This window comes from Enterococcus sp. S53 (assembly GCF_016516865.1).
Taxonomy (GTDB): Bacteria; Bacillota; Bacilli; order Lactobacillales; family Enterococcaceae; genus Enterococcus_D; species Enterococcus_D innesii.
The window spans coordinates 1-43976 of the sequence record NZ_JACVUH010000020.1; the positions used below are offsets into that span (position 1 = coordinate 1).

Annotated in this window: 47 protein-coding genes and 3 pseudogenes; 10 read left to right on the forward strand and 40 right to left on the reverse strand. The window is 33.6% G+C overall.

Annotated features, from left to right (window positions below):
- Window positions 1–1247: 1247 nt before the first annotated feature.
- From IAE45_RS16640 to IAE45_RS16655, 4 genes and pseudogenes are all read right to left on the reverse strand, one after another.
- A complete protein-coding gene (locus tag IAE45_RS16640; protein ID WP_200127012.1) occupies window positions 1248–1880 on the reverse strand; it encodes a Type 1 glutamine amidotransferase-like domain-containing protein in 633 nt (210 codons plus the stop codon).
- A gap of 74 nt (window positions 1881–1954) precedes the next feature.
- Window positions 1955–2416: a GNAT family N-acetyltransferase gene (locus tag IAE45_RS16645; protein WP_081119180.1), complete on the reverse strand. Its 462-nt coding sequence runs from the start codon at window positions 2414–2416 to the stop codon at window positions 1955–1957.
- 118 nt (window positions 2417–2534) lie between these two features.
- A pseudogene (locus IAE45_RS16650) lies at window positions 2535–2725 on the reverse strand (hypothetical protein).
- A 376-nt stretch (window positions 2726–3101) separates the two neighbouring features.
- On the reverse strand, window positions 3102–4448 hold the full coding sequence (locus IAE45_RS16655; RefSeq protein ID WP_081119181.1) for an aspartate ammonia-lyase: 1347 nt from the start codon (window positions 4446–4448) through the stop codon (window positions 3102–3104).
- A 157-nt stretch (window positions 4449–4605) separates the two neighbouring features.
- Here IAE45_RS16655 and IAE45_RS16660 point away from each other — a divergent pair, with 157 nt between their 5' ends.
- From IAE45_RS16660 to IAE45_RS16670, 3 genes are all read left to right on the forward strand, one after another.
- Window positions 4606–5037 (forward strand): Lrp/AsnC family transcriptional regulator, encoded by a 432-nt coding sequence (locus IAE45_RS16660; RefSeq protein ID WP_081119182.1) that lies wholly within the window; start codon window positions 4606–4608, stop codon window positions 5035–5037.
- Between the two features lie 1747 nt (window positions 5038–6784).
- Window positions 6785–6943 (forward strand): helix-turn-helix domain-containing protein, encoded by a 159-nt coding sequence (locus tag IAE45_RS16665; protein WP_081119224.1) that lies wholly within the window; start codon window positions 6785–6787, stop codon window positions 6941–6943.
- A gap of 71 nt (window positions 6944–7014) precedes the next feature.
- Complete coding sequence (locus IAE45_RS16670) at window positions 7015–8241, forward strand: tyrosine-type recombinase/integrase (protein WP_081119184.1); 1227 nt, start codon at window positions 7015–7017, stop codon at window positions 8239–8241.
- A gap of 363 nt (window positions 8242–8604) precedes the next feature.
- Here IAE45_RS16670 and IAE45_RS16675 read toward each other — a convergent pair whose 3' ends face one another.
- The 9 genes and pseudogenes from IAE45_RS16675 to IAE45_RS16715 all read right to left on the reverse strand — a co-directional run bounded on the left by IAE45_RS16675 (window position 8605) and on the right by IAE45_RS16715 (window position 15015).
- Entirely contained in the window at window positions 8605–9060 is a 456-nt protein-coding gene (locus IAE45_RS16675) for a hypothetical protein (protein ID WP_200127010.1), read from the reverse strand.
- Window positions 9048–9365, reverse strand: a complete 318-nt coding sequence (locus IAE45_RS16680; RefSeq protein ID WP_200127008.1) for a hypothetical protein — start codon at window positions 9363–9365, stop codon at window positions 9048–9050. The genes IAE45_RS16675 and IAE45_RS16680 overlap by 13 nt, the downstream gene beginning before the upstream one ends.
- Window positions 9366–9405: 40 nt before the next feature.
- Window positions 9406–9933 carry a 3'-5' exonuclease gene (locus IAE45_RS16685; protein ID WP_200127006.1) on the reverse strand — a complete coding sequence of 176 codons (528 nt, stop codon included), beginning with the start codon at window positions 9931–9933 and terminating at the stop codon, window positions 9406–9408.
- A gap of 71 nt (window positions 9934–10004) precedes the next feature.
- Window positions 10005–10349, reverse strand: a complete 345-nt coding sequence (locus IAE45_RS16690; protein WP_200143143.1) for a hypothetical protein — start codon at window positions 10347–10349, stop codon at window positions 10005–10007.
- Window positions 10346–12247: an AAA family ATPase gene (locus IAE45_RS16695; protein ID WP_200127002.1), complete on the reverse strand. Its 1902-nt coding sequence runs from the start codon at window positions 12245–12247 to the stop codon at window positions 10346–10348. Before IAE45_RS16695 ends, IAE45_RS16690 begins: the two co-directional genes overlap by 4 nt.
- Window positions 12248–12502: 255 nt before the next feature.
- Window positions 12503–13306: pseudogene (locus tag IAE45_RS16700) on the reverse strand (site-specific integrase); the annotation flags it as partial.
- Window positions 13267–13857 carry a serine hydrolase gene (locus tag IAE45_RS16705; protein ID WP_325123433.1) on the reverse strand — a complete coding sequence of 197 codons (591 nt, stop codon included), beginning with the start codon at window positions 13855–13857 and terminating at the stop codon, window positions 13267–13269. The pseudogene IAE45_RS16700 and the gene IAE45_RS16705, both read right to left, overlap by 40 nt.
- Window positions 13854–14132, reverse strand: a complete 279-nt coding sequence (locus IAE45_RS16710) for a hypothetical protein (RefSeq protein ID WP_233619136.1) — start codon at window positions 14130–14132, stop codon at window positions 13854–13856. The genes IAE45_RS16705 and IAE45_RS16710 overlap by 4 nt, the downstream gene beginning before the upstream one ends.
- A gap of 520 nt (window positions 14133–14652) precedes the next feature.
- Window positions 14653–15015, reverse strand: a complete 363-nt coding sequence (locus IAE45_RS16715) for a helix-turn-helix domain-containing protein (RefSeq protein WP_200127000.1) — start codon at window positions 15013–15015, stop codon at window positions 14653–14655.
- A 505-nt stretch (window positions 15016–15520) separates the two neighbouring features.
- Here IAE45_RS16715 and IAE45_RS19050 point away from each other — a divergent pair.
- The 5 genes from IAE45_RS19050 to IAE45_RS19380 all read left to right on the forward strand — a co-directional run bounded on the left by IAE45_RS19050 (window position 15521) and on the right by IAE45_RS19380 (window position 17671).
- Window positions 15521–15820: a hypothetical protein gene (locus tag IAE45_RS19050; RefSeq protein ID WP_233619138.1), complete on the forward strand. Its 300-nt coding sequence runs from the start codon at window positions 15521–15523 to the stop codon at window positions 15818–15820.
- A 182-nt stretch (window positions 15821–16002) separates the two neighbouring features.
- Window positions 16003–16131: a MucBP domain-containing protein gene (locus IAE45_RS19310; protein ID WP_325123434.1), complete on the forward strand. Its 129-nt coding sequence runs from the start codon at window positions 16003–16005 to the stop codon at window positions 16129–16131.
- A gap of 189 nt (window positions 16132–16320) precedes the next feature.
- Window positions 16321–16407, forward strand: a complete 87-nt coding sequence (locus tag IAE45_RS19375) for a helix-turn-helix domain-containing protein (RefSeq protein ID WP_442784501.1) — start codon at window positions 16321–16323, stop codon at window positions 16405–16407.
- A 136-nt stretch (window positions 16408–16543) separates the two neighbouring features.
- Window positions 16544–17230 carry an IS3 family transposase gene (locus IAE45_RS16730; RefSeq protein ID WP_200126998.1) on the forward strand — a complete coding sequence of 229 codons (687 nt, stop codon included), beginning with the start codon at window positions 16544–16546 and terminating at the stop codon, window positions 17228–17230.
- 39 nt (window positions 17231–17269) lie between these two features.
- Window positions 17270–17671 (forward strand): IS3 family transposase, encoded by a 402-nt coding sequence (locus tag IAE45_RS19380; protein WP_442784502.1) that lies wholly within the window; start codon window positions 17270–17272, stop codon window positions 17669–17671.
- 256 nt (window positions 17672–17927) lie between these two features.
- Here the strand turns inward: IAE45_RS19380 and IAE45_RS16740 are convergent, their stop codons facing one another.
- From IAE45_RS16740 to IAE45_RS16805, 15 genes are all read right to left on the reverse strand, one after another.
- Window positions 17928–18581, reverse strand: coding sequence for an ABC transporter ATP-binding protein (locus IAE45_RS16740; RefSeq protein WP_200126993.1), 654 nt, complete (start codon window positions 18579–18581; stop codon window positions 17928–17930).
- Complete coding sequence (locus tag IAE45_RS16745) at window positions 18574–19281, reverse strand: ATP-binding cassette domain-containing protein (RefSeq protein WP_200126991.1); 708 nt, start codon at window positions 19279–19281, stop codon at window positions 18574–18576. Before IAE45_RS16745 ends, IAE45_RS16740 begins: the two co-directional genes overlap by 8 nt.
- Window positions 19274–20053 carry an ABC transporter permease gene (locus IAE45_RS16750; protein WP_140965725.1) on the reverse strand — a complete coding sequence of 260 codons (780 nt, stop codon included), beginning with the start codon at window positions 20051–20053 and terminating at the stop codon, window positions 19274–19276. The genes IAE45_RS16745 and IAE45_RS16750 overlap by 8 nt, the downstream gene beginning before the upstream one ends.
- Complete coding sequence (locus tag IAE45_RS16755) at window positions 20050–20988, reverse strand: ABC transporter permease (RefSeq protein ID WP_200126989.1); 939 nt, start codon at window positions 20986–20988, stop codon at window positions 20050–20052. The genes IAE45_RS16750 and IAE45_RS16755 overlap by 4 nt, the downstream gene beginning before the upstream one ends.
- Window positions 20989–20990: 2 nt before the next feature.
- Window positions 20991–22316 carry an ABC transporter substrate-binding protein gene (locus tag IAE45_RS16760; RefSeq protein WP_233619139.1) on the reverse strand — a complete coding sequence of 442 codons (1326 nt, stop codon included), beginning with the start codon at window positions 22314–22316 and terminating at the stop codon, window positions 20991–20993.
- Window positions 22291–22548 (reverse strand): hypothetical protein, encoded by a 258-nt coding sequence (locus tag IAE45_RS19060; RefSeq protein ID WP_233619140.1) that lies wholly within the window; start codon window positions 22546–22548, stop codon window positions 22291–22293. Before IAE45_RS19060 ends, IAE45_RS16760 begins: the two co-directional genes overlap by 26 nt.
- Window positions 22545–23240, reverse strand: a complete 696-nt coding sequence (locus IAE45_RS16765) for a class I SAM-dependent methyltransferase (protein ID WP_140965728.1) — start codon at window positions 23238–23240, stop codon at window positions 22545–22547. Before IAE45_RS16765 ends, IAE45_RS19060 begins: the two co-directional genes overlap by 4 nt.
- 885 nt (window positions 23241–24125) lie before the next feature.
- Entirely contained in the window at window positions 24126–25133 is a 1008-nt protein-coding gene (locus IAE45_RS16770; RefSeq protein WP_189372284.1) for a CobW family GTP-binding protein, read from the reverse strand.
- A 165-nt stretch (window positions 25134–25298) separates the two neighbouring features.
- On the reverse strand, window positions 25299–25556 hold the full coding sequence (locus IAE45_RS16775; protein WP_140965730.1) for a hypothetical protein: 258 nt from the start codon (window positions 25554–25556) through the stop codon (window positions 25299–25301).
- Between the two features lie 155 nt (window positions 25557–25711).
- Window positions 25712–26863, reverse strand: a complete 1152-nt coding sequence (locus IAE45_RS16780) for a CobW family GTP-binding protein (RefSeq protein WP_200126987.1) — start codon at window positions 26861–26863, stop codon at window positions 25712–25714.
- Window positions 26864–26868: 5 nt separating this feature from the next.
- A complete protein-coding gene (locus IAE45_RS16785) occupies window positions 26869–27258 on the reverse strand; it encodes a hypothetical protein (protein WP_140965733.1) in 390 nt (129 codons plus the stop codon).
- Between the two features lie 79 nt (window positions 27259–27337).
- Entirely contained in the window at window positions 27338–28474 is a 1137-nt protein-coding gene (locus tag IAE45_RS16790) for an NAD(P)/FAD-dependent oxidoreductase (RefSeq protein WP_200126985.1), read from the reverse strand.
- Between the two features lie 13 nt (window positions 28475–28487).
- Window positions 28488–29000 (reverse strand): dCTP deaminase, encoded by a 513-nt coding sequence (gene dcd / locus IAE45_RS16795; protein WP_140965735.1) that lies wholly within the window; start codon window positions 28998–29000, stop codon window positions 28488–28490.
- Window positions 28997–30076: an ammonium transporter gene (locus IAE45_RS16800; protein WP_233619145.1), complete on the reverse strand. Its 1080-nt coding sequence runs from the start codon at window positions 30074–30076 to the stop codon at window positions 28997–28999. The genes dcd and IAE45_RS16800 overlap by 4 nt, the downstream gene beginning before the upstream one ends.
- A gap of 28 nt (window positions 30077–30104) precedes the next feature.
- Window positions 30105–31196 (reverse strand): CobW family GTP-binding protein, encoded by a 1092-nt coding sequence (locus IAE45_RS16805; protein ID WP_200126981.1) that lies wholly within the window; start codon window positions 31194–31196, stop codon window positions 30105–30107.
- Between the two features lie 163 nt (window positions 31197–31359).
- On the opposite strand from IAE45_RS16805, the gene IAE45_RS16810 reads away from it, so the two are divergent.
- Together IAE45_RS16810 and IAE45_RS16815 are read left to right on the forward strand one after the other, a co-directional pair.
- A complete protein-coding gene (locus tag IAE45_RS16810) occupies window positions 31360–31731 on the forward strand; it encodes a Fur family transcriptional regulator (protein WP_200126979.1) in 372 nt (123 codons plus the stop codon).
- A gap of 11 nt (window positions 31732–31742) precedes the next feature.
- Window positions 31743–32000: a kinase to dihydroxyacetone kinase gene (locus IAE45_RS16815; protein ID WP_140965739.1), complete on the forward strand. Its 258-nt coding sequence runs from the start codon at window positions 31743–31745 to the stop codon at window positions 31998–32000.
- Between the two features lie 271 nt (window positions 32001–32271).
- Here IAE45_RS16815 and IAE45_RS16820 read toward each other — a convergent pair whose 3' ends face one another.
- The 12 genes and pseudogenes from IAE45_RS16820 to IAE45_RS16880 form a co-directional block, all read right to left on the reverse strand.
- Window positions 32272–33486, reverse strand: coding sequence for a GTP-binding protein (locus tag IAE45_RS16820; protein WP_200126977.1), 1215 nt, complete (start codon window positions 33484–33486; stop codon window positions 32272–32274).
- Window positions 33487–33954: 468 nt separating this feature from the next.
- Complete coding sequence (locus IAE45_RS16825) at window positions 33955–35205, reverse strand: metal ABC transporter solute-binding protein, Zn/Mn family (protein WP_200126975.1); 1251 nt, start codon at window positions 35203–35205, stop codon at window positions 33955–33957.
- A gap of 100 nt (window positions 35206–35305) precedes the next feature.
- Entirely contained in the window at window positions 35306–36286 is a 981-nt protein-coding gene (locus IAE45_RS16830; protein ID WP_200126968.1) for a ZinT family metal-binding protein, read from the reverse strand.
- Window positions 36287–37069: 783 nt separating this feature from the next.
- Window positions 37070–38568: pseudogene (locus IAE45_RS16835) on the reverse strand (transposase); the annotation flags it as partial.
- A gap of 304 nt (window positions 38569–38872) precedes the next feature.
- Complete coding sequence (locus IAE45_RS16840) at window positions 38873–39802, reverse strand: metal ABC transporter substrate-binding protein (protein WP_200126959.1); 930 nt, start codon at window positions 39800–39802, stop codon at window positions 38873–38875.
- A 105-nt stretch (window positions 39803–39907) separates the two neighbouring features.
- Entirely contained in the window at window positions 39908–40297 is a 390-nt protein-coding gene (locus tag IAE45_RS16845) for a hypothetical protein (protein ID WP_200126957.1), read from the reverse strand.
- A gap of 97 nt (window positions 40298–40394) precedes the next feature.
- Window positions 40395–40514: a 50S ribosomal protein L32 gene (locus IAE45_RS19385; protein ID WP_200126955.1), complete on the reverse strand. Its 120-nt coding sequence runs from the start codon at window positions 40512–40514 to the stop codon at window positions 40395–40397.
- Window positions 40515–40529: 15 nt separating this feature from the next.
- Window positions 40530–40646, reverse strand: a complete 117-nt coding sequence (locus IAE45_RS16855) for a putative metal homeostasis protein (protein ID WP_200126953.1) — start codon at window positions 40644–40646, stop codon at window positions 40530–40532.
- A gap of 43 nt (window positions 40647–40689) precedes the next feature.
- Window positions 40690–40959: a 30S ribosomal protein S14 gene (gene rpsN, locus IAE45_RS16860; protein WP_200126951.1), complete on the reverse strand. Its 270-nt coding sequence runs from the start codon at window positions 40957–40959 to the stop codon at window positions 40690–40692.
- Window positions 40960–40974: 15 nt separating this feature from the next.
- The gene (rpmG, locus tag IAE45_RS16865; RefSeq protein WP_200126943.1) at window positions 40975–41127 is read right to left on the reverse strand and encodes a 50S ribosomal protein L33; all 153 of its coding nucleotides are present in this window, start codon (window positions 41125–41127) and stop codon (window positions 40975–40977) included.
- A gap of 714 nt (window positions 41128–41841) precedes the next feature.
- The gene (locus IAE45_RS16875) at window positions 41842–42144 is read right to left on the reverse strand and encodes a hypothetical protein (RefSeq protein ID WP_233619141.1); all 303 of its coding nucleotides are present in this window, start codon (window positions 42142–42144) and stop codon (window positions 41842–41844) included.
- Window positions 42145–43342: 1198 nt separating this feature from the next.
- On the reverse strand, window positions 43343–43951 hold the full coding sequence (locus IAE45_RS16880; protein WP_233619142.1) for an FGGY-family carbohydrate kinase: 609 nt from the start codon (window positions 43949–43951) through the stop codon (window positions 43343–43345).
- Window positions 43952–43976: the final 25 nt, after the last annotated feature.

Consider the following 43976-nt stretch of genomic DNA (forward strand, 5'->3'; position numbering starts at 1 on the left):
TACTGTCGTCTATACAAAACATCATTCAACTTCATCAAATACCTCCTTTTATTAATAATTTTTTAAAGTAAAAATATAGTGAAACAATTTTTATGAAATCTATCTTACACCAATGTTAAAACAATGTCCAGTAAAAAATTAATTAATTATTTTTTTTCATTCGAACGCGTTATCCTACTTTAATTATATGCCTTAATAAATAGACCCACCGCTCGAATTCAGTTTGTTATCATATTAACAGTTTTAAAATTACGTTAAAAAACTTGTCATGAAATTTGTCTATGTTGAGAAATTTTCTTCACATCATCTTTTATTGCATTCTATTTCATCGACCGTAATTTTATGGATAAATACAGAAATGTTCAAGTAATCTTGACTCCTAAAAAGCAAAACGTGCGGTATTCTATTCTCCATCGTATTATACTTTTCTTTAATTAGGTATTGAGTAGCGAATCACATTTATAGAAAAAAGGTCAGAAACTTTTAAGTTTCTGACCTAATTAAAGATTGTTCAATTAATTGTAAAATAATTTTTCAAAATAAAAAATAAGTACTTTACAATTCTATGGACAAAAAAAAGTCATTGATCTCAATTATTGTATATAAAAAGATAGTTCAGAAATTAATCATTTTCTGAACTATCTCTTATGCCATCACCTTCATGACGATAGTTCGTTATCTGCCCATTAACCTTCCTAGAGAAGCTTCGGTTGTTCTCATCGTAATTGTATGTGATTAAATTGCCCATTCGTATCTGTTTCATACAGCACATCAATACTATCACCATCATAATGGTAGTTCGTTATCTGTCTATTAATCTTCTTAGACAATCGTCGGTTGTCCTCGTCGTAAGTGTATGTGACAAATGGTTGGTTTTCTCCCTTTTTCGTCACCCATACCAAGCGTAGTTATATTTTTCATCACTTAGACGATTCCCATTTGCATCATAGGTTAGTGCTTGACCATTGAAACTAACCAACTAATTTCCGGCATTAAATGATTGGTAGAACATTTTTGTGTTTGTGGCCATTGTCTGACTAATGTCAAAGACTCTTGAGATTTGCACACTGTACTCTCTTCAGGCGTTCCAACTTTCTTTTTTCTCTTACTAATCGACTATTGTCCGTTTCTTGTCGATCATTGGCCTGTTGTTCCATCAACTTTCCCTCCAAAAAAAGACCGGCTTTCGCCGATCTTCTTTTTTATTCTGCTATTTACTAATTGAAAGTAGCCGACTTAAATATTTGTTAGTCTACTTTTTCAATTAATTTTTTAACAATTCGCGTATGATTTCCTTCAACAATAAGCCCTTCAAGGTTATTAATAAAACAGAAATTCAACTGTTCTTTGTATTGTTTTTCTATATCCATCGTCACTTCGCTAAATGGAATATCTTTATAGTGTGGCAGTGGATAAAAATCAACCATATTTAGCCCTGAAAAAGAATTTAGACTTGGGGCTTCCTTAGGATCATCCATTGTTTTTACATATTCAACTCTTTTGGAAAGAACTATTGCTCCAGCAGACTCCCCAATATAAATCTTTCCTTTTTGTATTTCTCCAATAATTACTTGATCGGCTCCAGATTTCTTTAGTTCCTGTAGGAGAAAGAAAGTATTTCCCCCTGTGACATAGATACAATCGTTTTCTCTTAACTTCTTCTGGATTTCTTCTGGTTTTGCAGTAGAAACGTCGAGGCGATCCACTATTAACCCCATTTCTTCTAGAGCTTTTTGACCAGATTCAACATAAAAAGTAACCTCTTCAACATTGCTAGCTGTAGGAATAAATGTAACTTTCTTTCCAACTAAATCTCGATCAAGTGACTGTAACTCGGTAGAAACTTCTTCAAATGAGGATACTAAAAATAAATTTTTCATAATTACTTCCTTTCTTCTTTTATTCTTTTATTCTCCTCTAGCTTATCATTTAAAGGTGCCCATTCATGTCACCTTTAATACAAGTCCTTACTTAAGCAAATCGAATCTTCCATTTCAGTATAAGGAGGAAAGTTATCAATCTCTATATAGTTAAGTCCTTTATACATACTCACCGCTGTTTGATTGTTTTTACCAGTCTCTAAAACAAGTCGGCTAAATCCGTCATTTTCCACTTGCTTCTCAAGTTCAGACAACAGAATTTTTGATAAGCCTTTCCCTCGATAATTTTTACTGATAAAAACTCTCTTTACTTCAACAGTGTCCGTTGTATATTTTTTAAAGGCTGCGCATCCAATAGCAATTTCTTTATCATAAATTACAATGGCTTTAGTCATATCTGATAGTTCATTAAATGAAGTATACTTAGTTCTTTCTTCTTCGGGTCGGTCAGCGCTGATCTCATTTAAATTTTCATCTAGCTCTTTAGTTAATCTGATAAAATCCAAATTCGCTGCATCCGTAATTAATATTTTCATTGAGTACCTCCAGATTTATGAATAGGTCTGTAAAACCAATTGTGATAGTTACTATCCTTTTATCGGTTAAATAGAGATCGTAAGTCTGTGAAACATTTTTCTACGGCCGATTTTGGCCTTATTTTAGATATAGCCGAACGATCAACGGATCCCCTTCTTTTGTTGCTTCATCCAACATTAAAGAATAAACATCGCATCCTCTTTCGTGATACATACTTGTTGCGCACTCATTTCGCCTGCACCTACTTCTTGAATGCGCATCGTTTTGTTCTCTGTATCTACGCTATTGATAAAGAAATAGTTTTCCATATCTTTCCTCTTTCTTCTAATTGAATAGGTCTAACTCCTGGCTCACTGTTACTTGTTCGATTTCACGCTGAAGCTTTTCAAGCGCTACTTTATTTTTGAATTGATCAAATTCATTGCTCGTATCCCGTTCCAAACGCTTGACTTTATTTTGGGATCGACCAATGACACTTCGATGATTTATTAAATAGTTTTGCTTGGATTTATGGCGGTGATCAATCGATTTTCATTCTTCTCATTCCGTATAAGATAATGATTTTTACGTTTATCATGTGTTTGCTTATTTTTATTTGATTGCCATAATATTAAAGAAGAATGGAAAGGCTGACCTTTTTTTGGATATTTTTTTTCAATTCTTGAAAGATACTTTAGTTTCTATTTACTGGTCGGTCTCTGTCAATAAAACAGTTGCTTGCGTAAAAAGTTCTTCGACAGAACAATTTTTTGCTAAAGCTTCTTTGACAAGAACACTAGCTTTTTCGTAGCCGATTTGGGGTGTAATGGCTGTAATCATCCCTGTACTGCTAGCAACAGCTTCCGAACAAACTGTTTCATTGATAGTAATACCTACCACACACTTATCAGCATAAATTTGACACGCTCTCGTCAATAGTTGACATGATTCAAATAAATTATGGAACATAACAGGTTCAAAAGGATTAAGTTCCAATTCTCCAGAAGCTGTCGCAAAGGTGATTGCTCCGTCATTTCCAATCACTTGAAAAGCAATTTGACTAATGACTTCAGGAATTACTGGGTTGACTTTGCCTGGCATGATCGATGAGCCTGATTGTCTAGCTGGCAAATTAAGTTCATGAAAACCAGTTCGTGGACCGCTAGCTAAAAGCCGCAAATCATTGGCGCTTTTGTTTAATGTGATAGCAATCGTTTTTAATCCACCTGAAATCGAAGCTAGACTGTCTGTATGCTGTGTAATGTCAATGAGATCATTGGCTGGCCGCAAAGATCGTGGAAAACGTCGATTCAATTCTTCATAAAGATGTTCTTGATAGCGATATGACGCATTGAGTCCTGTGCCAATGGCAGTTCCGCCCATATTTAAGGTCAATAGTTCTGCCGATAAGTGGACGATTCGTTCACGGCATCGAGTCAAACTGTGAGCATACGCAGAGAAACTTTCACCCACTGTCATTGGCACCGCCTCTTGCAGTTGGGTTCGTCCCATTTTTTCTACATGCTGAAATTCTTTTGCTTTCTTATGCCAACTGTCAATCAAATGTATCAGTGCTTCGTTCAATTGTTCAATATAAACAAGTAAAGTCAGTTTGCCAGCACTAGGATAGACATCATTAGTGGATTGACTTCGATTGACATCGTCTAAAGGATGAAGATATTGATATTCCCCCTTTTTATGTCCCATAAGCTCTAACCCACGATTGGCGATTACTTCATTCACATTCATATTGGTTGATGTACCCGCACCACCTTGAAAGGTATCAACGATAAATTCTTTCTCCCATTTACCTGCGATGATTTCTTCTGAAGCTGTCACGATGATTTGCGCTTTTTCTTTGGACAGCGTACCAGCTTGTTGATTAGCTATCGCAGCTGCTGCTTTTATAAGCGCCAATTGTTTGATCATAGTCCTATCTACTTTTTGATCAGTGAAAGCAAAATTTACTTTTGCTCGATAGCTGTTAATGCCGTAATAAGCCTCCTCATATATAGGCAGACTCCCAATTGTATCTGATTCGACCCTCATCATAACTAAATACCCCTTTTCGTTTTATATGTGATAAAATATCACATATATCAAGAGTACACGAGTCTTTTCATTCATGTCTTTGTAAATACTCGAAATTAATCCCTTTCACTTTGAAAAACAAAGAGAATTAGTACAAAAACAGAAAAGAGGAAAGCGTTTGGATGAACTAGATAAGAAGTTGTTGAATCTTTTGCAACAGAACGGTCGTTTGTCGATCAAAAAGTTAAGTGAAGTTTTATTCATCACTGCACCAGCGGTTTCCCAGAGAATAAAACATTTAGAAGAAACTGGTCAGTTATTGTATTATCAAGCGGCGATTGATTATGAACAAGCTGGATTACCAATCAAAGCGTTTATCCACCTGTCGATTGAACCAAAGCAAAAATCAAGTTTTTACCCTTTCATACAGGCAATTCCCAATGTACTCGAATGTGACTGTGTCACAGGTCCTTATTCTATGCTAATTAAAGTAGTCTTTCCTTCTACCAAGTCATTAGATAGTTTTATCAATGATTTGCAAAGATTTGGACGAACCAACACCCAAATCGTTTTCTCGACTCCAGTTTCCTTAAGGGGTTATCAGTTTTGATATACTTATCAAGCACTCTTATTAAAATAGAAAAGAGTGCTTTTTTTATACGATAAATTAGTGATCATCCACTAATACATGTATTCTTTGTAGTTGACTGTGCAGATTACACAAATTTTGATTAGATTACTAAGCTTTTGGCAGTCACTCCTTGCCATAAAAAGATGGATATAGCAAGTGTTTAGATTTTTGCACCCGAAAAGAAATGGATATCGAAATATCAAAGCTCAACTCTATGTTTTTTGATAGTTATTCAGTCATTTTATTGTATGATGTTCAGTATCTTACGGTCTAAGTTATCCATAACTATTTTCTTTTATCACTATTTATTCTGTTAATCAATAATATAATGGAAGAGTAAGTCATCGATGGCATCTAATGTTATATTTTATAACATAATAAAATTCACATAAGTGACTATTCTATAATTATATTTATTAACATAAAAATTATCTTATTATGTGTATTTTCAAGAATATCTTTAATCTTTGGTACAGCTTCTTGACAATATATACAATCCTTTTCTCCTACATAAATGTAATAATTTTCCTTGTTCTCATCTAAATTCTTTAGTTCACTATCTCCAACTTCATCGTAATTGTTACTATAACTTACGCTACTTGTTTTCATAGTTTCTGTAATAGTATCATTAATTTTATTTTGTTGCACGATAAGAGTTATAAATAAAATAATGCAAACAGTTGCTAAGCCTAATACTATAAGTAAAGTAATTTTTTTTCATAATTTACCTCCAAAACAAATAAAGTAACAAATACTAAGGATTTGTTACTTCTTTTCATTATAATAGCTTTCCACAGCTAAAATATTTATATGCAGCATTAGCTTAAACAAGTTTAGTAGGGTTTTGTTGTGCTAATTGTATAACAGGAACCAACCCAAATCGTTTTCTCGACTCTTATTTCCTTACGGGGTTATCAGTTCTGGCATGCTTATCACACGCTTTTATTAACATAGAAGAGAGCGTTTTTTTCATGCTACAAAGCAGTGATCATTTATTGGTACAAGCAATCTTTGTGGATCAATTTTTTGAAAATACGATATAGTTTTTTTGGTATCTCATAAAATTGTAAATCCATGGTGAATGGGTCTCGAGCAACCATATCACTAGAATAGGCACTAGTATGACATAGTCTTATGTGACAAAGTCAAACTCAATCACAGCAGATTTTTCTGAAACAAGAGCATAGAATACTTCTTTATCTTTTATTTACTTACATAAAAATTATCAAAATGAACTAGATATAAATGACTTCGATTGGCTCATTCTTTATTTAGTTTTGACCCAAACATCTTTAAATACGTATTTCATAATTTATCTTAACAACCAGATAATTTTATTCAGCACCGTATTATCTGGATTGAATTCTATGAATCAAGATAAAGTTTTTTTCTATTTTTGTTTCTTTTTTAATATTCTTCTTGTTATTAATAGTGATTAGGATGATATTCCTATATTGATCTTTGATAATTAGATATAATTTTTGAATAACGTTCCCTGCTATTCGAGCTAGAAATACAAGTACGCCATGACCTAGTTAGCGACAAATACTTAGAGATTTCTTTTGTTTTGGGACAACAAAATGCCATGACAATAGCAGTAAATAATGATACTTCCGTAAGGCTCGCCGTAAACTGGGGAGAGGTGAAATTCCTATGTACTTGCCCAAAGTAATTCAAAAATTCATATACTATTTGGGAGATGATTTTTATTAAGTCGAGTGTTTACTTGAATAAAAAACAAACCTGTGAATTTCTTGGAATTGATAACAATACTTTAGATAAGTGGATTCGTGTATATAATTTTCCTGTAATAAGAATTGAAGGTGTAGTTCGCTTTGCTTTAGAGGATATCAAAGATTTCATGGATGCATTCAAAAAAATTTGAAATTTATTGATAGCAGCATATACTAATAATAGCGAAATATGCTGCCTTACTTTTTAAAGGAGTGAGGAAGTTTGCCTACAAAACTTTCAAATGGTAAGTACAAAACCAATCTGAGGTATCCAAAAAAATTCAGAGAAATCACTGGAATAGCATCAGAAAAGTATCAAAAAGTATTCCCAACTAGGCAATCGGCTATTAAAGCCGAAAATGAAATGAAAAAGAAGATTCAAAGAGTCTTAAGAGAGGAGAATGCAAATTCATTTGAATTAAAAGGACAAATGAAGTTTAAGAATTTCTATGAATTAAAATGGCTTCCTAGATATGAACTAGGTCAAACCACTAGATCATATAGGGCACCAAGTAATGTAACAATTAGTAATACTAAAGATATATTCCGTTTGCACATCCTTCCAATGTTTGGTGAATATCCAATGAATTATCTAAATGCAAATACTGAGATAATATCAGATGAATTGACGAAGAAATCAACAGAATACGCAAATATAAAAATAATCAAAGGTTATGTTCGTTCTGTGTTCGATATTGCAGAAATACTAAATTATATCGAGTTTAATCGAACTACTAAAATTATTCAATGTATTACCGCACCTAAAAAAATTGCTTTAGAAGAAAAAAGGATACGGGACGGTAATCAAGCGTTATCATCAAAAGAGCTGACTGATTGGATAAAAGCAGTAAACAGAGACTTGAGTAATAACTTACTTACTCTTCACGACTACACACTTTTCATGCTTACATTATATCTCGGTGATAGGAAAAGTGAAACCTATGCTCTGCAATGGAAGTATATTGATTTTAGCAAACATACGATTCGTCTCAAACATGCTTTAGATAAATACCAAAGAAAGACATATACAAAAGGTCGGAAAGATACCGTTATTCAGGTACCACAAGTTGTAATGACATTATTAAGTGAATGGAAATCGGCTCAGGCTAAACAATTGTTGGAACTAAAAATTATACAAACACCTGACCAGTATCTCTTTACTTATTCCAAACCTTCTGGAGAAGTAAATTGTCCTGTACACCCTGACTACCTAAACTATCGAATCAATGCAATAAAAAAAAGGCATCCTGAATTGGCTCACTTATCTCCACACAAACTTCGCCATACCTATGCAACTATAGCTAGGCAAGGTGGAGCAAATATGAATCAAATCTCAAATGCTTTAACGCACTCGGATATTTCTACTACAAAAATATACGTGAACACACCTGACGTAGTTGATAAATCTGTTTTTGAAGCATTCCAAAAAGGATTAAATTATTGTGATTAACATGTGTTCTCAAATGTGTTCTTATTATAAAAAAAAACACTTTCCAAATAATTGAAAAGTGTCCTGAAATATTGATATAAAAAGAATATTAACGTTTTGAGAACTGTGAAGCTTTACGAGCTTTCTTAAGACCTGGTTCGATAGATTGGAATTTGAATGCGGCTCAAAACCCTTCAAATTCAATGGATATAAGGTGATTAATATTCCAAATTTTTATTGAATTTCAATAAACTTTAAATCAATGGTGTCAATTTTTTCAACAAAAATATGCGAGCCGAGATAATACTAATTAAGTATCTTTCAATTTTTTATCCTCCTTCATCATATACATATTACTAAAAAATTTTTATTTGACCGTTATCCTTAATGCTTAATTACAATCACTTGAATACCGATGTTATTTTCAATATCTGCTTTAAATTCTTCAATATTCCTAATAATTCCCAAATCATAAACAACAAAAATAATGTTATCATATTTAGTTTGATACGCTGGAATATCTGCATTTATTTCATCAATAACTTTTGATCTATCCGCTATTTTCTTAATCAATTTAACTTCTATTGCAAGTGAAAGTGAATCTAAATTAAAATCAGGTATAAATTGTTTACTTGAATAATCAACTCTACCACTCTCTCTTTTGTAATCGTTTCCTTTCGACATACCTATTCCTAAAAATAATGATTCTAAAGTATTTTGAACTATTTTCTCATTTTGGGGTATTTCGAACATGCTAGCTCTTAATGAATTCTGTATAAAATTAGTCAAATTAATAATCTCATCATTTTCAATATCTAAATTTGATTCTAATTTAGACAATAAAATTCTTGTTTTAACAGCACAAGTTCAAACAATTCTTTTTGTTGAGGCCAAGTCATATTTCCTGGAGATCCCATACTTGATAACGCAAAATAAGAAACATCACTAAATTGGAGCACTTTTATACTTTCAGACTGATCAACAAAGTCATTATAAGCTTTAGCCATTTGTTTATAGGAAGTATACCGTCCAATCATATCATTTTCAGAATTTACTGGTGCGTTAAGAATATCGAGCATTGTTCCCTCTATGGCTTTTACCTGCGAAGATTCCTTTTTAATTAATTCAATTAATTGTCTTTCCACTTCTTTACTCCTCTATTATTATTGTCTCATATTATCTAAGCTAACTTTCGATCGTAGCCACTCCAGGTACCATTAAAAGTTCAAAAAATTCATTAATATTTGTATTTTTTTGAGCCCCAGATGGATTATATACATTCTTTAAAGATGATCTATTCGAGCAATACGAAAACGCCAAATATTTTTTTGCTCTAGAAATAGCTACAAAAAATGCACTTCTATCTACATCTGGTTGGTTTTCAAAATTCCAAAATGCAGAGTCCTCCAATCCTACAAAATATACTGCCTCATATTCTAAGCCCTTACTTTTATGAATAGTCATTATGGGAATCGTATTATCTCCTCGAAAATTCTCGATCGCATTCTTAAAATCACTAGAATTAACATATTCTTCCCAAAATAAATTTACAAACTCATTTAGTACTTGCTCTAAATAAATTCCTTGTTCATATTCAGGATATATTTGGTAAATACTCTCTTTCTTTATCAATTTAACTATCTCCAAAACAAAATTTTTAAAAGATTCTTCATTTAAATCGGATTCCAACTGCTTTTGACAATAATCAATCATTTTTTTAAATCCTTTTGCATAGAATCAAAACTATGTTTGCTTGAACCTTCCTCTATACCTAATTTTCTAATCTAAAAATTCTCTAAATCCTCCCAATCAGTAACATTTTGTATTTTCAAACTTACTTTAAAAATTTCTAATATTAGGGAAACAACGGACTGTTTGAGTAAATCTTGATATCTATTTTCTATTCTCGCTCGAATATCACGTTCATTAAGCAAGGTAATAATTTCACTTGAATACCTTTCAACAGTTTGCTTTACTAAAATACATATATTATCTGCTGATACCCCATTTCGAATTTTTTTATCTATGTCATTCACTAATTTCCTTGCTTCCTCTTTCTCATCAGTAGAATTGAAAAGTTTAATTTCTCCTTCATCTGAATCCCATTTTTCAGAATGAGCTGCCTTCAACTCTTTTTCTCCCAAAGAATCATACATTTTCTTTGTTTTTCATTATAAGTTTGTCCATTACCTCCTTTTTCCTTCAATGTTTGCCTCAAAGCAATTTCCATTTTTTCTAAATATTCATCATTAGCAGGTACATCATTTTCAATATCTAGAACTTTACAATTTTTTGTTCCAATCTTAACTACTGGTCCTTCACCATTTGTAAGAGAAGTTTTGTAGAAATCTTCATATTTTTCAAGCATAACAAAGTCTATGTCTAGTGGGTAAGAGTAAAAAACATTATACTTCATTAATATTGATACCCAATTACACATCATCTTAACATCCATATCCCACTTGTGCATTGAATCTAAATTTTCATCTGATAAAATTGATAAGTCCTTTAGTAATAGTAGCTCATTTTTATCTATACCTATACTAATTAGCTGTTTCAGCGCATATTTAATTCTACCCCAACCTCCGCCAAATCTTTCTCTATCCAAATCCAATAAAGTAATATAAGGAATTCCTAAGTCTGATAGTAATCGCCAAAAATGATTCACAAATCTTCCACTTAAAGGAACGATAGAAATTTCTGAAATATCAACATTTTCACCGTTTACTTCAAAAAATTTTGATAAAATTAGTTCTTCACTATCACCTTCTCCTAAAATAACTAATTTAGAAAAGTAAAGTTCTGGGTATGCCTTTACGGCTTCCTTGACAAACTTATATTGGTCTGACACCCTTTCTTTTTCTGGAAGTGTAATTCTTTTGACATCAGTTGAATAATCTGCTTTTTTTAATCGAAAATATCTAATATCCTCCGGATCAACTCTTTTAACAATAGCTGGTGAGTGAGAAGTTACAAGTATCTGAACATTATCTTTCTTAGAAATATCCTGAAATTTTATAATCAATTTTCCTAGCAAGTGAGGAGAAATATGATTCTCTGGTTCTTCAACAGCAAGAATGGTCAGTAATGGCGCCGATAAATCAATTGATTTTTGAATTCCACTTTTTTCCTCTTCCATCATTTTTCCTTCTAAATCTAAAAGACTTTCAATCATTGAGATATAGAAAAGAGAGCGAAGACCATCGCCCATTTCGTCTATACCTAATTCTATATCATCATTCTCAGCTGAAAATACCACTTCTACTTTCATCATTGTAGCTTCAATATTATTTGAATTAAAAATTAAATTGGCTTTCGAGTATCTGCGATCAGATTGATATTTTTGCCAATCATTATAAATAGTTTCTCTCAAAGAGATTATGCCTTTCTCTAGTCCAGTGGTATCATTTAATTGCGTAGTTAATGATTCAATTTTTTCTTTAGTTGTGTCTTGCCAATTTATATTCCTAGTAATCCTATTAATTATACTCCCTGATACATTTTTAAATTGCAAATTTGGGTTACGAATTGCTGGAATGTATATGACACGAATCTTATTCAAAATATTTCTATTGGCATTTACCTTATCACTTTCAGTAATTGTTTGACTTTCTGGACATGTTATAAAATAAATTCGAGAATCAATTGCTCCTTCTAAAGTACCATCATCCTCCCATGTAGCCTCCAGCCTGATCCGGATATACGGATCTTCTCCTTGCGAATCAATGACATAGCTGTCAATAAATAGAGGTGTTTCATTAGCATCTATTGACGTTTTAAAAACAGTTTCAATATAAAGCTCTTTTTTTCTTAATTTGTTCCCAGTCTGTTTTTTATTTTGATAAAAATCATTCTTTGAAATTGTTCTTTCAATTGAATGCTCTGAGTATAATTTGCATAGAGCCAACAGAGCTGATGATTTCCCAGTGCTATTTGCTCCTATAAAGCAACTCAAATTATTAGTAGAAATGGTCATTTCGTTTTCAAATGAACGGAAATTACAAATTTTAATTTTTTCTAGTTTCATATTTTCTCTCCTTTAAGATTTTATCTAATTAGATCAGTTGTGCTAGTTAATATTTCCCTACCGAGAATTGCTCAAAAACCTTGATAAATAAGCAAAAAAACGCATATATTCTCAAAACCACCAAGCAACGAGGCCTATATGTGTTCAAATAAATATACTCAACATTAATACATGAATTGTTGGAAAAACACTAAGAACCTTGATCTGTCGCTCTTTTAAAGATGTTCCTTTTAAGATTGCACAACGATTGCACCATTAACTTGAGGCTAAAAACCGTATATTCCCTCGGTTTCCATGAGCTATGCTCAAATTTTTCATCGTGAGATTCACTTTAATCACACCTTTTAATTTTGATGCTACTTCAAAGTTGCTATTGGGATATAGATGTCCATAAGTTCCTAAAGTAGTTTGAATATCCTCATGCCCCAATCTATCTTTGATGATTAATGGGTTTTCTCCCATCTGAATCAACAATGATGCATGTGAGTGCCTCAAAGCATGAATCTTAATTCTATGAACTCCTGCAATAACAGAGTACTTAATAATCGCATCTCTAATCGTATGATTTAATGTTGGCTCTCCATTATAGCTTAAAACAAATCCGGTTTTGACAATAGAATTCTGGACACCATGCCAAATTTTTAGGATTACTAAAGTGTCAGCATCCAAAGCGAGAGTTCTCAGACTTGATTTTGTCTTAGGTTCCACAAACTGATATTCATCTAACTTTTTGTAGTATAACGTTTTATCGACTTTTAAAACGCCAGTTTCAAAATCAATGTCCTCCCATTGAACTGCTGTTGCTTCACCAAATCTCATCCCAGTCATGAATAAAAGCCATAGTGACACATACAGAAAATGTTGGAAGTAATCATTCAAATAAAAACATGAGATTACTTTTTCAAATTCTTCTTTTGTCCAAAAATCAATTTCTGCTTTTCTATTCTTTACATTCCCAACAATTTTAGAAGGATTTCTTTCAGTAAGACCTAAAATCATAGCCCGTTCCAAAACCATAGTTAGAAGCCCTTGAGTAGTACGGACATACGAACAATCGCATGCGGTTTGTCACTCAATACGATCCCGATATCATTTTCTACTGTGGCAAGCTCACCTGTTTTATTTGCTACTGGAACATCTATTTGACTGGGGATTTTTGTTTTTACTTGCTGGCGCTTCATAATCTCAAGCATTGAGGAATACTTAGAATTCCCTCTATTTTGATAAAGTTTTTTTAGAAACTTCATCGTGTCTTGAAGTGAAGTATAGTTTTCTCCACCTGGTGCCAACATTTTTCGTTGTAGTTTCGTGCTTGAATATCCTTTCTCCACAAAATAATTATTTAGTGTGTCCATACCAACATGATCAATTAAAGTATTCGTTGCATCGTTATCGCTCACGGTAATCATTCGATCAATCAGACTTTGAACAGATTGACCGCCTGCACTCTCACCAGTTCGTCCTTTATCGAAAAGATATTCCATGATAAAGACCTTAATTACTGAAGCAGAAATCATTTGAGTATTGTTGTTGTTAGAGAGATGTTTCTTAACTGTCATGCCGGATAAATATAGAGAAAAGTCCAAGTAGTCATTTACTGAATTGATCATGCGGCCATATCATTTGTTTCTCGACTTGTGATCCGAACCTTATCTGGAACAAGGTAAGCTTCTTCAAATTCAACCTCCACTTCACCTTCTGGCAAAGCAGCATCACTTTTATCAATCACGATTGGTAATGCACCATGTTTTTCTGAATCACCATAGAATTTGACGTAACTACCTAAAAGGCCATTCACTTCTTTTGGTGCTTCTTTGAATTGTGTTCCCAAAATAAAGACTCTTCCGACCCATTCTTTTTTTACTTTGATTTTAGTTAATTTCAATTTTATTCCTTCTTCCTTGTATGTTCTCTAAATTTTTTTCAAAAAAAATCATTCTTTCGGAATGGCATACTGTTATTGATTATATTAAATAGCTTAAATTTGCTTTCTAAGCGTTCGATAGCTTTATTCTCGTAATTCCCCATTAGTTTCCAAAAGCTCTTAAATCATGATTATTTTAAGTTTTACATAGCAGTTCTTTTGATCAATATAATTACTGGATTTTCCTAAGACAAACAAAAGTCATGAATTGAATTCATAACTTTTGCCGTAGAACTATATTTATATCGCTTATGGGAATGGGAATTGAAAATTAATTTTTTGTCAGAAATTATGAACGCTTCGATTAGTTTTTTTGCTCCTAATTTTTTGGTGCAATTTCTGTGCACTTCACTTCCATTGCACACAGATTGCACATTTTACCTTTGTTTTCCTCTTTTATCGACTTTTAAACAGCAATAAATCCTTGAAATGAAGTCATTTCGCTTGTTACCTTAAAGTACAGTAAAAATACAGAATTTTTTTATTTAATAGCCAGCAAAGTATCCAAAATCTTGATATACTCTTTTTTATTCGAATGTGTACTTATTTTTTTTATCAAACTAACCAGTTCATCGCCAAATTCATCGGCTAAATCGCTCTTCTCTTGCGTTACTTTAAAAAATTCTGAATAACTAACTTCCAATCCTTTGAGTAACGCACAAAATGTCACTAGTGATATTTTCACTTTTTTTCGTTCGACTTGAATTATGGTATTACGACTCATGCCTGATTTTTCAGCTAACTTTTCTTGTGACAGTCCTTTTTCTTTTCGTAGAGAAATAACTTGATCTATAATCCTTTGTGCTTCTATATTTGCAAAATCCTTTACTTGTTCTTCATCCATAAATATCCTCCATTCTAGAGTTAATGCTATATTATAATTCTAGAAGGAATCACTAGCAGTTAACATTCATTAAACTTGTCATTTTGAAAATAAGTAAAGTTTGATTTTGTTAAATATTTAAATTTACGTTACAATACTAATGTAAGTAATCATATTAGAAGAAGAACAAATGAAATCAAGGGAAAATTACAAAAAAATGATAAGTAAAAAAAACAAGGATTAGCAAGAAAAGTTTCTGTTTTAGCTTCATTAAGTATTCTTACGCTAGCAAGCGCCACACCTGTTTTTGCTTCAATCTTGAAAGACAATACTCCCAATTCCATTCAAATAACGAATGAGGATACGAGCTATACAATGGTGTCTGGAGATACACTGTGGGACATTTCTATGAAGATTAATATCAATGCCTAAACACTAGTTTCTATTAATAATATCAATTTAACAAATCGAGAAGAATTCCATTTAGCTATTGGTACTATTATCAAATGGGAAAAAGGGATTCTGATTGCGGAAACACTGGAAATACGGTATCCAAGCTAATAACGTTAACAAAATTATCCCTGATAAACCAATAGGTACAGAGGTTACAAATAATGTTAAAGATAACAATATTTCCGACAATCAAGTAACTGGGAATCCGAATAATACTGGAAATGATAATTCTAACGAGCCTAATACATCTGGTGAAAATACAAAAAATCTAAGTAAACCAGAAGACAAGTGGAAGGACTTAATATTTGAAGAACGAGATGATTGCACTACCTTACGTATTGGGCCATTTGATAGCTATGAGGATGCTGAGTGATATTTTAATCATCATGAGTATAAAGCTGGAAATATCTTTGAAAATACTTTAAATTGTAAGTTTTATATTGAAATTCCAATTAAAGATACACCTGGTGAAAAACCAACAGAACCAATGAATCCTGTAAAACTAGTTGATCCTAGACCAGACCAGATCCAACCGAACCAACAACCGGTGTCGGCATAGTAACTGTTCGTTATGTAGATCAAGATGGAAAAGAAGTTAAAGCACCAAAAGGACTGATAGGTACTATTGGTGAAACCTTCAATGCAGTTGATGAACAAATTATTTTTGCTACCTTCTTAACTTAATGTTCTTGCCTAATGGATCAGTACTTGGTTATAACGGAAACGAGCATTTCGTAAACAAAATTACACAAGAGCCACAAACCGTTACTTTTGTATACTATATCGTCCAAGATTTCTAGAATTACACAAAATTAAACTAAATTATTTAGACTGCATGAACAAAATGATATGCTCCTCCTATAAAGGGCACTGATCAAGTATCAGGTATCGTACCAACAGGTACGTAATTGGGTACTAAAATATGAGGAAATGGGCGAAGCCGGCCTAAAAGATCGCTGAGGACATCGAGCTGGAACAGAACCCAGTCGTACACCTGAAGAAGAAATGCGTGATCGACTGGCTGAACAAGAACGCTAAATCAAACGGTTAGAAATGGAAAATGATCTCTTAAAAAAGTCAGGGAGTTAGAAAGGAAGTGGAACTAGAACTCATCCGTCATATCTTTGAATACCAAGTAATTAAGGAACTCCATGATCTCAAAAATTATTCGATAAAACGTATGTGTGATTTTTTACACGTCTCCAGATCAGCGTATTACCGTTGGTTAAAGCAACCAAAACCAGCTCAAACTATCTTTAACGAGCACTTGGCAGACCTAGTAAGATATATCTATGAAGCAGATAACAACAAGGGGTATAGGAGAATCCACGAAGATTTGGTCCAAGACTTTGGTATGCACGTCAATGACAAAAGAGTATTGCGGATTTATCGTAGTCTTCAAATTAAATCTACCCTCAAACACCATCCAAACGGAATTATTAAAGCTTCCAATAATCCTTATCATATTGCCAAGAACTATTTAAATAGAAATTTCAATGCAGATAAACCAAATGAAAAATGGCTAACTGATGTCAGTGAATTCAAGTACACTTTAGAAAACCAAGTAAAGAAAATTTACCTTAGTACCATCCTAGACTTAGCAGATCGGCGTATTGTTTCATTCATCATTAGCGATAGAAATGATAATAAGTTGGTTTTTGATAGCTTTGACGAAGCGATTCGACTTGAGCCTGAGGCTCATCCGCTATTCCATAGCGATCGAGGATTTCAGTACATCAGTAAAAATATGAGAACTAAAATCAAAAATCAAGGGATGAAATAAAGCATGTCTCGTGTTTCCCATTGTATTGATAATGGGCCAATGAAAGGGTCCTGGGGAACATTAAAACAAGAAAAATACTATAGTCGTAAATTTACAAGACGCGAAGATCTCGTATTGATGATCGAAGATTACATCAACTACTATAACAATGGTCGTTACCAACAATGCTTGAAATCTAAAAACTCCATTACAAGCTCACCAACAGCTTTTAATGGCAGCATAATAATCGTATCTCTTAGCTGTGTGAAATGTCCTTTGTTTCGCATAGCTAATGGGTACGCAACCGAGCGCAGCCGAGGTTCAAACATGAAAAACAAAAGAACTGTTTGTCACAAAACTAGCAAACAGCTCTTTAAAAATTTTATTATATTTCCTTGTCCACTTGACGGGGAACCAATCATATTTGAGCAAGAGAAGATTTGCTTGTCTAATATCATTTAACTATTTAAAGTCATTATGTTTGTCTATTTCACTACTATTGATATATATTTTAATTCTTTTAGGGCGAGTTGAAATATCATGCAATTCTTGAGAAAATAAGGGTACGTATAAATAAAACGACCTTCAAAAGTTAGGTTTATTGGTCTAACTTTTGGAGGTTGCTTGAGCTTTTTTCACAAAAAACCGTCGTTTCTGTATTTAAATTCATACTTTGAATTTTTTTCAACATAGAATATCTGAAATAATTCATAAAAGTTTATACTTTAAAATCCTGCATTCTAATACATCGGTCGCAAATGTGATTTACCAGAACTGCATCATGCGAGATCATAATGACTGTCATATGCTTTTGCGTGCGTAAAAACTTGAACAGATGGCGTTCATTGATTTTGTCTAAACTTGCAGTCATTTCATCACAAATCAAAATGGCTGGTTCAATCAATAAAGAGAGGGCTAACGACACCCGTTGATACTGTCCGCCGCTTAGTGCAGCTGGATACGAGGATAATATATCCGCTGGCAAATTACAAGTGACAAGCATTGAAACAATACGTGCCTCCACTATCTCAGCAGGAACGAGATGCCATAACTGCAAAGGTTCTCGCAAAATTTGTGCCACTGTCTTCATCGGATCTAAAGACTTTCGAGAATATTGTGTCACCAGTTGAATTTGCTGCGCCCATTCTTTTCGTGTATAACTGGATTGGTTCTTTTCATGCAGATAGATCGTGCCTTGATCAGCCTTTTCTAAACCAGCAATGATTTTAACCAATGTGGACTTACCACTTCCGTTTTCTCCAACGATCCCTAACCACTCACCTTGTGCCAACTGAAAGGATAAATGTCGAAAAACCGGTTGTTTATAGGATTTGGATAATTGTTCTATTCGTAAAATAGTTTCATTAAGCATCAAATATATCAATCAATTCTTTCGTATATTTTTGTTGCGGATTGTTCATGATCGCGTCTGTTTTTCCAGACTCGATCAACTGCCCATCATTGACAACACCTAAATCGGTACTAAACGTGCGGGCCAGATCGAGATCATGGGTGATGAAAAAGATGGTACAATGTGCCTCAGTCTGCAACTTCTTCAGCAACTGAAGGAGTGATTGCTGGCTTTCAGCATCTAATGCGCTCGTCGCCTCATCCGCAATAATCACTTCTGGTTTGGCAATCAACGCGCTTGCCAAAGCAACCTTCTGGCACATCCCGCCACTGAGTTGATAGGGTCGTTTGTTTAACAGAGTCTTATCATAGTTCAACCCAACCTGCGTCAATACTTCTTCTATTCGCAGTGTCCATTGCGTTTTGGGGATTCTTTGTCCCCGAAGCAGATGATGGAGTTGGGTACCAACCGGTATGTTTGCTGCAAGACTATCCACTGGATTCTGCAAGACCACTTCTACCCGCTGACTGTTGACCACGATCTCGCCTTCCACTGTGAAATCAGCGGGTAGATGTCCCAGCAGTGTTTTTCCAATCAAAGTTTTCCCCCCGCCGCTTTCGCCGATCAAACAATAAAATGTTTCTGGTTCAACCTGAAAAGAGACATTCTCCAACAATTTCTTGTCCCGCAAGGTAAGCGTGACCTGTTTTAACTCAAGCATTGTGTTCACCATATTCTTTCACGCGCAGTCCAATTGTTTGGGTCACCAAAACCACAAAGCATAACATCACCCCCGGAAAAATAAACAGCCCTGGTGCAGCATAAAAATAAAGCTTGCCATCATACAATATCGTGCCTAATTCTGGTGTTGGAGGATGTACACCAATACCCAAGAAAGCCAAGCCTGAAATATTCAACATGATTCGCCCGATATCTGTCACGAATAACGACAGCAAAGCCGGTCGCATGGAAGGCAATACATGGTGAATCAACGTATGCATCCCTTCTGATCCTCGCATTGGCGCCAACAAAATAAAGGCTTCTTTCCGTATATCCAATACAAGGTTTCGAATATAGCGAATATAGCGCCCGGACCAACTGAAAGCCAGCGCCGCCAAAACAGTGGTGATCGAATTGGCAAACAATCCAGAAAAGACCAAGGCGAAGAGAATCGCTGGAATACTGACAATGATATCCGCAAAGGTGGTAATCACTGTATCAACCAATCCACCGATGCTGCCAGCAAGTCCACCGAGCAGCAGACTGACACACACAACAGCAATCATCGACAGACAAGCATAACCCAGAGAATAGGCAGTGCCATACATTAAACGGCTAAAGAGATCACGTCCCAAATAATCTGTGCCCATCCAATGCTGCAAACTAGGACCCAGCAATCGTTGTTCTCTCGCAATCTCGTAAGGATTTTGCAAGAACAAAAATATCCCTGCAATGATACAAATGAAGGTACATAGTCCAAAAACCTTTTTCATAGATTTTCTCCTTGATGCAGCATTACTCGTTCATCGCATAACAGAACAAGCACATCCGACAGATAATTGATCAAAAAAACGATGCTTGCAATCACCAATCCCACACCTTGGATCATGGGATAATCTCTCACGGAAATCGCATCGATCAATAACTTGCTGATACCAGAAATACTAAAAATCACTTCAACCATGATCGTGATACTAAATAAACGTATCAGACTGTTGGCGTATAAAGCAATCAAAGGAACCATATTGTCATTTATTTGATAGTATCGCCTTGCAAGCCAAGGGATACGTCTACGCTTAGCAATCCATTCCAGATCGCTTTCAGCTGAAACGCTCAATAAGTCACTCACGATTTTGATCAAATACAGCCCTTCTGACAGCATACAAACGAGAATCGGCAACACCAAATGGCTCGCAGTTCCACTGCCTACAAAAGGGAACCATTGTAATTGGACCCCAAATATGAAGATACATACAATGGCTATCCAATAACTCGGAAAGGACAAACAGACCACTAATATAGACCGCCCTTTCCTTAATACTGGTGAATTGGCAATCAGCGTCCCCGCCACCAAAGAAATAAGCAGATTGATAACAAACGACCAACCAATAATGGTGACGGTAATCGCTGATCTGGCGATCATAGTCTGTAAGACTGGCTCTCCTGACATATAAGATAAGCCAAAGTTCCCCTGCAGGATAAGCAACAGCCAACGAAAGTATTGGACAAAGAATGTTTGATCCAACCCCAAAGCTTGGCGTGTTTGATTCAGTGCATCTGTTGTGATGTTCGATGTGCCAGATTTTCTCAATAAACTAATCGCCGGATCCCCTGTCGATAGATACAGCAACCCGTATAGCAACACTGAAAAAAGCAGCAAACTAAGCAAGAAGCGGAACGTCTTTCGACAAAGGATGCGAACATTCATGTTTATTTCACCACTAATTGTTGATAATCAATAGGCGCATCAGATAAACCAGAAAAGACAAAGTCCTTGATTTTACTTGTTGTTACGAAGTTCTCGTCTTTATAATCGATGGGAATGGCCAAAGTTTCGTCTGATAGTTCTTTAAAAATATCATCGAAAATACTTTGTTGTTCCGCTTCATTAGCAGCCGCCGCGTAGGTATCTAGCAATGTTGAAAGCCGTTCATCATCAGCCAGCACGCCATGGCTATCTCCCGTGTTATAAAAGAGAGAGTTCAAAAAATTATATGGCAGCAGAGCATCGGTATACGTACGATATAAAATCATATCGAAGTCTTTTGATGTCCATAAAACATCATAGTAACTTTCGCTGTCTAACGTATTGATCGTTATATTTACACCAGCTTGCTTCAGATTATTTTCAATCACTTCCGCTTGTTCTTTCCATTCTGGAAATTCAGCTGTTTGAATGACTAAGTCAAAAGCAAGGTCTTGACCGTCTTTTTCATAAAAACCATTGTCATTCATTTGGTATCCAGCAGCTTCGAAGGTCTTTTTCGCTTCATCAACATCGTAAGATACAGTTGTTTGATTCGCATCAGTTACGTACTGAACGCTACTTTGGAACAGGCCTTCAATGTCATGATCCGATAAAGATTCTTTATCGATCGCCAATTCGATTCCTTTGCGGATATCGCTGGTCAACGTCGTATTATCTGGATTAAATGCCAAAAAGTGAGACATCGTTCCTGTAAATTGATACGTGGCAAAATCATCAGAATCAGCGAGTGATTGCAGATCACTGTCCATGATCTGACCTAATGTTCCGCCTGCAATATCCACTTCGCCGCTTCGCAAAGCCAACGCACGAGAACTGCCGTCGGTAATCGTTTTGAAAATAACTTGATAGGTCAAAGGATTTTCATGGTTATAATATGGATTAGGAACCATGGTCACCTCTTCTTCTGTTGACGTACCGACTGTAAAAGGACCCGTACCAATCGCTTTTTGAAATGCACCACCGACCTGTCCATCTTCAACTGCATTTGGACTCATAATCCGCAACGGACGTGTGGCACATAATTCTGCCAACACTTGATTCGATACTTTTTTAAAATGCAAAGTGACCGTTGTACTGTCGACAACTTCGACTTTATCCAAGTGAACCAAGGTTTGCAAAGTCGTTGTTGGGTTCATTTTTTTGGCTCGCTCAATGGTAAATTTCACTGCTTCCGCATCAAAGTAGCTTCCATCAGAAAATTTGACACCCTCTTGCAAATTAAAGGTATAGGTTTTGCCGTCTTCAGAGATATCCCAAGATTCTGCCAATTCCATAATCTCCTTTCTCGCCATAAGTGATCAAAGGTTCATAAACAGCACTATAGATGGCCATTTCAGAATCGTAGCTCGTTGCGTCTAATGCATCCGCGTGGGCATCTCCTGTGATTGCAATACCGACAGATTGGCTGTCAACATTTGCCTCTTCGTTCTTCGCTGTTGAACAACCTGCCAACACCCCTATTAAAATAACTGGCAATAATAAGCCTAGAATTTTTTTCATTTCAAGTTTCCTTTCACTGGTGCTTTTGTCGCTTTGATCAAATAACTGCTTTCACAAGACTGGATGAAATCCGCTACAGATAAATAAAACTTTTTGTAGTCCGTCACTTCATAGATTGATTTGGTATATTCTTTGATTAGTTCAACAGAAAAACCATGTGAGACCAAGCTATCCACGACCTCATTCAGCGTTTTTCCTTGCATTTTGGTTGCGCCGTATGCATCGATCACGCGTTTCATATAATCAAAACTAGGATTATTCGTTTGATCTGCAAATGAAGCATAGTATACGCCACCATCCACTAAAACATCATTAATCATTTGGAAATGCTCATCCAAATCTTCAATCAAATATAGGACGGATGTACTGATTGCCGTATCAAATTGTTGGTCTAAAGATATAGCATCCCCTGTATTTAAATAGCGTATTGGTTTGGTTCCCACCCGCGTATTGGCTACTTCCACAGCTTTACTCGCTAAATCAATCCCGACACCGCTTGTAAATGGTAGTGCATCGTGTAATTTCCGTAGAAAACCACCTTGGTTACAGCCAAAATCCAATACTCTCTTTGCCATGATATCTTTAGGGTTCAGTAAAGTAATAATATTTTGCCATGCTTCTTGATGGTCATTTTCCATCTCTTGGTCCCCATTTGTTCCTTCTAACCACCAATGATCATATGTGTCTGTCATGCTAAATCCTCCAAATTATACCAATTTATAAATAGTAATCATTACGTTTTACAAAACCAAATAGTACCAAATGGTATTGATCCTGTCAAATGTTTTTTAATTAATTTAGATAACCCCTCCTCAGTGATAATTATAACAAGTTAGTTTTCATAGTTTTTATGGAGTATTTGTAGAAATCCGTTATATTTTGTTTTTTTACAAAAATATTTCACAATATTTAGTCTTAGTGAGTGATCATAGAATCTCCTATCAATGCGATTTTTCATAAAAAGTATTATTTTGGGTTAATAATAAAAATGATAACTTCAACAAAAAGTTAGTTTTTTTGGTCTAACTGCTGGGGGTCGCTTCACGTCCGATGTCTTTTTTACTATTCTATCTAAAACGAATAATTTTTAGACAAGCTCTCGTACTATGTAGAACATTTCTCAAAATCCATAAATATAACGAGACAATCAAGGAAACAGAACTGCTATTTTATTCCATGGGAAAAATAGCGTAAATCCCTAACCACAACAATCAAGCTGCCTTTGTTTAGGAGATTTCATATCATGTAAACCATCATTATATAAGTTCAAGTGATTGAGACTAAATTTTTTGAAACAGTAGTTTCTAATCTTGTTTGTCGGGTGCTATTATTAGTAAATGGTAATCAATATTTACCGTGTATTCAGATAAATAATCACTATAATTTGTTACTACTAATCAATACCATCTATTCCTAAAAATTCATTGGTCAACGCCTAATATGTCATAAAAAACAAACATTATTGCAATTAAAATTTATCATTCGTTCTCTCAAAAATAATGGTGAAATTTAGTATTTGGTAAGCTAGTTAACATTATTTATTTTTTCATTATTAAAAAACTGGGATAAAACAGAACTCACATGAATTTCCCTAGCTCTACAAGCGAATACTCAATTTCTTTTCTAGGTAAATCTTTCCCTATAATTACTATTTTCGAGAAATTTTCATTGTATCTTTTAGATGAATGAGTTAAATCATAAGTTTGACACACACCTTGCAAATACAAATCATCTTCTATGTCTCTACATACCAAAATTCCTTTGTAACGATAGAGGTTTTCTCCATAATTCATGCACAACCATTCCAACCAAAGGGTCCATAGCTTTTTAGTATATTTTGTAGTCACTTTAAGATTGATTGCTATAAAATCATGCAAAGGATTTAAAGTTTCTAAATTATCATATTTAGGCGAGAATTTCAGTTTGGAATCGTTCGTATTAAATTCATCTTCAATTAAATATGGGAAACGATTAAATAACTCTTGATCGAAAAAATCGCTTGATGAGAAATAACCATCTAACAAGAAATATTTTATCTTTGCAAAGGGATTAATTGTCTTGATAACCTCTACCATCTGTGACTGTATTCGGTTATCCTTCTGGTATTTAGAAATGATCAATTGATCTGCAGCAACAATTTGCTTTCCCACTTCGGTAAAACGCTCTTTATAATTGCTAAAATTTTTTGCATCTACGATTGTAATGACTGTATCAATATAAAAATATAGTGATATATAATTACTTGTTGTTATCTTTCGAATAATAGAAATTGGATCGGCGATTCCAGTAGTTTCAATAATAACTTTTTTAATTGTGTTCCCTTTCTTAATAAATTCTTCTACAATCGATCTAAAAGTTTCTTCAATGTCCGACTGCATTATACAACACATACATCCGTTATTTAATTGAAAAACTTTATCATCCGTGTGTATAAGAAAATCATGATCAATACCAATTTCTCCAAATTCGTTTTCAATTATAATAATTTCATTTTTATTAACTTTTGTTTCTGACAGCACTTGATTGATTAACGTTGTTTTCCCTGCACCTAAAAAACCACTTACAAGAGTAATGGGGATCCCCAAAATATTTCCCTCCATTATATTTTCAGAAGACTGGCTATTAACAGAGTGAAATTATAGTTCACTTTTTCTGTCTCAAAAATTCCATTTTTTATTTTTGGTTAAAATAGCTTTAGTTTATTGCTTTCACGAAATTTATTTTAGGTTTTTATAAACAGCTTTATTATACTATTCGCAGTTATTTAGACTATTTTCTTTTAACCTCAGCATCTTTTCTTCTTTTCTTCTTTTCCAAGAATTGACTTTAATAAATTTACAGTCCCTATCATTTTTTAAAAATCTTGATACTGTATCTTGGCTCATATCTAATTTATTAGCAATTTCTACAATTGTACTTCCATTTTGTCGCATTTCTTTCGCTTTCAAATGATTTTCATAAGCTTCCATTTCTAAAGGGTCATAAGATAACTTTTTTTTTCGACTCATAAGTTTAAACTTCTCTTTCTAATGTAATTTTATTAAAATCACTTATTCTTAATGGGATTCCATTATATTGAAATTATTTACTTTATCCTTAAAAAAATACAGTTCCTCCTTTATCTTATGATTTTTTGTTTCCTTACCACTATAAAATAATTTAGTTAGAAATAATCTACTGTTTTAAAAGGATCACTTTCTATTTGAACTGGTTCCCCTTCTTTAACAAGACAATTATTCAGGTCTTTTATAATTTGTTCCTTTTTCATATTTGTACCAATAAAAACTAGTTCTATCATGCGATCGCCGTATAAAGGATCCCAAATATCTTTTAGGTTAGTACGAATAGACAACATTTTTTCAATTTCCCACTTTTTTAAAGCAGCGATCCAGTAACCACTATGAATAATGTCCATCGCTCTTCCGGACTGGGAAATTTTAATTACGTTGTTTGGCTGAGAAACAAACCAAGCTACTCCTTTACACCGAGTAACTTCTTTCGGCCACCTATCAAGCCATTGATCAAAACGTTCAGGATGAAAAGGTTCTCTCCGAGTATAAACAAAGGTATCAATATGAAAATTATTTTCTAGCTTCTCTAAATTATAGGTTCCATTGTCAAATAGATTAATTTCATCTTCTCCACTGAACAAGCGAGTATTCGTAATTTTATTCACTCCTACTTGAGAAAATGTGCATTCTATAAAATGAGCAGTAGGTTGAATTTGCTTCACTATTGTTTTCAAGTATTCTTTTTCTTTTTCGGTCACCATATCGATTTTATTAAAAAGCAAAATATCACAAAACTCGATTTGATTCATAATCACAAGATTGCTCTCAGTATAATTTTCATTAAATTTACCATTTTCCGAAGAAAATTGTTGAGCTAACCTAAACACATCAACGACTGTAATTAGAGCATCAATTATACTAACTTCTGTTAGCTGAATATGATTGTTGCTCTCTCCGTGTTGAATATATTTTGCAATTAAATCTGGTTGAGCAATGCCTGTCGATTCAATATATATTTCATCAATTTTTCCAGAAGAAGAGAGTGTATAAACAGCTTCAACTAGATCTTCTTTTAGACTGTGACTGATGCTACCATTTTGCAATGATATAAGACAATCTTCCTCGGAAAAAAACTCGGAATTTCTAATGTTTTTGGCATCAACATTTACTTCAGCCACATCATTTACAATAATTCCTACCCGTTTTTTTTGCTTACACTTCAGTAAATGTAATATCAGACTAGTTTTTCCTGAACCTAAATATCCAGAAATGATTGTTATAGGTACTTTACCGTGTGTATCCATCCCTTTTATTCTTCCTCTTCCATCTGAGTATTCAAAAATGCTTGAATCTGAAGCTTTTCTTCATAGCTAAACCAGTCCGAATCAATCATTTTATTTAATACGTTTTTTTGCGTTGAAGAAATCTCCCAAAATCCATTAATCATTTGAAACAAGGATTGATCAAACTTTTTAAAAACAGGATAAATTACAAGAAATTCCTCGAAACTGATGTTTGGTTCTTCGACATATTCTTGAATCCATTGATTATCAATCGCTATTTTAGTTGCTGAACCATTATTATTAATAAATTGATTGTAGATAAGAAATTGATAGACTTCTGCTTTACTTACTTTGTCATCATTCTTAAAAAATTTTTCATAGCATTGCTCTACTAATGGTGGATAAATAATATTCATTTTAAAAAAATCACATCCTTTAATATATTATTAATTCTACAAATTCGCCCATTGAAAAATTTTCATTACCATACATTATTTAACAAGTACATGTTACATCACAATCAAAACAGTCATCTAAATAAAAAGATTGCTTTTTATAATACTCTATTTTTTTGGGATCAACGATAAGATCATTTCTCTGGGCAATTTCGTTAGCAATCAATGCAAATCGTTGTCTGAATTTATAAACATAACAGAATATCGCAGAACCGTTTCGTACACTCGGTCCTGTTAGAAAAACATTTTTTGCTACAGTTGATTCATCAAATTGATTTAATAACGCCTCTCCGTTTTCTTTATACTCAAATAAAGATGTAGCAATTGTTTTTACGCCATTTTGAAATCCTGTACAAAGAATTGGTGTACTTTCCGCCTTAAATGATTCTCCATTATCAGTAATCAGTTCGTATTCAGCTGCTAATTTCTCGATTCTTCTAATTGTTGCAGATGTAAAAATTTTGATATTTCCAGAGATTTTTTGATTTACATGTAAATCAAAAAATCTCTGTCTTGTATAAGGCGATAGTCTTATACTTGGATCTGCTTCCCTAGAATCTAAACCAGAACTTTTTGTATAGATAGACACATCTTTACCTAATTTTGCTAATTCAAGAGCGGCGTCAATTGCACTTTCATTTCCCCCGATAATCGTTTGATGTTCACCTTCAATTTCTTCCCAAGAATTTACTTCTGCGTAATGCAATCCAAATCTATCAGCACCTTCAATGCTGGTTTTAGCTGGAAAAGAAAATTCTCCTACAGCAAAGATGAGATAATTCGTAGAAATCGTTCCTTTAGTTGTCTCTATAAGATAATTTTTTTTTTCTTTTTTTATAGTTTTAACTGTACAACCTGTCTTAAGTGGAAGATGATATTCATCTGAAACTAATTGCAAGTATTCTGCGTAATCAGTACCTGAAAGCCGTTCTTTTCCTAGAGTATACGCAGGAGATGTATCAACCGCTACTGCATTTAAATCAGACATACCAAACCCATTACTTGTAAAAGAAGGGGTAATAAATCTCGTCTCTTTCGGCCAATTAGCAAAACTGTTTCCAACTTTTTCTTTTTCAAGAATCACAAAATCAGTTATTCCAAGTTCTGTTAACGTGACTCCCATTCCAACGCCTGCAGCTCCAGCACCTATAATTACGATTTCTTTTTTCTCTACCATATTCTACCTCCACTTAAAATTCCAAATACATTTTACTAGCTTCTAAACCACTGTTCTCAGAGTATTTTTTCCGATAGAGATCATATTCACCTTCGATTGTATGATAGTAGATCTGACAAATATCAATTCCAGGATAAATCCAAATCGGAGCAATCGCATGCATTTCTAATGTCCAATATCCAGAGAAACCTATATCACCAAACCCAGCTGTTACATGAATATTTAATCCGAGTCTCCCTAAAGAAGATCTTCCTTCTAACATAGGTACGAAAAAGTCCGTTGCAGTGTACTCAACCGTTCTTCCTAAATATAGGTGATGGGGTTCAAGCAGAAAACCAGATTGCGGAATTGTAAATACCTTCATTTCATTTTTTCTTTTCACATCTAAAACCGAATCCGTATAAACTCCAATTTGATTATGCAATCGCAAATTATAACTATTAGGATTGATTTGTTCTTCATTAAATGGAGTGATAATAATTTTATCATTTTGTAACTCTTGAATTTTTCTTCCTGATAAAATCAACGTTTCACCTCCGTACTTGAAATATATTCTGTTTCATTATTCTTTGAAGATGATTGTGCATCAAAATCATTAATCAACTTTCTCAAAAAATAATGAATCAAAAAACTTAAACCAAAACTCCATAAACAAACATAAAAGGTCCCGACCAATTGATTAAAAAAATTCCCGTTTTCTGCTAGAATACCTGTTAAAATAGACCCAATAATTCCGCCAATCGCGTTCATCCCAAAAGAATCTCCTGCATCATCAAAGTTTGGAAAATGCTGATGTATTCTTTCAATAACAATTGGGCAAGCAATACACACAATTATTGAAATCAACAATGAAGCGCCTGGACCCACATAGCCTACAGAACAGGTACTTCCTACCAAGCCAACAATCATTCCATTCATCAGGTCAAAAACAGAAATTTGTTGTTCTAGTACTCGTTGTGTTAAAAACCAGCTTATTCCTCCACCTATAATTGAAATAAGCGTATTTACCCAAATTAGGATTGCTGCTTCTCCCATCTCACCTGAAGGAGCCATATTAAATCCAAACCATCCCAAAGTAATAAATACCATTCCGATAAAAGCCATTATTTCTTGTATATCAGATGGTCCTGTAATCTTTGAGCGAATAGGTAAAGTTCTTGCCAAAACAAGACTACCTATCCCGGCAGTGGCGTGTACGACTAATCCCCCAGAATAATCTAAAACACCAATATCACTCAGCCAATTCTGTTCTCCCCACAATGAATAACACACTGGAGCATAGATAAATAAAATCCATAAAGGAACATACAAGGCAATGTATTTCCAGTTACTTCGTTCTAGCACTGAGCCTACAAGCATAATTACTGCATATAGGCAAAAGAGTAGTTGCAAAACTAGTGAAACAACTTCATCTGGTAATATCAAATCAGAAAAAATACTATATTGAATATTTCCATAAAAGCTTAATGAATATCCCACAGACAACCAAATTGCAGTAGTAGAAAGAATAGTGATTATTCCCAAAACTAGTGTGTGACGTATATACTTGCGATCGATCATACCGATATAATACAAAATAACCCCAAATATCATCAGCCACATAACCCCAAAACACAGCCAAAGAAATAGATTATTCATAGGAATTCCTTAACTGACGGTCAGATGAATTTTTTTTACTATCAATTAAAAGCAAATCTGTTATCTCTTTTTGTGGTAAATTCTTTCCAATTAATACAATTTTTGTCTCTGGGGATCCCTTCCAGGCTTGTCCTTCTTCAAGTTTATAGGCCATGTTAACTCCTTGTAAAACGATCTGATACGGTTGTCCTTCAATGCTCAAAATCCCTTTATAACGCATCAAATCCATCCCGTATTGAAAAATCAACAATCTAAGCCAACTAACAACTTGTTCTTCAGGCAGAGGAGAATTGCTTGTAATCACAAAGGTATCTACGTCTGTGTGGATATGATGATGACTTCCATGATCATGGCCTTCGTGATTATGGTCATGATCATGGTGTCCACTTTGTTGGTGTTGATTAGCAGTATGGTTATTTATCATGTGGTCAATATCAGCATTCACATTTTTTGCACCCGAGATGGATCGATCGAATAAATCTAATCCAATAATGTCCTCATAAGTAACTGTATTCATATTGAGTACAGCTGTATCAACAAGAGAATTGATCTTATTCAGCTCTTTTTTTAATATATTCACTTCGCTTGTATCAGTCAGATCTGTCTTAGTAAGAAAAATTTTATCTGCAAAAGCTACTTGCTCAACCGCTTCGTTATAATTTTCTAGTTGGTAAAAACCATTTTTGGCATCGACCAATGTGATTAAACTATCAATAACAAAATGTTCATTTAATAATGGGGTACGAATAATTGTTTGTGCTATAGGACTAGGTTCTGCTAAACCACTTGTTTCAATGATTATCCGATCTATCGACGTACTACCTTTCTCAGCAACTTGCAAAATAGCCAGAAACATGTCAATCAAATCTTCTCGTAATACACAGCACATACATCCATTATTCATTTGAAAAATCTGTTCTTGCTCATTTGATAAGACTAATTGATGATCAATTCCAACATCTCCGTATTCATTGACTATAATTACTACATTTTCATCTTTTGTATCTTTCATAAGTTTATTTAATAAAGTAGTCTTTCCTGAACCCAAGAAACCTGTAAGAACTGTAATTGGTATTAAACTCATTCTTTTACCTCCTTCGTATTAAAACGACTTTTCAAACAATTGCAAATCATTTGCAATTATCTTAAACGAAAACTTAGTTATTCGTCAATGTCTAATTGCAAATTATTTGCAATTATTTTATAATAGTTGATATCTTAGATAATGGAGGTGATAATTCTTGCGAATGACTAGGCAACGAAAAGCTATCATTGAATTATTTGAAGAAAATAAGAATCAAGCCTTAAATGCAGAAATGATACATCATTCAATTGGAAATAGTTTAATGAACCTTTCAACAGTTTACAGAACCATGGATAAGTTATCTGAAATAGGTTTGGTTCAAAGAATAACCATAAACACTGTTGTTTATTACTGCTTAAGCAATAGTGAACACAGACATTTTATGCTTTGTACCAATTGCAAAAAACTCGTACCAATTCATTGTTTCTTGAAAAAATTTCTACCAACGTTAGAAGTCGAAAATGATTTTTTAATTACTAGTCACGACATCACCATTTTAGGGCTATGCAGCACTTGCAAAAATATAGTTGAATAGGAGAACAAATAATGGAACTCGGAAATTATAGATATGACACACAGTTGCTACTAGAAGGATTTAATTTAAATGAAGACACTCTTTCGGAATACATTACCTCTAATTTTGAAGGAGATTGTTTACTAGTTGTAGGAGATGAATCTTTAATTAAAATTCACTTTCATACGAACGAACCTTGGCTTATCCTAGAATATTGTTCAACACTAGGCGAAATTTTCGATATTGTTATTGAAGATATGTTTCGTCAAGCAGATGGTAAAAAAGGCTAATTGAAAAGTAATTTTCTCCACTCTTTTTATAAAAAAAGAGAAGCGCCACATATCTCTTTTGCTTGACTAAAAAGACATCTTCATTTGAAGAGGTCTTTTTTTACATACCAAGAAAGACGCCAATCTTTTACATTAATCATTATAAAGCTTATAAGATACATGAATGACACTTGAGACATTCGATCGTTTCAAGCTAATTAGTTATTATAAGATACTCCATAAATATTCATTATTGGAAATATATTTTTATACCTTTATCGTTGCGATTCGTTCAGTCTCCAACAATAGCGAATTTCTTTTCCCAAGGATAAGGAGATATTCTACTGAAAAACTCCCCATCATAGCTTTCTTCATCTACTATACAATCGTCTAGCTGAGTCTGAATTAGCTCTCGGTCCATATCCATCCCAATAAAGACTATTTCTGTTAAGCGATCGCCATATAGAGGATGCCAACTTTCCCTTAAATTTGGGTTCAACTTTATAATTTGATTTCGTTCTTGTTTTGGAAGAGTAGCTATCCAATATGTCAGCGGTGAAATACTTTTATGGTTTCCTGCGGTCTCAAAAAGAACAGAAAAATCACTATGCTGTGCTAACCAGACAAATCCTTTTGATCTAGTAACGGATTTCGGCAAATTACGTTCAGCAAAAACATGAAATTTATTTGCATCGAAGGGTAATTTGCTTCGATAAACAAAACTAGAAATACCATATTCTTCAGTTTCAGGAACATGATCTTGAAATCCCAATTCCAATTCCTTCAACCAACCAGCTGAATACGAAATCTTTTCCATATCAAAAAGTTTCGTATCCAGAATATCCTTTAGGTCAATTTTGGCTTGAACGGTTCTAATAATTTTAGCTTCTGGTTGGAGCTTACGAACTAACTGTTCGATTTTGTTAATTTTTTCATTCTCTAAAAGATCGCATTTGTTTAATAAGAGAACATTACAAAATTCAATCTGATCAATCAGTAAGTCTCGTATATCTCGATCCTCTTCGTCAATATCTCCTTGGGCTTTTCGTTGTTCAATTTTTTCTCCAGATTGAAAATTATCCCAAAATCGACTTACATCAACAATTGAAACAACAGCATCTAGCACTAGTTTATTGGTCAAATCAATCCCCAAAGGGTTGTCCGGCAAAACAATCGATTGCGCAATTGGAATGGGCTCACTTATCCCTGAAGATTCAATCACAATATGTTCAATCGAACCATCAGCCACGATATTATTAAGTTCAACGATTAAATCCTCACGTAGCGTACAACAGATACATCCATTAGCCATAGAAACTAGTTTTTCATCAGTGCGTTTGAATCCCCCGTGATCAATTAAAGCCTCATCAACGTTTACCTCTCCCATGTCATTTACAATAACCGCAATTTTTTTCCCATGGTTGCCATGCAAAATATTATTCAACAGAGTGGTTTTACCTGAACCTAAATATCCTGTTAAAACTGTTACTGGTACTCTCTCTCTCATAATTTCCTCCTTAAATTTATTCGTTGGTTGATAAATTCAATTCTACTATTTGCTTAAAACTACACAAAGCGTAATCGTTACGTTTTAAACAGTACCACAAAAACGGAACCTAAACAACAAGAAATTAATATTTTTAATACTATACTCTATTCGCAATTTCTTCTCATTAGCAACATTCCAGATATTAAGTTCCTTAGTTATATTTGAAGATATTCTTCCAATAAATTTATTTAGTCAATAAATTTTCGACCAAATAAAAAATATATCTATCATTTCCGGATTTTATTAAACTGAAAAAACTCTAAATTTAAATCTTTTTTAGTTATTATTCTCGAATTTATGATAAATTATAGCAATTTTTTCTATATAAAAAAAAGAGTGGATATCTCCACTCTACAGATTTCTAACAGAATTCCTCTTTTCCACTTTTTTATTTTGACATTTTTCCTAAAATCTATTATCAAAAATTTAGTTTACACTTAGTTTTAAAGCTTGAAGATTTTTTCTCATTAGGGTTATATAGTCAACCCCTTGATCTTGCATATCTTGAGTAATACCTTCAAGATCATATAATACTTCAATATCCGTACCAGTTTCTTGTGCTATAGTTTTTGCAATCGAAGAATTTTCACCGTGTTGGTAATAAATGATCGGTAAATCATACTTTTTCATTAAATTCGTTATTTCACTTATCCGTGAAGCTGTAGGCTCAATCTCAGTTGACAATCCTCCAACAGAAACTTGTTCTAGGCCATAACGCTTTGCGATATATCCAAATGCTTGATGTTGCACGATAAAAACACGTTTGTCAGCTGAATCAAAAGCAGCTTGATACTCTTGATCTAATTTTTGTAATTCCGAATTGAACAATTGGGCATTTTTCTCATAATACGATTTTCCAGCTGGATCTGCTTGAATCAAAGCAGCTTTTATTCTATCAACCTGATCTTGTGCGAGTACAGGATCTAACCATACATGCGGGTCTAACCCATTATGATCATCTATAATAACAGAAATCGATTTTGATTTCTCTAGTTGTTCTCCCTTGCTATTATAAAGAACTACTTTCGTTTCAAAGTTCTTCCCAGTTGTTGTATACTCAAACTTATCGAATCTAGCATCTTCTACAGCTACCCAATTCCCTTGCTCCGTCTTGATATACCATTGAAATTTATCAGAGCTTACATTTTCTTTTGGTTCAGCGACTAGTTGTACAACATCACCAGTATGATAATGACCTGCTACCCCTTTAACTTCAATCGTTTCGGGAACATCTTCTTCATTGAGAATATTACCGTCGTTTTCCGTAATAACAGAGTTTTGGTTTTTTTTCGAATTTTCCGATTGAATAAACTCGCTATTATTAGCAGATCGAACTACAATTAGATTTTCACTATCTAAAGAGTTCATCAAGCTACCTACCCACGTTTCCATTGCACTACTACTGTATATAAAGATATCCGCTTCATTAATAGTAGCTACATCCTTCGCACTCGGCTCAAAACCATGTACGTCTGTTCCTGGAGTCATTAACATTGAAATATCCGCTCGGTCACCCGCCACTTCCTTCGTAAATTCGTACATAGGATAAAAAGTTGTAACAATGGATAACTTCTTCGTTATATCATCTTTTTCGTTGCCTTTATCTAAATCGCAAGCAGTAAAAGTTACTAATGATGCTATAGATAGCAAAACAACCAACAGCTTTTTTTTATACATTTTATTTCTCCTTAAAAAATCTGCTAATCATAATGACAATTAGCAGACTTTTTTTATTTTGGTATCGACAAAACAAACAACAAGCATTATTTAATTAGACTTAATGAGCGAGCATTTCATCGACAATTCCATTACTATCTAAGTCAGCTGGATAGTAGGTTGGCCAATTTGACGATTTTTCAGTTAATTTATCTCGAGCATCTCCTGCATATAGATGATAATGATAAGATTCATGTGGAGTAATATAATGATCGCTAAAAAGAATAAATTTAGGCAAATTATCTGGGCCATCAATTAATTTGTATGCATACCGCACTCCTTTTTTCCCATCGCCTTTATCTAATATTTCAAATCCATCATTTTCATAAGTTCCTACAGTTTCTTTCCCGCCCTCATAAAAAGCAACTGTATCTTTATCAATAACCATTCTTTCTATTTCAGTTTTATATGCAGTAGCATAGTACTCTTTGTATTCTTCAGGAGTTTTGTCTTCATTTTCCTCTGATTTATGTTCAAATACTTCATCCAATTCACCTGACAATAGATACGGATAAACAGATTGCCAATCCCCTTCAAAATCAGAAAGATCACGGTCTTCTACTTGATCTTCATCAAAGTATCCCTCTGCAATTTTTTGATCTTCTTCTGTACCTCCGTGGTGGTCATCAATAATGATTTTAACAGGATCAGACTCAGCGTATACTTCTTGATTGTCATTAACCAATGCAGCTTTTATCTCTAGACCATTAATCGTTGCTTCACCAACAAAATCTTGGGTTTGCTGAGCAGGTGACTTTTTCCATTTAGCATTTTCGTCTTCTCTCGTAAACCAGTTCCAATGCGGTGTATCAATTTCATTTTCTAAAATGGCACTCAACTCTATGGCATTACCCGTATGATAATGATCTGATAAACCTTCTATTTGAATTTTCCCTATATCTTCGCTTTTCTTGTTGGATTGTAACACTGATGTATCCGAATTGACTGCAACACCTTCTTCAGAAGATGAATCGTTACCACACGCACCTAAAAATACAATTGCCCCTGCTAAGACTACATATTTACCAAATTTGTTCCCCATACAACACTTCCTCCGTTTTTAAATCGAAATAATTACGATTTATATCATAACATCTTAATCTACAACTGTCAATATATTAGCAAAGAAAAAGCTAGGTTTCATATGATAGCAAAAGTAATTGTCCAAATTAAATTAATAAAATCACTCGTGCGTTAAACCCGCTGTGAATGAAAACAATAAAAAAATTTTAAAAAATGGAACTGACAAAGTATCGATAATTGAAGCGATTCTGGAAATTACTCCTTAAGCATGCCTATGATCTGGATAGTCCCAATTATCAATATGATCAATCCTTTCATAAAACGCTGAAACAAAAAGTGATTGTCGATGAAGTTTTGAGTTAAGACGAGCAAATAACAATGGCTTACGTGACCTGTCAGTTCATCCTCTATCACTTTAAATATAAGGATAGCCAAAGCTTTTTCTATACGATCAACAGCTTAGAACAACGCCTCCCATAATTTTTTTGTAAGAAGCTGACCTTTTCAAATAAATACAAACTTGGGATTCTATATAGTTTAAAAATCAGATATAGTAATGGTGTATTAGGTTGAACAAACAACAAGATAAAAGTGATAAAGTGAGTAGCCTATGGCTATCGAAATTCCCGCAATTTTCGAGTAAGAATTTCCCTTATTCAAGGCTGGATTTTCCAAGTTAAGCAAAAGGGGGCGTGACATAAGTTAGTTGGTTACGACCTCGATAAAAACAAAATGCACGCGAAAATATTTTTATTTTCGCGTGCATTTTATTTTTTTAATATAATTGGTTGGTTTAATTACTTATTTTTGCCAGCTTCATCATATTGATTGCCGTAATCAGTAACCTGATTGCTTTCTTACATTATCTAACCCTCGAACTGTGTATCGAGTGAAGCCTAAACAAGCCTTCATAAATCCGAAGACTGTTTCTACATCGATCTTCCTGCGGCTATAAACCTTTCCGGTTTCAGGCGTAGAAAGAAGCTCATTTTGTTTGGCTTTATGATATTCTCAAGCAGGGTTTACTGTAATTTTTCTAATATACCCCTTCGGTGTTAGAGCTTCGGGAATCATTTCTTGATTTAGATCGATTTTTTCTGCTTGATATTCTTTAAAATCTCGAATAAATCCATCTTTATCGGTTCTTTTGCGATAGGCATGAAAATTAAATCGCACACCTTTAGGATCGATATAGTAATTTGCATGTTCATTGTAAGTCCAGTTCATTATTTTTTGCTCATCGGTTTTCCACTTTTTACTTATCTCTTTTAAAAAAGTCCCGTAGGGAATAAGCGCGGTATGTTGAGGGAGTTCATCTTCTAGATATCGATAATTACTTTCAGAGCCATAACCTGCGTCTGCGACAATATATCGATGTGATTGGTTAGTCACATTCATTTTTTCAAGTAATGGTTGTACGGTTCTAGTGTCAGTTGGGTTTTGAAAAACATCATATCCTAAAACAAATTGATTATAAGTAGCGATTTGTAAATTGTAGGCTGGCTTTAATTGACCATTCATCATATGATCTTCTTTCACGCGCATGAAAGTAGCGTCATGATCGGTCTTTGAGTAACTATTTCTGGCACCCATAAATAGAAAACTGATCTTGGTGTTCAATCAGCTTCTCTCGTTTTTCAGTTAATTTGCGTACTTGACTTTTTAGCGTTCTGCGCTGTTTTTTTGCGGGATTAGGTGAAATTCGTTTCGTTGACTGGACTTCTTTTTCAATTTCTTCCAATCTAAGTTCCATTCGTGTCAACAGCTCATCTACCATCTCTAGTGTAAGGGAAGTCCCTTCGGGAATCTCTTTTACTGCATAAGCTTCTTTTAATTCCGTCATCAATCAAAGGAGTTTTTCACGATTCATCTGTTCAAAACGGATCGTGTTTTTCTTCCAGACAAAGCTGTATTTATTCGCATCGGCTAGAATTTTCGTACATCAATAAACAACGCATCATCAATGAGATTACGCGAACGAAGATACTCGGTCAGATGTGTTAATTTTTTATTCGTCAATTCCTGCACATCATTGGACACACAGAAACGGGCATATATATATTTTCTTCAGCCAATCGCTCAATCTTGCGACTGGCGAAGGTTTCTCTAGTATAGGCAAACAGAACTAGCTTCATCAGGGCACCCAGATCATATTCTCTAGGAACATCCAAAAATATACGGCTCATTGATTTGAAGAGGTTGCATTAATTCGTTGATGAAAGCAGCGACGTGATATTCTTTTGGAGAAAATGAAGTTGATAGGTCCAAAGTGAGTTGATCCATGTTATAATATGTATACATATTTTTTAGTCCTTTCAGGATTAAATGTTTGAAGTATGGGCGGCTACTTGTGCTTCTTTTATTTTAACTAAAAAAGGGTATGAAATGAACGATTTTGAAGCGACCCCCAAAAGTTAGACCAAAAATCTAACTTTTGGGGGTCACTACATTTTTCGTCATTTCTTGCGTTTTTTTTATTGCAGACTTATGTCACAGCCTTATCCGCTTTCCATATCATTAATACCTAAACAGTTTTCTATTAATTTATAGCTTTATTTTTTAAATAAATTATATTTCTCACTCTCACAAAAAAATTTATACTATTCTATTTAATTGTTTTTGCTAAACTTTTTAAATTGTCTTTCATAATTGAAATATAGGTTACTCCATCGTCCATATCTTCTTGTGTGATACCTTCTATCGGACTCAATACTTCTGTTTGAACACCCGTTTCATCAGCTAATGTTTCGGCTACTTTGGATGTTGCATTTTCTTCAAAATAAATAATTTTTATTATGTTGCTTTCAACAAATGTTTTTAGCTCTGCAAGCCTTGCTGCACTCGGCTCTTCTTCAGGAGAAATTCCAGAAATTGCTTCTTGTTTCAAATCATATTCTTTAGCCAAATAACCAAACGCAGCATGTTGAGTAACAAACGAACGCTGTTTGGCATTTTTGAATGCCGCTTGGTATTCTTCATCCAAATCAGAGAGTTGTTCTATATAAGTATCTGCATTTTTTTTGAATGTTTCTGCTTTATCTGGAAATTTCTCAGCTAATCCTTCTTCAATCGTTTGCACTTCTTTTTGCGCTAATACCGGATCAAGCCAAACATGAGGATCTAATTCTCCAGCCTCCTCACTATTTGTGTCACTTTCTGACAATGTAATACCTTCCGCAGCTTCAATTACTTTTGTTTTGTCTTGATTAACAGAGTCTAAGCTATTGGATGCCCATTTTTCAAGAGCCTCACTATTAAAGACAAAAGCATCAGCATCACTAATTTTAGTCATATCTTGCGCACTCGGCTCATATTCATGAGGCTCATTCCCTGCAGGAATCAACAAGTCAACTTGTCCTGCCTCCCCAACTACTGCTTTCGTAAATTCATACATCGGATAAAATGTCGCGACTACTTCTATCTGTTTTGAGTCAGACGATGTGTTTGAACTATTCGTTGTTTCTACCTGATTTCCACAAGCTACAAATAGACTTGTTGACAAAAGCATAAGTATCATTGACGCCATTTTTTTCATGTTTATTTCCTTCAATCTCTTTACAAATTTTTATATTTTAGTTTTAAAACTTTTTTAACTCGTAACTATCAATAGAACTAAAATTCTATTGCTTATCACTTTTTATTATCTACTTCTGGGCAATCTCTCTTCAAAAAAAGCAGTTAAATCAATCATCTCTTCTTCTGTAAAACGATTGTTTTCCCACTTTTCCAAAATTTCTATCTGCAATGTTCTATGCATCTCCCAGAAATGTTCAATCATTTTAAAATGAGACGAATTATACTGTTCAAATACTGGATATATTGATAAGAATTCAGCGAAGGTAATATCCCAATCTTCAGTATAGTCTTTAACATACCCCATTTCTAACGCTTCAAACGTGGGCTCACCATTTTCATTAATCAAACCCTTTTGATAGAAATGTTGATAAATTTCTACCTTAGTGATCGTTGGATCAAATTTTTTGTTATATCGATAAGCTTCTTCAATCAATGAAGGATAAATGATTTCCATGGTTCACCTCGCTTACTCTATCTTATATTATATTCAATTTTTCAAGAGTTGATTTTTTTCGTAATGTTCCTTTAAGGTTATGAGATAACTTTTTTATTTACCAATGATCAAATCTAAGTGAATTCTTGGAGATTTCATTTTTTTGATGCGTTCGTCGATTATTCTTCTTTGTTTTTGACATTTTTCTAGCAGGTTCATTTTGTATTTTATTTGACAAAAATCACTAATAATTTTATACTTTTTTCTTGTTTCGCTTGTAATTATGAATAATTTTTAATGCACGTTTCCTTGTCTTTATATTAGGACTTTTTAAACGTCGATACGCACTCGATAAATCTGATTTTTCCATTTTCCCCCTCCTTTTTTACTATACTATATATAGAAAAAACTACTTACCAACTAGCTTTTTTAACTCCTGGAATTTGACCTAAATGAGCGTGTTTTCGAAAATTGATTCGAGACATACCGAACTTGTTCATATAGGCTCTTGGCCGTCCGTCAATCATATCTCTTTTCTTTAAACGATTGGGATTAGAATCTTTAGGCAATTTAGCTAAAGCAGCATAATCCCCCTTCTCTTTCAATTCAATTCGTAATTCTTTATATTGCTCAACTAGTACTTTCTGTCTATTATATTTAGCGATTTTTGATTTTTTAGCCATATTTCCTCACCTAATTTATTTTTTTATTTCGCGAAAAATTGCTTTTCTACGTAGCTTTTGTGAATATTTTCTTAACTCTAATCTTTCAGGTGTATTCCGCTGATTTTTGCTAGTTAAGTAAAGTCTTTCTCCTGTTTCAACACATTCCAAAATAATATTAGTCCGCACTTTCAATTCTCCTTTCAAACAACAAATTAAGCAAAAAACAATAAACTGTAATAGTTACGTTTTGCATAATAACATAAAATATAATTTATCACAAGCAATTTTCTATTTTTCGTTATCTAAATATATGTAAAAATTTTCATATGATCTCTTTTTCAACTATCGTTGTTCTTGAACAGGTGTATCTATAAGAACTATTTTAAACCAATTAGAAAGTGAAAAAACTTTCGAAATATTTACCTTTCAGTTCGTATAAATTAATATTAATTGACTTTTTTATTATTTAATAAATAAAATTAGTTTTTTGTTTTTTTGCAAACGATTCGCATATAGATTATAATAACATTTAATAATCAGTTCACAATTAACTTCGCATTATAATGTTCTATTTATTAAACATTATGTTGAAAGAAACGTATTATGTGGTGTCTCTTTTAATATGATATCAGAACATGATTAACCAATTTGAATCAAAGCTATTTTTCAGATTTTAGATTAAATATTTTTGGGAGGAAGAAAAAAATGAAATATGATTCCGTAGTAATTGGTGGTGGTCCTACTGGTGCCAATGCAGCTTTAGGTTCTGGGAAGAGCGAAACTTTCCATGCTGTTAATAGATAATTTAGATGAAATAAACAAAGTCACACATGAGTCACAGGGTTTTATAACAAACGACAGTCTGTCACCGCAGACCATCAAAAAAAAGGAGTTCATGACTTACAAAAAATAATCTTTTTCAACAGCTGCAAACAATAACAGGAGATCTCTTTCACACAGATGCTCCTCTTCTTCTTTTTTTAATTTTTTCAATTGATCTTTTTTAGCTGATTTAATTTTCCTTAACGGCTTCGTTAGTCGGTTATAGTCTATATAATCATATTGTTCCGCCAAGTCCATTGCCTGAATAAAATAGCTTCTAATTGATTTGAAATTTACATACTCCTTAGACTTCTTATTCATTTCCTTTATCACAAATTGCTTATGCTCATTTAAATAGTTAAGAAAATATTTTCCAAACATTATCTAAATCAATATTTTCAATAAACTCCTTGTTCTAATAGAAAAATATCTTATTTTATTTACAATAAGATGCTCTCGCCTGCCTCTTTATAGTAACTAAGATATGGCGAATAAAAATGAAAGTTATATCCATTTCAGTCATTGACTTGGGATCTCTTCTTTAAATAACAACTTATATTGCCAATAACCGCAGTAAGCCCTCTGAACTGGTAGAGAACATTCATTATTCAATTTTGGTAAAATATTACACGTCAGATTCTTTATTGTAATAGAAAGCTCATATTCCTTTGTAAGCTTATCAAAAGTTTTCTTATAGCTTAATGGCATTGGAGACTGTTTTAAAATGGAAACAATTATTCTTGAGATTCGATTGAAAGAATTATGGTGGTGAGTTTTATTATGCCTTATAAAGATAGTCCTGTTGCTTAAACTTTTCCTTATCCATAATTGTGAGTGAGACTGTAGATGCTTTTGGCACACTAACGCTTCTTCCCTCTTAATGATCAAGTTTTGATTTCAAATCAAAATACTGTTTAAATAATTCTCTCCTTTCTTCAACAATTTCTCGCATAAGTTGATTGATAATTAATTTATCTTTATCATTTGACATAAAATTTTTCCTACCAAATAAATAGGAAGAAATACAAACTCTGAAACCGAATAAAAGAAATAATTGTAAATTTTCTACTATTCCTCTAAAAAAAAGTGAATCTAACTATGTCTCGATTAACATACATATTTTGGCCTTCTATAACCTGATTGCTTTATATTAATAAGCAAAAAAAGTTGATAATCCAAAAAAACATCATATTCACAAATTTTCAACGATAACCAAGATTACTATTTTTTAAGATTTATCACGGGAAAACTAAAAATAAAATTTTTCACTTTTCTACTCGCGTGATAACAATTCACTGATAAGCATAAAAAATCTGATTTTTGAATGCACTCCTTAATCATTTTTAAGTATCCACTTTATTAATTATCACTAATTTCACGGCAAATATTTTTTGTTGCTGGATAAATCTTTTTCCAGTTTTGATAGATTTTTTGATATTTAATTACATTTTCAGGTATCGGTAAAAAGCTTTTTTCTTTATATTTTACAAAACAATCCACAGTTGATCGAACATTAGGAACCCATCCACATCCAATGTAGCAATCATACAAGCTCCTGCACCTGGTCCTTGTTCCACTTTTAAGCACATAATCTCAGTATCAGAAATGTCGGCTTGAATTTGCCGCCAATAGAAATCAATCGTTTATAATGTCGATTTTTCGCTTTTTCCATAATTTTCTGAGAATTTTTCAGGTTGAAGGTTATTCCCTCTAGTACTGAACGAGAAAAATGTTTGAGTCCATAATGAGTATCTATGCCAATAAAACTCCCGCGAATTGTACTATCAAAATGTGGAGTACGTTCTCCTACTATATAGGGAGTAAACAAAAGACCCTCACTGCCTACTTGAACGTTGCGGATGTCTTTCAATAAGGATGTAAACGTAAGTTCATTAGCAAAGGTTTTTTTAAACCAATTTAGAGAATTTCCGGCTGCAAGTGTAACCCCCATCGAATATTGCATATTTGGAACTACATGGTTAAAGAAATGCAATTTCCCTTGATAATCCTTAATATCTGGTTCATATGAACTAAACACGCCACTTGTTCCCAAAAAAGCTAAACCAATCTCCTCATCGACCAACCTTGCTCCTAATGCGGCGCAAGCATTGTCCGCTCCGCCAGCAAATACCCTAACTTCATTCTTTAGTTTATCCCCTTTTTGGAATGGCAACAGTTTTTTTGACAAATTTTATAAGGTGCAGAACTTCTTT

What these genes read in the sequence shown, in the direction of transcription:
- IAE45_RS16775 (WP_140965730.1), bottom strand. Translation starts at nt 25,556, where the DNA reads ATGAGTCGAAAAAAAAAGTTATCTTATGACCCTTTAGAAATGGAAGCT.
- IAE45_RS16790 (WP_200126985.1), bottom strand. Translation starts at nt 28,474, where the DNA reads ATGGTAGAGAAAAAAGAAATCGTAATTATAGGTGCTGGAGCTGCAGGC.
- IAE45_RS16845 (WP_200126957.1), bottom strand. Translation starts at nt 40,297, where the DNA reads ATGGAAATCATTTATCCTTCATTGATTGAAGAAGCTTATCGATATAAC.
- IAE45_RS16705 (WP_325123433.1), bottom strand. Translation starts at nt 13,857, where the DNA reads ATGATCAATTCAGTAAATGACTACTTGGACTTTTCTCTATATTTATCC.
- IAE45_RS16740 (WP_200126993.1), bottom strand. Translation starts at nt 18,581, where the DNA reads ATGCTTAATGAAACTATTTTACGAATAGAACAATTATCCAAATCCTAT.
- IAE45_RS16715 (WP_200127000.1), bottom strand. Translation starts at nt 15,015, where the DNA reads ATGGATGAAGAACAAGTAAAGGATTTTGCAAATATAGAAGCACAAAGG.
- IAE45_RS16765 (WP_140965728.1), bottom strand. Translation starts at nt 23,240, where the DNA reads ATGACAGACACATATGATCATTGGTGGTTAGAAGGAACAAATGGGGAC.
- IAE45_RS16815 (WP_140965739.1), top strand. Translation starts at nt 31,743, where the DNA reads ATGGAACTCGGAAATTATAGATATGACACACAGTTGCTACTAGAAGGA.
- IAE45_RS16810 (WP_200126979.1), top strand. Translation starts at nt 31,360, where the DNA reads ATGACTAGGCAACGAAAAGCTATCATTGAATTATTTGAAGAAAATAAG.
- IAE45_RS16825 (WP_200126975.1), bottom strand. Translation starts at nt 35,205, where the DNA reads ATGTATAAAAAAAAGCTGTTGGTTGTTTTGCTATCTATAGCATCATTA.
- IAE45_RS16780 (WP_200126987.1), bottom strand. Translation starts at nt 26,863, where the DNA reads ATGGATACACACGGTAAAGTACCTATAACAATCATTTCTGGATATTTA.
- IAE45_RS16840 (WP_200126959.1), bottom strand. Translation starts at nt 39,802, where the DNA reads ATGAAAAAAATGGCGTCAATGATACTTATGCTTTTGTCAACAAGTCTA.
- IAE45_RS16750 (WP_140965725.1), bottom strand. Translation starts at nt 20,053, where the DNA reads ATGAAAAAGGTTTTTGGACTATGTACCTTCATTTGTATCATTGCAGGG.
- IAE45_RS16755 (WP_200126989.1), bottom strand. Translation starts at nt 20,988, where the DNA reads ATGAATGTTCGCATCCTTTGTCGAAAGACGTTCCGCTTCTTGCTTAGT.
- IAE45_RS19060 (WP_233619140.1), bottom strand. Translation starts at nt 22,548, where the DNA reads ATGAAAAAAATTCTAGGCTTATTATTGCCAGTTATTTTAATAGGGGTG.
- IAE45_RS16800 (WP_233619145.1), bottom strand. Translation starts at nt 30,076, where the DNA reads ATGTGGCTGATGATATTTGGGGTTATTTTGTATTATATCGGTATGATC.
- IAE45_RS16855 (WP_200126953.1), bottom strand. Translation starts at nt 40,646, where the DNA reads ATGGAAAAATCAGATTTATCGAGTGCGTATCGACGTTTAAAAAGTCCT.
- IAE45_RS16695 (WP_200127002.1), bottom strand. Translation starts at nt 12,247, where the DNA reads ATGAAACTAGAAAAAATTAAAATTTGTAATTTCCGTTCATTTGAAAAC.
- IAE45_RS19380 (WP_442784502.1), top strand. Translation starts at nt 17,270, where the DNA reads ATGAAAGGGTCCTGGGGAACATTAAAACAAGAAAAATACTATAGTCGT.
- IAE45_RS16805 (WP_200126981.1), bottom strand. Translation starts at nt 31,196, where the DNA reads ATGAGTTTAATACCAATTACAGTTCTTACAGGTTTCTTGGGTTCAGGA.
- IAE45_RS16685 (WP_200127006.1), bottom strand. Translation starts at nt 9,933, where the DNA reads ATGATTGATTATTGTCAAAAGCAGTTGGAATCCGATTTAAATGAAGAA.
- IAE45_RS16820 (WP_200126977.1), bottom strand. Translation starts at nt 33,486, where the DNA reads ATGAGAGAGAGAGTACCAGTAACAGTTTTAACAGGATATTTAGGTTCA.
- IAE45_RS16655 (WP_081119181.1), bottom strand. Translation starts at nt 4,448, where the DNA reads ATGATGAGGGTCGAATCAGATACAATTGGGAGTCTGCCTATATATGAG.
- IAE45_RS16745 (WP_200126991.1), bottom strand. Translation starts at nt 19,281, where the DNA reads ATGCTTGAGTTAAAACAGGTCACGCTTACCTTGCGGGACAAGAAATTG.
- IAE45_RS16645 (WP_081119180.1), bottom strand. Translation starts at nt 2,416, where the DNA reads ATGAAAATATTAATTACGGATGCAGCGAATTTGGATTTTATCAGATTA.
- rpsN (WP_200126951.1), bottom strand. Translation starts at nt 40,959, where the DNA reads ATGGCTAAAAAATCAAAAATCGCTAAATATAATAGACAGAAAGTACTA.
- IAE45_RS16830 (WP_200126968.1), bottom strand. Translation starts at nt 36,286, where the DNA reads ATGGGGAACAAATTTGGTAAATATGTAGTCTTAGCAGGGGCAATTGTA.
- IAE45_RS16785 (WP_140965733.1), bottom strand. Translation starts at nt 27,258, where the DNA reads ATGAATATTATTTATCCACCATTAGTAGAGCAATGCTATGAAAAATTT.
- IAE45_RS16640 (WP_200127012.1), bottom strand. Translation starts at nt 1,880, where the DNA reads ATGAAAAATTTATTTTTAGTATCCTCATTTGAAGAAGTTTCTACCGAG.
- IAE45_RS16875 (WP_233619141.1), bottom strand. Translation starts at nt 42,144, where the DNA reads ATGTTTGGAAAATATTTTCTTAACTATTTAAATGAGCATAAGCAATTT.